The following is a 57671-nucleotide window of genomic DNA, read 5'->3' on the forward strand; positions in this document are numbered from 1 at the left end:
CGCCCCCTTTTGTCCTTAGACCTTATGCGGTATTAGCTACCGTTTCCAGTAGTTATCCCCCTCCATAAGCCAGATTCCCAAGCATTACTCACCCGTCCGCCACTCGTCAGCAAGAAAGCAAGCTTTCTCCTGTTACCGTTCGACTTGCATGTGTTAAGCCTGCCGCCAGCGTTCAATCTGAGCCATGATCAAACTCTTCAATTCAAAAGTTCAATCGCTCAATAAACTGCTTCGCTATAATAAAACACTACTTTTAAAGTAATTATGAATTTCTAGTTTCAGCACCTATTAAGACTTTAAATTAAAATTTTTAAACAAGTCAATTAACAAGTGCCCACACAGATTGTCTGATTTGTTGTTAAAGAGCAAAAAATAACGACGCACTGCTAATCTTAAAGGTTCACAACAGTGCGTCGTTGTGTGCCGTGCATTATAGGCATTTTTTTACACCACGCAAGGGATTTTTTCAAAAAAATTTAAAAAAATGAGATTTTGAATAAAATCCCACCAAGTCGGCTGTTTTTTAACTAATTTCTATTACATTTAAAGATTCAAATCCCCATAAATGTAATATTTGGTTGAATTGCGATTCTTCTGAAAAATGTTTCGTACAAAACATTTGATTCACTTTTTTCTCCCTATCTCTCACATTCACACCACCAAGCAAAGATTGAACCCGTTTTGCAATTGCCGTACCCGAATCTATAAAATACTTGATTTGAGGTAAACATAATTTAATTTCATCTTTTATTAAAGGAAAATGGGTACATCCTAAAATCAACGTATCCAAATCCGGCATATCAATCCAAGGCGATAATTCCTCTTTTAAAGTGCGCAAATCTACTGAATCTCCACGAATTTTTTGTTCGGCAATTTCAACTAATTTTGTCGAGCCTAATCGTTCCACTCGATAATCCTGAGCAAACTTATGTATCAGTTCATCTACATAGTGGCGCTTTACCGTTCCTTTTGTTGCTAGTAGCCCAATATGTTTTGTATTTGAAATCTCTGCAGCAGGTTTAATTGCCGGAACAGTACCAATAATAGGTATAGAAAAATTTTCCCGTAAAACAGGCAAAACCACCGTGCTAGCTGTATTACAAGCAATGACAATTGCGTCCAAAGAATGTTGCATATCAATTAATTGACAAGCAAATAATGTACGCTGAATAATGCTTTCTTCCGAACGCTCCGAGTAGGGAAAGCCGCCATTGTCAAAACAATAAAGATAATGCCAATCAGGTAACAATTTTTTCGTTTCGCGATATACGCTAAATCCGCCCACACCTGAATCAAAAAAAAGGACTGTCGGACGTTCTTTTTCTATCTCCATAAAAAAACTCTTTCTATATTGACCGCACTTTTAGGCATTCGAATATATTTCTTTGTTATTCAACCAACGTTTAATCAAGCAATCTGCTATATCCGGATAGTTTTGAATCAATTGTTTGGCATAATGTTGTACCGTTGGAATCATTTTACGATCACGCATTAAATTTGCGACTTTAAACTCAGCAATTCCTGTTTGTTTTGTACCCAGTACCTCACCCGGACCACGGATTTCCAAATCTTTTTCAGAAATGAAGAAACCGTCTTGGCTGTCTCGTAGTACTTGTAAGCGTTTTTGTGAGACTTTTCCTAATGGCGGTTTATACATTAAAACACAAAAAGAGGCTGTGTTACCTCGCCCAACGCGTCCACGCAATTGATGAAGTTGTGATAAGCCCAATCGTTCGGCATTTTCGATAATCATCAAACTGGCATTCGGTACATCTACGCCCACTTCAATCACCGTCGTTGCGACTAACAAATCTAACTCGGCATTTTTAAACTGTAGCATGACCTCTTGTTTTTCTTGTGGTTTCATTCTCCCATGTACCAAACCAATTCTTAACATAGGTAACGCTTTGGTTAAATCTTCCCAAATCGCCTCCGCAGCTTGTGCCTCCAGCACTTCGGATTCATCAATTAAAGTACATACCCAATAGACTTGACGTTTTTCACTGACACAAGCTTTTTTTACGCGCTCAACAATTTCATCCCGTCGCTCTTCCGAAATCACCACCGTTGTAATTGGCGTACGCCCAGGAGGCAATTCATCAATAATAGATGTATCCAAATCTGCATATACCGTCATCGCTAATGTTCTTGGTATCGGAGTTGCCGTCATAATTAATTGATGAGGGTAAAATCCTGCCTTTTCCCCTTTATTACGAAGCATTAAGCGTTGATGCACACCAAAACGATGTTGTTCATCAATAATCACAAGAGAAAGTTCTGCAAATTCTACCTCTTCTTGAAACAGTGCATGGGTACCGACAATCATTTGTGCCGCACCATTTTTGATTTTTTCCAACTCCGTTTGACGTGCTTTTCCCTTCACTTTGCCAGCTAGCCAACCCACATTAATACCAAAAGACTCAAACCAATGACGGAAATTATTGGCATGTTGCTCGGCTAAAATTTCTGTCGGAGCCATCAGAGCCACCTGTTTACCGTTATCAATTGCGATCAACGCTGCTAATGCCGCCACCAAAGTTTTACCCGATCCCACATCCCCCTGCACCAAGCGCATCATAGGATAATCTTTTGCCAAATCTTGCTCAATATCAGCGATAACCCTTGTTTGAGCATTAGTTGGTTGAAAAGGTAAACTCATTAAAAATCGTTGTTTTAAATCCGTTTGATAACGCAAAGGCAAAGCCGAAAATTGTTGCGTACCTAACCGCACTTTTTGCATGGCGAGATTATGCGCGAGCAACTCTTCAAAAATTAATCTCTGCTGAGCAGGATGTTGCCCTTTTTCCAGTGCATCTAAGGAAATATCCGGTGGCGGTTGGTGCAATAGATGCAATGCTTCTTTTAAGTTGAATTGATGAGGATTAAATTCATTAGGCAAAATTTCAGCGATTTGCATTTTATCAAGTAAGTTTAATGCTTGCTCTACTAACTTTCGTAACGTATTTTGTTTTAGTCCTTCCGTAGTGGAATAAACAGGTGTAAGCGTTTCTTCCAGTATAATCGGTGTATTGTTACGAATAATTTGGTACTCCGGATGATGAATTTCCGGCATATAACGCCCACGTTTGACTTCTCCAAACGCCTTAACACGAGCACCGATTTGAAAACTGTTACGCATTCCCGCATTAAAATTGAAAAAACGTAACATTATTTTTGATGTGCCATCAGACAGGCTGACAGACAGAATCGGACGGCGGGCAAAAGTGACCTCACAAGTTTGCACAATTCCTTCAATAGTGAAATATTGATCAGGGCGTAGATCTGCAATGGGCGTGATACACGTTCGATCCTCATAACGAATCGGCAAATGAAAAAGTAGATCTTGTAAATTATTAATACCGATTCTGCTAAGTTTATTAGAAACTGCCGCCCCTACACCTGAAAGCGTGGTAAGAGGGACCGAGTCAAGAAGAGAAGAAACCATAATGTACTAGGCATTAATATTACGCTTTGCACTCACCACACCGGTAATTCTCTTAATGCGATATAAAATATTGGCGAGGTGCTTTGTGTCTTTCACGCTAATTTGCAAAATCACGAGCAACAAATTATTTTCCAACCCTTCCGTCCAAATGTTTTGAATACTGCTTTCGCTTGCTCCGATCGCTGTCATTAAACTTGGCAAAGCACTCTTTTCATTTAAGATTTCAATTTGTAATTCAGCATCAAAATTAACCGCACTTTGCATTTTTTCCCATTTAGCTTTGACTAATTGGTGGGCATTTCTAAGATTTTCACATTGTTGGTGGTGAATAATGAGCCCATGATTCAGAGTACTACATCCCATAATTGGATCATTCGGAATCGGGTGGCAACATTTGGCAAATTGCATGTTAGCCATTAAAGCTGGCGCAATTGTTAAGGTATTTGAATGATTTTCCGTATTACCGTCCACATCAATTTCTATTGACTCTCCTACTACTAATTGATGGGCAATAACAGAGGCAAGTTGATTGCCTAAACCGATTTCGCGCAACAATCCATCAAGTGAAGAAAGTTTTCGTTCATCCAAAACCGTTTGAATTTGTTGTAGAGAAAGATCCGATAAACGATGCGGTTGCAATGCAGCGTTTAATTCTCTTTCACCGAGTTTTACAGCATCATCTTCACAGCGTTGTTTTAAATAGTGACGTATGCGGGTTTTAGCACGGGCAGTTACAACAAAATTCAACCAAGAAGCGTTAGGATGTGCATTCGGGTCAGTGAGAACATTCACCGTTTGACCGGATTCCAACGCCTTTGATAACGGATAAGGTTTATATTCAACCATTACCCCTACACAAGTATTACCAATATCAGAATGTACCGCATAAGCAAAATCTACCGCAGTTGCTCCTTTCGGCAATTCAACAATACGTCCTTTTGGAGTAAAAACAAAAATTTCTTTTGGGAAAAATTCAGATTTTACATTTTCAATGAACTCAAAGGAGTTTCCTACACTTTGTTGAATTTCAACCAAATTTTGTAACCAGCGTTGAGCGCGGATCTGAGCGGTTGTACTATCATTTTTACCGCTTTCTTTATATACCCAGTACGCTGTCACCCCCATTTCCGCTACTTGTTCCATATCTTCCGTATGAATATGGACTTCTACCGGTACGCCATGCGGGCCAATCATAGAAGTTTGTAAAGACTGATAGCCATTTGCCTTTGGTACGGCGATATAATCTTTTACTCGTCCCGGACGGGGTTTATAGAGGTTGTGCATTTGACCCAATACTCGGTAACAATCGTCAATATTTTTCACAATAATACGAAACGCATAAATATCCATAATAGAGTGAAATTCTTGATCTTTTGCACGCATTTTTTGGTATATCTTATAGAGATGTTTTTCTCGCCCCCACACACGAGCAACAATCCCCACATTCTCTAACCGCTCTTTAATTTCACTAGAAATACGTTCAATAAGATCTTGACGATTATTTCTTGCAACTTCCACTAGTTTCTTCAATACCTTATAACGGTGCGGGTACATCGCTTCAAAGGATAAATCCTCTAGTTCATTTTTGATATGCTCAATGCCTAAACGATGTGCTAGGGGGCAATAAATCTCAAGAGTCTCTTTAGCAATACGACGGCGCTTATCAGGGCGCAATGCTCCTAATGTACGCATATTGTGCGTTCGGTCTGCAAGTTTAATCAATACCACTCGAATGTCACGGGTCATCGCCAAAATCATTTTGCGAAAATTTTCTACCTGAGCTTCTTGGCGTGTCCGGAATTTTAATTTATCAAGCTTTGACACGCCCTCAACGATATCGGCAACGCTTGCACCAAATTCTTTTTTAAGATTTTCTTCCGTATAAGGTGTGTCCTCTATAACATCGTGCAACAACGCTGCCATCACTGCTTCATGATCAAGATTCATTTTCGCAATAATGGAAGCCACTGATACAGGATGGGTAATATAGGGTTCTCCGCTTGAACGAAATTGTCCCTCGTGTGCATCTCTTGCTATAACAAATGCACGTCTGACTAATTCAACTTTATCTTCGGGCAAATACCCTTGAATAATTCGTTCTAAATCTGCAAACAATTCCAAAGGACACCTGACTTTTTCGGATTATTAAATGAATGGTTGAAATAAAACTGCGGTTGAAATCAACCGCACTTTTGAAATTATTCGGAAATTAATGCCACTGCAGCTGCTTCTACATGCTGAACTGCTGTAATAGCTTGATGTTCCTGGGCATCCATAATCTCATTAGAGATTAATCCTTTTTCAATTTCACGCAACGCAATAACTGTTGGTTTATCATTATCTTCCGGTACCAAGGGATCACGTTGATGCAATTGCAATTGTCTCGCACGACGTGCTGCGGTCAAAATTAAATCAAAACGGTTGCCAATTTTTTCTACTGCGTCTTGTACTGTAACACGTGCCATATTCTATTACTCCGGTTCATTTAAAAATAAGGGATACAAAGGGGAGTTATCATACTAAATCTTATGCTTTTTATCTAGTAGCTGATAAATTAAGCTGGCATTTTCTGTTTGTTGATAATTTTTCGTTAAACGTTCTGCACGTAAAATACTCTGTAAATCTGCTAATGCGTGCTCAAAATTATCATTGACAATAACGTAATCGTATTCATCATAATGAGAAATCTCATTCTTGGCTTTTGCCATACGTTCCATAATGACCGTTTCGCTGTCTTGACCACGGCCAATCAGACGGCGCTCCAACTCCGGCAATGAGGGAGGAAGAATAAAAATACTTTTTACATTTGCCACTTTTTTACGAATCTGTTGCGCCCCCTGCCAGTCAATATCCAAAAAAACATCAATTCCTTTTGCCAGATTTTCCTGAATTGCCGGCAATGATGTGCCATAATAATTTCCACCAAACACCGTAGCATATTCGAAAAATAAATCCTGTTTGATCAAGGATTCAAATTCTTCTTTAGAAACAAAATAATAATGTACGCCATCAATTTCACCGGGTCTCGGATCGCGTGTTGTATGCGAAACGGAAATCATTTTCGGCATGTTGTCCTCTTTTTCCAACAATGCGGTAAGCAGCGACGATTTTCCCGCTCCACTAGGAGCGGATACAATGTACAAATTGCCTTGCGACATAAAAACCTCTAATTTTAGGACTATCTGTCTTGTTTGTTAATTTGACTCGCACCAAACGCCCCCTTGACCGCATCAGATTCATAAATGCCGCCTAGTTCTTCAGCGTTCGGACCATAAAAACGCCCTTTTATATCCAAATTTGAACCTGCACTATAATCCTCCGCGGTCCCCTTTCCTTCAAATTTATTGCCTGCGATAGAGCCAGAAAAACGAAAATAAGGGGTATATCCAACCTTAACATCCCTTTCAAAACGACCATCTATTTTCTTATTTGCAAAATCCACATCAAAATGGGCAATTCCGGATACATTTTTACCGAAACCTAAAAGACCCCAAAAACCACCTTCATACGTTGCCTTTCCGGTTGGTAGCACAGTTACATCATGTCCTTGTGAGAAAATAGCCCAATCACCAGTAGGTAATTTAACACTACCATAACGTGAATATTCTATAGATTTAATATTCTCGCTATCGGCTCCTAAATCAAGCGGCTCACCATCAATGACCAAAGTTGTCAGCCCCACCATATTATCACCGGTTTCTTTTATTCCGTTACTCTCAAGATAGTTACCATAAAAACCAACAATATTTTTAGATAATTGAGGAGCTTCAGGTTGTGGCTGAGGTTGCGGCTGCGGTTGTGGCTGCGGCTGTGGTTGTGGCTGCGGTTGTGGCTGCGGTTGTGGTTGTGGCTGCGGTTGTGGTTGTGGTTGTGGCTGCGGTTGTGGTTGTGGCTGCGGCTGCGGCTGCGGCTGCGGCTGCGGCTGTGGTTGTGGCTGTGGCTGCGGCTGTGGTTGTGGCTGCGGTTGTGGCTGCGGTTGCGGTTGTGGCTGCGGTTGCGGTTGTGGTTGTGGTTGTGGTTGTGGTTGTGGTTGTGGTTGTGGTTGTGGTTGTGGTTGTGGTTGTGCATCACTGTGATCGCCCGAACCGGAGCAACCAACTACTAATGCTAAACAAATCGCGGATAAACTGCATTTTAACAAAATTTTCATTTTGTATTCTCCTTGTTGTTTTTAATCAAATGAAATTTAAATAGACCAGCTAAACCTCACATGAGGTTCATTCTTCATTAAATTCTTCAAAAAAGTGTGTCAAATAAACACTACCTTAAATGAAACATGCTTTTTTTACTGAACTGGTTAATATAATATTATTGAAATATAAAGTAAATACGCCATTCGCTCAAAAATCGCTAAAAGTGATAGTTTTCATTTCTAAATTTTGATGCAGATCACAAAAAAATCGGATTTCTAGTTTTATCTAAACGCTCATGCTATAATCGGCCAAAAGTTTTAGGGAATACTCTTTTTTCTTAAACACAACGATTTGTTTAACTTAACTAAGAAGGTAAAATCTTATGGCAATTAAAATTGGTATCAATGGCTTTGGTCGTATCGGTCGTATCGTATTCCGTGCAGCACAACAACGTGATGACATTGAAGTTGTCGGTATCAACGACTTAATTGATGTTGAATACATGGCTTACATGTTAAAATACGACTCAACTCATGGTCGTTTTGATGGTACTGTTGAAGTTAAAGACGGGAACTTAGTGGTTAACGGTAAAGCGATTCGTGTAACTTCAGAACGTGATCCGGCAAACTTAAACTGGGGTGCTATCGGTGTTGATATCGCGGTTGAAGCAACTGGTTTGTTCTTAACCGATGAAACAGCACGTAAACATATCACTGCCGGTGCGAAAAAAGTAGTTTTAACTGGCCCATCTAAAGATGCAACGCCAATGTTTGTGCGTGGTGTAAACTTTAATGCATATGCTGGTCAAGATATCGTTTCTAACGCTTCTTGCACAACAAACTGTTTAGCACCTTTAGCACGTGTTATTCATGAAACTTTCGGTATTAAAGATGGCTTAATGACAACCGTTCACGCAACCACAGCAACGCAAAAAACTGTTGATGGTCCGTCTGCTAAAGACTGGCGTGGTGGCCGCGGTGCGTCACAAAATATCATCCCATCATCAACCGGTGCGGCAAAAGCAGTAGGTAAAGTATTACCAGCATTAAACGGTAAATTAACCGGTATGGCTTTCCGTGTTCCAACACCAAACGTCTCTGTTGTTGACTTAACGGTAAACCTTGAAAAACCTGCAACTTATGAGCAAATCAAACAAGCAATCAAAGATGCAGCAGAAGGTAAAACATTCAACGGTGAATTAAAAGATGTTTTAGGTTATACCGAAGATGCGGTTGTATCTACTGACTTCAACGGCTGCACATTAACCTCTGTGTTTGATGCCGATGCAGGTATCGCATTAACCGATTCTTTCGTGAAACTTGTTTCTTGGTACGACAATGAAGCCGGTTATTCTAACAAAGTATTAGACTTAGTAGCACATGTTTACAACTACAAAGGCTAATCAAAATAGCTAACATACTAACCGCTCTTTAGAGCGGTTTTTTATTTTCGATCACATTGTGATGCCATCTCACAATTTGTACGAATTGTACGAGAGTTCACTCAAAATCATCAAAAACATTAAAGATTTATCTGGCTTTTCTTTTCATTTAACCTTATATTAGCGCACAACTGTTAGCTCAATTAACATTAAACTAAATAAGGTTAATATGAATCTCAATCTTCATTTTATTCATCGTATTGAACAACAAGTAAAAACACGGGGAAATACGACCGCACTTCGCCATAAAGAAAACGGCATTTGGAAAGACATCACTTGGATAGCATTCCAAAATCAGCTAAACCAACTTTCTCGTGCATTACTTGCTTGCGGTATTCAAGTACAAGATAAAATTGCAATTTTTGCCCATAATATGCCACGTTGGACGGTTGCCGACATTGCAGCATTACAAATTCGCGCTGTGACAGTTCCTATTTATGCAACCAACACGGCACAACAGGCTGAATTTGTACTAAATCATGGCGATGTCAAAATTCTATTCGTAGGCGATCAAGAACAATATGACCACGCCTTAGACATTGCTTCACTCTGTCCTCAATTACAAAAAATCGTGGCGATGAAACCCAGTATCAAACTTCAGCCCAACACTCTTTCTTGTTCTTGGGAGCAATTTATTGAGCTAGGCACAATGGACCATCAAACCGAATTAAATCGACGTTTGCATGATAAACGAATGGACGATTTATTTACCATTATCTATACTTCAGGGACGACAGGTGAACCAAAAGGCGTGATGTTGGATTATTCAAATCTTGCTCATCAATTAAAAGCGCACGATCTTACACTTCACGTCACACCACAGGATGTTTCTCTCTCATTCTTACCTTTCTCTCATATTTTTGAGCGGGCATGGGCAGCTTATATTCTTCATTGTGGCGCAATACTTTGTTATTTGGAAGACACAAACCAAGTGCGGTCGGTTTTAGCGGAAATTCGTCCTACATTGATGTGTGCTGTACCACGTTTCTACGAAAAAATTTACGCAGCCATATTAGATAAAGTACAAAAAGCCTCTAAATTTCGCCAGATTCTTTTTCACTGGGCGATCGCTATCGGACAAAAACGTTTCACTTTATTGACAGAAAGAAAACCGATTCCCTTCTTACTAAAAAAACAATACGCTCTCGCCGATAAACTCATCTTATCCAAGCTTCGCCAATTACTAGGCGGAAGAATTAAAATGATGCCTTGTGGCGGTGCAAAATTAGAACCGGCAATCGGGCTATTTTTTCATAGCATCGGGATTAACATTAAACTCGGTTATGGTATGACGGAAACCACCGCAACCGTTTCATGTTGGCACGATGAGCAATTTAACCCTCATTCTATCGGAACACCAATGCCAGAGGCTGAAGTCAAAATTGGCGAAAATAACGAAATTCTCGTGCGCGGAGGTATGGTGATGAAAGGTTATTACAAAAAACCGGAAGAAACTGTCCAAGCCTTCACAGAAGATGGTTTCCTAAAAACCGGCGATGCAGGCGAGCTAGATACGGAAGGTAACCTTTTTATTACCGATCGTATTAAAGAATTAATGAAAACCTCTAACGGCAAATACATTGCACCACAATATATTGAAAGTAAAATCGGTAAAGATAAATTCATTGATCAAATTGCTATCGTGGCAGATGCCAAAAAATATGTTTCCGCCCTCATTGTGCCTTGTTTTGATAGCTTGGAAGAATACGCAAAACAACTAAACATTAAATACCAAGATCGCTTAGAGCTGATAAAAAACTCTGAGATTTTAAAAATGTTTGAACAACGTATTAATGCAGTACAAAAAGAGTTAGCGCACTTTGAACAAGTGAAAAAATTTACTTTACTCTCTCAGACCTTCAGTATCAAATTAGGTGAAATTACCCCAACCTTAAAACTCAAACGAAAAGTCATTATGGAACGTTATCGCAATCAAATAGAGGCGATGTATAAACAAAATAACGAGACATAAAAAAAGAAAAGTGCGGTCAATTTTGACCGCACTTTTTCGTACAAACTAAAGAAAAATCCCTATAAGGGGATTTTTTAATTGATTTCAAGAGGCTCAATTTTCCAAATATTTTTGGCATATTCCAAAACCGTCCGATCCGAAGAGAAAAAGCCCATATTGATGATATTTTGGATAGTACTTTCAATCCATTGATCTCGATGTTTGTATTTTTCATCCACTAGTTTTTGTGCTTCCACATAACTATGGAAATCGGCAAAAACCTGGTAATAATCGTAGTATTGCAATCCCTGCAACAGCGACAAATATCGTTGAGGTTCTTCTGGTGAAAACACCCCAGCAATAACCTGATCGACCACAGTGCGTAACGCCTCATCATTTTGGTAATAATCAAACGGATGATAACCATCACGGCGAAGCTGTTCCACTTGGGCTACCGTATTACCAAAAATAAAAATATGATCTTCGCCTACATTATCCAAAATCTCCACATTCGCCCCATCTAAGGTTCCAAGTGTTAATGCACCGTTAAGAGCGAATTTCATATTACTGGTTCCCGAAGCCTCTGTTCCGGCAAGAGAAATCTGTTCAGAAATATCCGCTGCGGGAATAATAAGTTGTGCCAAACTCACACTATAATTCGGTATAAATACCACTTTTAAACGCCCTTGTAAGCGTTCATCATTATTAATAATTTTTGCGACATCATTGATAAGACGGATCGTCTGTTTTGCCGCATAATAAGCTGATGCGGCTTTACCCGCTAAGATAAATACGCGCGGTTGCCAATTTTTTTCAGGCTCGGCAAGCATCGCATTGTAACGGGCTATGATATGCAATACATTCAACATTTGGCGTTTGTATTCGTGAATGCGTTTTACCTGTACATCAAACAATGCTTTAGGATTTAGCTCAATGCCAAGTTCCTGTTTCACATAGTCGGCAAGTTTAACTTTGTTGGCATATTTAATATCTGCCACTGCCTCTTTAAACGCTTTTTCATGTGCCACAGTTTCTAATTTTTTGATTTGGCTTAAATCACAACGCCATTCCTGCCCAATATATTTATCGAATAATACGGCTAATTGCGGGTTTGCCACAGCCAACCAACGGCGAGGTGTAATGCCGTTGGTTACATTGGTAAAACGTTCCGGATAAATACGTGCAAAATCAGCGAAAGTGGATTTCACCATTAAGTCGGAATGGATTGCTGCCACGCCGTTAACTTTGTGTGAACCGACCACAGACAACCACCCCATACGCACTCTGCGTTGATAGCCTTCTTCAATAAGAGACACACGACGAATAAAATCATTATCTGTTGTAATATAAGTCCTCACGTATTCCAAGAAATGATCATTAATGTCAAAAATCATTTGTAAATGGCGTGGTAAGACTTTCGCCATCATCTCAACCGGCCAAGTTTCCAATGCTTCCGACATAAGCGTATGGCAAGTGTAAGAGAAAATACTGCGTGTCATATCCCATGCTTTTTCCCATTCAAAGCCTTCTTCATCAACCAAAATCCGCATTAATTCCGGAATTGCTAAAGCAGGATGAGTATCGTTTAAGTGAATCGCCACTTTATCTGCTAAATTATCAAGGCTATTATGAACACGCTTATGACGTCGAATAATGTCTTGTAGGGATGCCGACACCAAAAAATACTCTTGGCGTAAACGCAATTCCTGCCCATTCCATGTGGAATCATCCGGATAAAGAACCCGTGATAAATTTCGGCTGGAAGCACGAGCCTCTACCGCCGCCAAGTGTTCTCCACGATTAAATTCCGCAAGATTAAACATTTCGCCACCATGAGCCGACCACAGCCGTAACGTTGCAGCCGAATCATTTTTATAACCCGGAATCATTTGATCGTAAGCAAGTGCGGTTACTTTTTCCTGTGGATTCCATATACATTTGCCACCTTCAAAATGAATGCTACCGCCAAAAGCAACATGAAAGCGTTTGGACAAACGCACAAACTCCCATGGTGCGCCTTTTTCCAACCACGCATCAGGGCGCTCCACCTGCTGACCGTCTTCAATTTTTTGACGGAACATACCGTATTCATAGCGAATTCCATATCCCATTCCCGGCAAACCAAGTGTAGCGATAGAATCCATAAAGCACGCGGCCAAACGTCCTAAACCGCCGTTTCCGAGTCCCGGATCAACTTCTTTTGCAATAATCTCTTCTAAATCAACATTAAGCTCACTTAACGCTTCTTTCGTTAAACCATAAACATCTTCTGCAATCAGTGCATTAGAGAGTGTTCGTCCGATTAAAAATTCCATTGAAAGATAATGAACACGTCTTGCACCATCAGTACGGGCTTGACGCGCAGAAGTAATCCAACCTTCAGTAACCAGATCCCGCACCGCATATAATGTTGCATTTAACCAATCCCGCTTACTTGCTTCCCGCGGAGAACGACCGATAGCAAAAATTAATTTATAAACGATAGATTTTTTTAGTTCTTGGACATCCAATTTAGGACGATGATAAAGAAATGGAGAATCAAAATTATCCATTATCATAGTAATAAGCCTCTGTTAATAAATTAGAAATAGGGTAGATAGCTAAACAATATAAAGATTCCATCGTGAACCAAGTAGGCGTTGAACAAAAATACCAAACTTTAATGATACAACCTATTTCGCTAAACACTCTGTAGGTTCACCATAAAATATCTAACCCCATAAAAACGTGCAAATTTTAGACTTTGTCAGTTAAAAAACAATCAATTTTATAAGATATTGACAATTTTTTAATCACGACTATAAACACTGATATAAACTAAAATATTCTTTGGCAGCTTTATGCCAGCTAAAATCTTGTTCCATTGCGTTGCTTCGAACCATTGCCCATATACGAGGTTCTTGCCATAGAGCAAAAGCCTCTTGTATGCAGCGACGAAGTTCCATTGAATCCGCATGGTCAAAAGTAAAACCTGTCGCGGTATGCGCTTTAATGTTTTCTAATGAGCTATTTACAACGGTATCGGCTAGTCCTCCGGTTTTTCTTACAAGCGGCAAAGTTCCATATTGCAAGCCGTAAAGTTGGGTTAAGCCACAAGGTTCAAAACGGCTTGGTACGAGGATCACATCACCACCTGCGATCATCAAATGGGAAAGTGTTTCATCATATCCGATTTTCACTGCAATATTTTGAGGATAAGTCGCAGAAAGCTGGCGAATAGCCTCTTCTAAATGTGCAGCTCCCGCCCCAAGAATTGAGAGTTGCCCGCCTTGTTTAACGATTTCATCTGCACTTTCAGTCAGCAAATCAACGCCTTTTTGCTCCGTTAAACGGGTTACCATAACAAAAAGTGGCCTGTCACTTTCCGGTAAATTGAAGTAAGCCTGAAGCGCCGATTTATTTTTCTTTTTTCCTTCCATCGATTTTTGTGTGTAATGATACTGAAGATACCCATCACTGCTCGGATGCCAAATTTTTTCATCTACACCATTTAAAATACCGACCAATCTTCCCTGATCACGCAATCCGCCTAACAAGCCTTGCAAACCACAGGCAAATTCTTCAGTAGTAATTTCTTGAGCATAAGTCGGACTGACGGCAGTAACGACATCGGAATAATACAAACCGGATTTTAAATAAGAAATTTGACCAAACAATTCCAAGCCATTTATGTTGAACATTCCTTCCGGTAGCCCGATTTCATATAAGTGACGGTGATGAAATTGTCCTTGATAAGCCAAATTATGAATAGTAAAGACGGATTTTGCCGGTTTCCCTTTATTAAACAAGTAAGCGGCAGTGAGCCCTGCATGCCAGTCATGGGCATGAACAATTTCTGCACGCCACCACGGATCAAGCCCTGTGGATAATTCAGCGCCCACCCAACCTAACAAAGCAAAGCGTTTATAGTTATCCGCATAATCATTGTAATCTACATCATGATAAGGATTCCCCTCACGATCATATAGATGTGGCGCATCAACTAAATAAATTCCTACTCCCTTATATTCGCCGTAGCGCAATATCACATGCCCTGCAAAATTATCAAACTCAGCAACAATATGGTTTTCTCCAATGCCTTGATAAATGGCAGGATAAGCAGGCAATAAAATTCTTGTGTCTATCCCTATCTCTTTTTGAGCAAAGGGCAACGCCCCTATAACATCGGCAAGCCCCCCTGTTTTTAATAAGGGATAAAGCTCCGAGCAAACATGTAATACTTTCATTGAATATCCTATTTTCTAATCTCCTCCCCTCTATTTAAACGAGGTTAGGATAAATTTAATTAAGAAAGTGCGGTCAATTTCAACCGCACTTTTCACTTTATTGATTAATCCAAATGTTCTTCCGAAACCACCTCTTCCCCATTCAATTTTTGCAACATAGAATGGGTAACTAAAATGACTTTACCCGTAGAGCTTATTCGGAAATATTTTCTATCTTCTTCGATATCAAAACCGATTCTCATACCGTCAGGAATTTTACAATTACGATCAACAATACAATTTTTCAAAGAACAATTTTTACCTATTTCTACTTCCGGTAAGATGACACAACGATCGATACGGGAACCTTCTTCAATTTTGATACGATCAAAAAGCACGGAATAATTAATGGAGGCATCCGTAATCACGCAACCACCACCAATCAAAGAATTATCCACCGGACGAATACTGGCATTTTTATAGAAGAATTTGGACGGATATGCTTGCACAGGATTACCGCGAATCGGCCAACTTTGATCATAAATATCCAATTGTGGTTTTTCCGATACTAAATCAATGTTGGATTGCCAGAAACTATCCAGTGTTCCTACATCGCGCCAATAAATTTCCCCCTCTGAATTACGCCCCATACAAGAACGGCTGAATGGATGTGCATAAAGCGTTTCTTCCGTTAAACATCTTGGCAATATGTCTTTACCAAAATCATGGCTGGTTTGTGGCTTATGTACCTCACACTCAAGCATTTTATAAAGATAATCCGCATCAAATACATAAATTCCCATTGAAGCAAGAGATATATCGGGTTTACCAACCATCGCAGGCGGATCTTTCGGTTTTTCAACAAATGCTTTCACCTTTAAGTTTTCGTTTACCGCCATTACACCAAACTCATGAGCTTCTGAACGTGGGACTTCAATACAACCTACAGTACATTTTGCCCCACTTGTTACATGATCCATCAACATCACACTATAATCTTGCTTATAAATATGATCGCCCGCCAAAATTAAAATATATTTCGGACAATAATGATCACGAATAATCGCCATATTTTGATAAACCGCATCTGCCGTACCACGATACCACGTGGTATCATCAATTTGTTGGCGGGCCGGAAGCATATCGACAAATTCGCCTCGTTCTTGTGGCAAAAATGACCAACCGGTTTGTAAATGACGTAGTAAGGAATGTGCCGCATATTGCGTTACAACACCAATACGATTTAAACCCGAATTAATACAGTTTGACAAGGCAAAATCAATGATACGACGATTACCGCCAAAATAGAGCGCAGGTTTAGCTCGTTTATCGGTTAGTTCATGAAGACGCGCCCCACGTCCACCAGCTAAAATAAGAACCAAAGTATCTTTTACAAGAGCATTTTTATCAGGGCTTTTCATTGTAAACTCCGTTTGTTTTTAGTTATCCACTCTATACAACAAACAAAATGCCATACTGCTTACCGTTACTTCCTGTGACTGGATAAATGTTAAGTTTGTTGTTTCCACAAAGGCTTTCCATTGGCTTACAGCACAATTAGGCAATATGAAAGTCTGAGATTCTGCTTTCGCATTAATTAAAAGGAGCCATTTGTCGTCCAATAAAATTTGTAACGCTTTGACTCCAAGGTTATGCCAATCCTCTTGCTGCATAGGCTTTCCCCATACATTCAACCAGTTGACATTATCATTTGACCACCAAGCATCCTTTTGCAAACTGCGAATTTGCTTACGAAGTGCAATTGTTTGCTTCGTAACTTCAAATAAATTTTTATTAAAACTTTCCCATTTCAACCAAGCAATTTCGTTATCTTGACAATAAGCATTATTATTACCGTACTGCGTATTGCCAAACTCATCGCCTGCCAACAACATCGGCGTGCCATTGGCAAGCAGTAAACTTGTCAATAAGGCAATCTGAGCAAAAGTGCGGTCATTTTCTACCGTACTTTTTTTCGCTTCGTCTAAAGATTCCGTGATGCCCTCTACACCGTGGTTATAGCTGTAATTTTCGTTGCGTCCGTCTCGATTTTCTTCGCCATTCGCTTCATTATGCTTTTCGTTATAACTCACTAAATCCTGCAATGTAAAACCATCATGGGCAGTAATAAAATTAAGAGAACAATGCGGCAAACGATCATTTCTTTTAAACAAATCGCTCGATCCTGCAAAACGTTCGGCAAATGCCCCGATTTCACCACTTTTCCACAACCAAAAACGGCAAATATCATCACGAAAACAATCATTCCATTCAGCAAAATAATCAGGGAAATTGCCCACTTGATAACCGTAATGCCCAATGTCCCAAGGCTCTGCGATCAATTTAATATTTTGTAAACTCGGTGCATTAGCTATATCAACAAAAAGTTGGGCTGAGGAATTAAAATCAGGTTTATCCCGTCCAAGCACGGTTGCCAAATCAAAACGAAAGCCGTCAATATGGCATTCTTCTACCCAATAACACAGGCAATCCACTACCCATTTCCGCCCCACATTAGAGGATAAATTAAGCATATTTCCGCACCCCGTCCAGTTGATGTAATGTCCGTTATCGTTACGCCAATAGTAGGTTTGATCATCGATTCCACGCTGACAAAATGTAGGAAAAGTCTGCTCCGATTCCGCAGAATGATTGAATACTACGTCTAAAACCACTTCAATACCCGCTTGGTGAAAGGCTTTCACCATTGACTTAAATTCGCTGAGCGGATTGTCCGTTGCCGCATATTTTGGCTCAACAGCAAACATAGCAAGGGGGTTATATCCCCAATAATTTTGCAAACCACGCGCCTGTAAGTGCGGTTCATTTAGGTGGAAATTGACAGGCAATAATTCTATCGTCGTCACACCTAATTCTTTCAAGTACGCAAGATTAATCGGGTGTGCTAAGCCTGCATAAGTGCCTCGTAACGCTTCAGGAATTTTCTCGTTTAATCGGCTAAAACCTTTAACGTGCAATTCATATACGATAGTTTCAGCCCAAGGAGTATGAGGTTTTTGGTCTCCGTTCCAATCAAAATCATCTTCAATAATGACCGCTCTTGGGGCAATATGGGCATTGTCGCGATGATCACTGAGCAAGAACCACTGCTGTTTTTCCACACAACTTAAATCAGGCTTATGGCTTACCGCTTTGGCATAAGGATCAAGCATTAATTTTTGTGGGTTTGAATGCGGCCCGTGAATACGAAAACCGTATTCTGTACCGTTTCGTACACCGATAACCGCCAAATGCCAAATATTATCGGTACAAGCCATGGTGAAACGGGTTTCAGTTTCGCCCTCAAATAAACAGAGTTCCACCTGACTTGCTGCAGCCGAAAACAGACTAAAATTAGTCAATTCCACGCCATTTTCGACTTTTCCCGAACAGCCAAACGGGGTCGGCATGCCTAAATCAAAAACTTTGAACATCGCCTTATCATCAATTCCTAAATAATTCTCGCCAACCTAATCGGCGGAGATAAAAATAAACTATCCTAAATATTTCAAATAAATCGTTGCTAATGGAGGAATAGAAACCGAGATTGAATTTCCTCTTTCATGACTTTCGATCGCTTCACTTTGGACACAACCAAAATTACCTACGTTAGAACCCTGATAATACATTGAATCGGTATTCAAAATTTCTTCATACTTACCAGCCATATTCACACCCATACGGTAATTATGGCGAGGGACGGGAGTAAAATTGCTGATGATAACAATCCTTTCACCATTACCGCTTCGGCGTTCAAAAGCAAACACAGAATTTTCGGCATCATTCACAACCAGCCAATCAAAGCCTTCCGGAGAATGATCAAGTTCAAAGAGCGGTCGATTTTGTCGATAAATATGATTTAAATCTTTCACCAATTTCAGCACACCTTTATGCCAACCACCGCCAATGTTTTCATCAAGTAAGAACCAATCTAAACTTTCTTCGTAATTCCACTCTCTGCCTTGCGCAAATTCATTCCCCATAAAGAGCAATTTTTTACCCGGATATCCCCACATATAGCCATAATAAGCACGTAAATTGGCAAATTTTTGCCATGTATCACCCGGCATTTTGTCAAGTAAAGAGCATTTTCCATGAACCACTTCATCATGGGAAAGCGGCAACACAAAATTTTCACTGTATTGATAAACCATACCAAAGGTCATTTTATTATGATGATATTGGCGATAAATCGGATCGAGCTTCATATAAGAAAGCGTGTCATTCATCCACCCCATATTCCATTTGAAATTAAAGCCTAAACCGCCATTTTCACTAGGATGAGTTACACCGGCAAATGAAGTCGATTCCTCCGCAATAGAAATCGTTCCTTCCATTTCATTATGGATTTTCCAATTGGTATGTTTTAAAAATTCGATCGCTTCGAGATTTTCACGCCCACCATACTGATTAGGAATCCATTCTCCCTCAGGACGACTATAATCTCGATAAATCATTGATGCCACAGCGTCCACACGAATACCGTCCAACCCGAAACGTTCCAGCCAATAAAGAGCATTACTGGAAAGAAAATTACGTACTTCATTACGCCCATAGTTATAAATCAACGAGTTCCAATCTTGATGATAACCTTCACGCGGATCAGCATATTCATACAACGCCGTACCATCAAAAGCTACTAATCCATGAGTATCGCTAGGAAAATGTCCCGGTACCCAATCTAAAATCACATTAATATCAGCTTCATGAGCCCGTTTCACCAAACGTCGAAAACCTTCTGCCGTGCCAAAACGGCTGGTTGGCGAATAAAGCCCCAGAGGTTGATATCCCCAAGAACCATCATAAGGAAATTCAGAAAGTGGTAAAAACTCGATATGAGTAAAGCCTATATCTTTCACATAGGGAATGAGTTCATCGGCAATTTGGTCATAATCAAGCCAAAAATTATTTTCAAGATTACGCCGCCATGATCCTAAATGGACTTCATAAATCGAAATCGGCTGATTAGCTTGATTTGCTTTACGGCGGGCTTCTGTCATTTCCACCACATTCGGTAACACACTCACTTGAGAGGCAGTATCCGGACGAAGTTGAGAACTAAAGGCATAAGGATCAGCCTTTAAACGGAAATTGCCATAGCAATCAATGAGTTCAAATTTATAGAATTGCCCAAGGCTGACTTTCGGGAGGAATAATTCCCATACACCACTTTTTGAATGGTATCGCATCGGATGGCGGCGACCGTCCCAATAGTTGAAATCGCCCACAATGGACACCCGTTTCGCATTCGGTGCCCACAAGCGGAAGTTCACCCCACTCACGCCATCACATTCCATAAAATGCGCCCCCAAGACTTCATAAGGGCGTAACATTGAACCTTCAGAAAGCAACCAATGTTCTAAATCATCAATCATAGGGTGAAAACGATAGGGATCTTCAACAATCTGAGCCTCATTGCCCCAAAAAACCTGTAATTGATAAACAAAAAATTGGTGGCAATTTGGCATTACAGCGGCAAAAAAACCGCGTTCATCTAAGCAATTTAATTCGGCGACGAGCTCTCCCGATTCCCGATCTATCACAATAACCCGATCCGCATCAGGCAATAAAACTCGAATTTCAATACCTTGCTCTGTTTCGTGCATACCTAAGGTCGCAAAGGGATCGCCATTGGTTGCATCAAAAAAACTATCAATAATGGAATGGGTAATGGTCGTTGTCATAGCTGACTCCTTACACTTTGCGCACGTCATTAATCATTACAAAGAAAGTTTGTAATGATTCATTAGTAGAAATAGACTCTAAAGGTTGAACAAGTTTTTTGCACCAATTCGGATATTCATCCAAAGTGTCCGGTAAATTAAACACCACTTCTTGGTTTAATAAATTTTCCGGTTGGATACCAATCCATTTACTTTCGCTTTCAGGCAAATATCGGTGAATAACCAAATTTAAATTATCATACACCGCCATAGAAAGGGCATCACCTTCATAATTCGGTGGCAAATAATGCTCTCTATGTAGGCTATTAATCAACGCTTGTTTAGCACTTTGTTCGTTCAAATAAGCTAAATCGCCAAAGTCGCCAATCCCCCAGTTACTTTGAGAGCGTAAACTATAAAGTTGAACATTAAAGCCCCAAATTTTTTTATGTTTTAATACCGGCGGTTGAAAAACGCCCTTTGGTGAAACCAGTAGCCGAATTGAATAGTGGTGGGATTTTGTTGAAAGCAGTAATTGATAGTAACCAAAAGAAAGTGGCGGTAAGGAAAGTGCGGTAGAATTTTGAGTAATTTTTTGTGTTATTGAAGTGCTATTTTCATCAAGCAGCTCAAGGGATATTATTGGTTCCGTAAGAGCAATCCGTTCAACATCATAATTAATGGGTTCATTTTCAAAACAAGCCAAAACATCATCAAATTCTTCTCTTCGGCATTTATTTTCAACCGGCTTAAGCAATTCAACAAAATGCGATAATGTTTCAGGACTGACATAAATAAGCCGTCCATCAATATCATAATGCGAGGGGGCAATTCCCAACCGTTGGGCGGTTTGTTGAAGCAGCTCTAATTCCATATGACTCAACACACAACAAATAACAACTTAATTTCATTCTAGTCTTGCTTAAAATAAATACAATGACTTTTATTTAAATTAGTGATCTCTGTCAAAATTTAATTTTCTATCTCCCCTGTTTTTCTTAAAAAATTGTTCCAAAATCAGCTTTTAAACCGCAGGAACATAAACGCTATACAGAATTTTTTGTAAATAAACTGCTAGAGTTTTTCTATTTTCTGATTTAGAATCGTGCGATTTAATTTTTCATCACTCACATTAATCCATTCATTTGCAGCTAAGGGGTAAAATCATGAAACTTGTCGAAGTTAAACATCCGCTAGTAAAACACAAATTAGGTGTCATGCGCGAAGCAGAAATCGATACAAAAAAATTCCGTGAACTGGCAACAGAAATCGGTAGTTTATTAACCTATGAGGCCACTGCAGATTTAGAAACAGAAAAAGTGATTATTGATGGTTGGAACGGTCCCGTTGAAATTGATCGCATTAAAGGTAAAAAAGTGACCGTTGTCCCCATTTTGCGTGCCGGCCTCGGAATGATGGATGGTGTATTGGAACACATTCCAAGTGCACGTATCAGTGTCGTGGGGATTTACCGTAACGAAGAAACCCTTGAGCCTGTGCCTTATTTCCAAAAACTAGCGAGCGATTTGGAAGAACGTCTTGCCATTGTAGTAGATCCTATGTTGGCAACCGGTGGTTCAATGATTGCGACCCTTGATTTATTAAAAGCGAAAGGCTGCAAACACATTAAAGTATTAGTGCTTGTGGCAGCGCCTGAAGGAATTAAAGCATTAGAAGCAGCACATCCCGATATTGAGCTCTACTGCGCATCTGTTGATGATCACTTAAATGAACACGGCTACATCATTCCGGGTTTGGGTGATGCAGGTGATAAAATTTTTGGAACAAAATAACCCCCTGTTCTAAAACATTGAGACGGCTTTCAAGCCGTCTTTTTTCGGGCGGAAAACAGTCCAAAAACTGACCGCACTTTCAAGTTAATTCAAACAGAGAGTTGAAACTAAAATGACTAATCAAAATCAAACCACTTCTACTCAGAGGGAAGAAGTACAGAGTACTGCAAAACAATCCTTTGTCGGCTTACAAATGCTCTTCGTCGCCTTTGGCGCACTTGTGCTTGTACCGCTTATCACCGGTCTAGACTCTAACACCGCCCTACTTACCGCCGGCATAGGCACGCTATTATTCCAGCTTTGCACCGGCAAACAAGTACCTATTTTTCTTGCCTCCTCTTTCGCTTTTATCGCGCCCATTCAATACGGCGTACAAACTTGGGGCATTCCAACTACAATGGGTGGGTTAGCTTGTGCCGGCTTAGTTTATTTTGCCCTTTCCGCACTAGTAAAAATTCGCGGTAGCCAAGCCTTAGAGCGTATTTTCCCACCGGTTGTCGTCGGGCCTGTTATCATCATTATCGGGATGGGGCTTGCTCCCGTTGCCGTCAATATGGCATTAGGAAAAGACAGTGCCTATGTTTATAACGATGCAGTGCTCGTTTCTATGATCACTTTAATCGTGACCCTTTCTGTTGCAGTATTCGCAAAAGGTTTGATGAAATTAATCCCGATTATGTTTGGTATCACGGCAGGCTATATTCTTTGTCTCTTCCTTGGTTTAATCAATTTTCAACCGGTGATTGACGCACCTTGGTTTGCATTACCAAAACTCACCAAACCGGAATTTAACCTTGAAGCCATTCTCTATATGTTACCAATTGCCATTGCGCCTGCGGTGGAACACGTGGGCGGCATTATGGCGATTAGCTCTGTGACCGGAAAAGATTTCCTAAAAAAACCGGGCTTACACCGTACCTTATTAGGTGATGGCGTCGCCACTGCGGCGGCTTCGTTAGTCGGCGGACCGCCCAATACCACTTATGCAGAAGTAACCGGTGCAGTGATGCTCACCCGGAACTTTAACCCGAATATAATGACTTGGGCGGCAGTATGGGCGATCGCTATTTCTTTCTGCGGAAAAGTAGGCGCATTTCTTTCTACCATCCCGACTATTGTGATGGGGGGGATCATGATGCTCGTCTTTGGTTCTATTGCTGTTGTGGGTATGAGTACCTTAATCAAAGGTAAAGTCGATGTCACAGAGCCTCGCAATCTTTGTATTATTTCCGTGGTGATGACCTTCGGTATCGGTAATATGTTTGTAAATGTCGGCGATGCTGTGTCATTGAAAGGGATCAGCTTGTGTGCCATCGTGGCAATCGTTCTGAACTTAGTTTTGCCAAAAGCAAAAAATGAAGTAGAATAATCGGAAAATTAAGGGCTGAACTAGCCCTTTCTTTCCCCCTAATCAATAGCGTTATATCATTTTGGATCAGCAGTTACCTTTGCCTATTCATCAAATTGATGATCATACACTTGAGAATTTTTATGGTGACAACAATTTGTTGTTGCTTGATTCTTTACGCAAAAACTCACATCAGATTCAACAACAATTTTTCTATATTTGGGGAACCGCGGGCTGTGGTAAAAGCCATTTACTTCGTGCCCTCAGCAACCAATATTTAAATGAACAACGTGCCGCAATTTATGTACCGCTGAACAAATCCCGTTATTTCTCCCCTGCCGTACTGGAAAATCTAGAACAACAAGCGCTCGTCTGCTTAGATGATCTTGATTCCGTCATGGGAAATCCAGACTGGGAAATCGCCATTTTTGATTTATTTAATCGAATCAAAGCAAGCGGTCAAACACTCTTGCTCGTGAGTGCCTCCTTCTCTCCTTCTGCATTAAACGTGCAATTACCCGATTTAGCGTCACGTTTAAAATGGGGCGAAATTTATCAGCTTTCTCCACTCACGGACGAGCAAAAACTAGAAGTGCTACAAAAAAATGCCCACCAACGTGGTATTGAGTTACCCGCTGAAACTGCACAATTTTTACTCAAACGTCTAAATCGAGACACACATACACTATTACAAGCCTTAGAGAAACTCGACAAGGCTTCATTACAGGCTCAACGCAATCTCACTATTCCCTTTGTGAAGGAAACATTAGATTTATAACAACAAAAAGTGCGGTTAATTTAACCGCACTTTTTCATATTATCTTTTCGCTTTCTTAATAAATTTCATCAAGCGTTTGCGTTTACGTAACTGATTAGGTGTCAGTTTATTTTTACGTCCAGCAAAAGGATTCGCACCTTCTTGGAAAAGAAGACGAATCGGTGAACCGATGATTTTCAAACTCTTACGATAATAATTGGATAAATAACGTTTATAAGCATCCGGTAATTTTTCCATTTGATTACCATGAACGACAATGATCGGTGGATTATAACCACCCGGATGTGCATATTTTAATTTAATGCGGCGACGGCCTACCATCGGTGGTTGATGTTCATCTGTCGCCATTTGCAAAATGCGGGTAAGCATTGAAGTGGTCATTTTCTGCGTAGCACAAGCATAGGCTTCTTTGATGGAATCAAACAAATTACCGACACCGCTACCATGTAAAGCAGAAATAAAATGCACTCGGGCAAAATCAATAAAATCTAAACGGCGATCAAGTTCCGATTTCACACGGTCTTTGATCTCTTGATCCAGTCCATCCCATTTATTCACTACAATCACAAGGGAGCGACCTGCATTTAAAATAAAACCAAGCAGAGATAAATCTTGGTCTGAAATATTTTCACGTGCATCAATAGTAAGCAACACCACATTCGCATCTTGAATGGCTTGCAAGGTTTTGATAACGGAGAATTTTTCCACCGCAAGATGCACTTTCCCGCGTTTACGCACACCGGCAGTATCAATCAGCGTGTATTGTTGACCATCGCGCTCCATTGGAATATAAATACTGTCGCGTGTAGTTCCCGGCATATCGTAAACCACAACGCGATCTTCGCCTAAAATACGATTGGTTAAGGTCGATTTCCCCACATTCGGACGACCCACAATGGCAATTTTGATATTTTTATCTTGCTCGTCTTCGTTTTCTTCTTCCAACGCTTCATCAAGTAATGTGGTGTCTTCTTCCGAATCAAAATCAAATTCTTGCTCCCACTCGTCTTGTTCCTCATCAGAAGTGCGGTCGGTTTTCTCACCGTTTTCCATCTGTTCTGCGAATGGTGCCAACACTAGTTCCATTAATTGAGTTACACCACGCCCTTGAGAAGCGGCGATTTGCTCAATTTCGCCTAAGCCTAATTGATAAAACTCCGCACAGTGGGAATCCGCATCAATGCCATCGGTTTTGTTTGCCACCAGAACGGTGATTTTATTTTGACGTTGGCGTAAGTAATTTGCGATACCAATATCTGCCGCCGTTAAACCGGCACGGGCATCGACGAGAAAAAGAACAATGTCCGCTTCTTCAATGGCAAGCAACGACTGCTCTGCCATTTTTTCTTCTACGCCTTCCTCTGTTCCATCAATACCTCCGGTATCTATTACAATAAATTCACGTCCGGCAATATTTGCATGACCATATTTTCTATCACGCGTTAAACCGGGAAAATCCGCCACCAAAGCATCGCGTGTACGTGTTAAGCGGTTAAACAGCGTTGATTTTCCTACATTTGGACGCCCTACAAGGGCTACAACAGGAATTGCCATAAAAAATCTCTTATCTTGTCAAAAATGGGGGCATTATAGCGGAAGTTGGGGTACAGGTAAAAAATCATTTGAAAACAAATAAAAAAAGCACCGATAGGTGCTATTTATTATCAAAAAATTGGCGGAATGGACGGGACTCGAACCCGCGACCCCCTGCGTGACAGGCAGGTATTCTAACCAGCTGAACTACCACTCCGCAGCTTAATCTTGTTATTGTTCACTTTCGTAAACACATCAATAAGGAGTAAATAAAAATTGGCGGAATGGACGGGACTCGAACCCGCGACCCCCTGCGTGACAGGCAGGTATTCTAACCAGCTGAACTACCACTCCGCTAAGTGGTGCGTATCATAATGATCCGCCCCTATCTCGTCAATCTTTTTTTTTTAATTTCACACCTATTCGTTCATTTAATGCACGGATTCATCATTTGTATGCAAATCCCATAGGCAATTTCCATTACTCTTTTTATTGATCACTTTCAATAATTCCAAATGGGCTTGTAATTCTTCTTCACTTGGTTGTAGGCGTTTCAAATTATTAGAAAAAGTTACCGCACTTTCCATTGATTCGGCAGCATTTCCCTCTATCGTAGCCATTATATTGATTTCTTCTTCCCCTTCATCAAACAGACTGGTTTGTCCACCTGTCATGGAAAGATAAACGTCAGCTAAAATTTCCGCATCCAGTAACGCACCGTGCAATGTACGTTTGCTGTTATCAATGCCTAATCGATCACACAAGGCGTCCAAACTATTACGTTTACCCGGATACATTTGGCGTGCCATTTGCAAGGTATCCGTTACCACGCAAATATCTGTTGTTTTTACAGCCAGTCCGAGTTTACTAAATTCATAATCCATAAAGCCCACATCAAAGGGCGCATTGTGAATTAAAAGCTCCGCGCCTTTAATATAATCTAAAAATTCTTGGGCTACCGTTTTAAATTCCGGTTTATCGGCAAGCATTTCATCAGTAATGCCGTGAACTTTAATTGCTTCCGGATCAACCGGTCGGTTCGGATTAATATAAATATGGAAATTATTGCCCGTATAGCGTCGGTTCACCAATTCCACTGCGCCAATTTCAATAATACCATGCCCTTCATAATGCGCACCAAGTTGGTTCATCCCCGTTGTTTCCGTATCCAATACGATTTGGCGATTTGGATTAATCATTTGTTCAACCTATTTCTTTCCTTTAGAATGACGGCTATTTTACACAACAACGATTTTGTTATGCAAAAACAGATTGAAATTTTTACCGACGGCTCTTGTATCGGCAATCCCGGCACAGGAGGAATAGGCATTCTATTACGTTATAAAGAGCATGAAAAACAACTTTCCAAAGGTTATTTCAATACCACAAATAACCGTATGGAATTACGCGCAGTCATCGAAGCGCTCAATACCCTAAAAGAACCTTGTCAAGTTACCCTCTATAGTGATAGCCAATATATGAAAAAAGGTATCACCCAATGGATTACAAATTGGAAAAAAAATAATTGGAAAACCAGCAACGGTAAGTCGGTAAAAAATCAAGATTTATGGTTCGCGCTAGACGATGCTATTCAACGTCACAAAATCGAATGGAAATGGGTAAAGGGGCATGTAGGGCATCGTGAAAATGAAATTTGTGATGTGTTGGCAAAAAAAGGGGCAGAAAATCCTACTCTTGAGGATGAGGGCTATTGCTCAGAATAAATAATGACGATGAGTTTTTCTGTTTTATAAACAAAAATTGTTTAATTATTGCTCTTATTTAGCTTAAAAATGTGATCTTGATCTGATATTTGAAATTTTACAATTGTTTTTCATTGACAGAAAAATGGCTTTTTGCAATGATCCGAGTCGCCTTTTTAGGCGATTGACATTTTAGATAATGAAAAGTTCAGTCTTGGTTATTAACACACCAATAAGGAATAACAATTATGAAAAAAACACTAGCAGCATTAATCATCGGTGCGTTTGCAGCTTCAGCAGCGAATGCAGCAGTAGTTTATGACAACGAAGGTACTAAATTTGAAGTAAACGGTTCGCTTCGTCTTATGTTAGAGAAGTCTAACCAAGGTGGTCATTGGGAAAAGAAAGATGCCAATGGAGATGTTACTTCTGAAGGTAAAAAATATTCTCATACTGGCTTAAGAAATGCGGGATCTCGCGTTGAATTTAAAGTGAAGCATGATTTAAGCGATGGTTTCTATGCTTTAGGTCGTGCAGAGCTACGTTTTGATGGAAAAAATGAGAACGGGAAAAGTGCAGCAAAAGAAGACGGATTTGGTTCTGTTAGAGCTCACCGCGCTTATGTTGGACTTGGCAAAAAAGAATTAGGTCAAGTTACATTTGGTCGTCAAGTAACTATCGGCGATGATGTTGGTATCGCAGAAGACTACGACTATGGTATCTTACCGGATTATGTTCCAACATCCGGTCGTTCTGTAATCCGTTATGACTACTATGGTGTTGAGGGCTTACAATTAGGTGCAAGCTATCAATTTGCTGAAGATCGTACTAACAATGAAGTTAATAATGGCTCATTGTCAAATGGTGTTCAAGCAGGTTTCTTGTATGAGGACAATGGGCTAATTCTTGAAGGGGTTTATGGTCGTGCTAACTATAAATCAGAACTTAATTCAAATGCTAGACGCAACGTCGATGGTTTGATGTTGAGTGCTGGTTACGATTTCAAAAGTTTCCTAGTATCAGTCGATACAGGTTATCAAAAAGATAAAACTGATGGTAAGGAAACTAAAAAATCTTTCTTCGTTTCTCCAGGGTTCCAAGTTCCAGTAATTACTGATGTCAGCAAAGTATATGGTAACTACTTATATGAACAAACTAAAACTGGTAATGATAAAACCAAAACTCATGGTTTCTTGTTAGGTGTTGATTATAAACTTCATAAACAAGTTATTACTTATGTAGAAGGTAAATACGTTCAATCTAAAGACTATACTAACGGAAATTATGACGAAAATTCAAAAGTCAAAGACAAAGCTATTGGTGTAGGTCTGCGTGTATTCTTCTAATTGTTAAACTAGAGAACTCACAAGGAAAGGCGAATCCTAAGATTCGCCTTTTTACTTTTAACCACCAAAGTGCGGTCATAAAAACCAACGTTTTTTGAACATTGTTTTTTCAACTTCCTAATTATTTTTGACTACACACCGTAATAAAATGCAATTTATTCTCCAGCTCATTAAAGGTTTCAAACATTCGTTTAAATTGCCCACGGTTCTCTGTTTTCATTGCATTTTTAACGATTTTTAGTGTCCCCCAAACGCCCTCATCATAAATTATTCCCTTTAGTGAAAGAATGTCATTTCGCCTGAAAATGTATCCACATTACGAAATCCATTTTCTTGAAAGAGCCCTTTCCAGCCTTCTTTAGTCAAGGGTGTGGCTGTGGCATTAATCACTTTACGCATATTATCAAGAATAGTCTGGTGATCTTCACCTACTAGCATCACATCATGAGTCAGTAAAAAACCGCCCGGTTTTAACACCCGAAAATATTCTGTAATGGCTTTTTTCTTCATATCCATCGATAGCATCGTCAACATTGCTTCATTAATCACAATATCAAAAGTTTCATCTTCAAAAGGCAATTTCATTGCATTGGCACGCTGAACATGAATTTTATCTTGCAAATTATTAGCGACGATATTTGCTTTCGCCTTTTCTAACGCCTCTTCATCTAAATCAACACCTTCAATATGACAACCGAATTGTTTCGCCAAACCAATTGCCGTTGTTCCCATATTACACGCCACTTCCAAGACTTTTTTATCCTGCGTAAAATCACCGTTGCCAATCAACCAATCCGTTGCTTTTTTACCACCAGGACGTAAACACGTTTTGCCTAAACGGGCTAAAAAATTATGTCCAACTTCTTTTCTCGCCATTTTTATCTCCTACTCTTAAACTAAGTTTTTACATTATAGATAAAAATTATTCTTATTAAAGCAATAAAAAAATCCATACCGTTTTCACGATATGGATTTTCCTCATTTTTATTCAATCTATCTTTTATGATAATACACTCGGTTTCCATTCCCCATTCACTACGGTAGCTATAACTTCATAATTTGGGGTAAATACGGCGAGATTAGCGACTTTCCCTTTTTCTACCGAACCTAAACGATCATCTACGCTGATGGCTCGTGCCGGATAAAGATTACTCATACGAATTGCTTCCGCAAGGGGGAGCTCGACATATTCCACCGCATTTTTGATGGACTCCATCATCGTAATAGATGCCCCTGCAATAGTGCCGTTAGCATCATAACAACGCCCTTCTTTCACATAAATGGTTTTCCCTTCAAAGGTAAAACTTTCCAACTCAGGACTTGCTCCTGCTGCGGCAATAGAATCGGTGACGATACATAATTTATCACCTTTGACTTTTTTATCTATTTTTATATTGCCATAATTAACGTGCACACCATCTATAATAATGCCGGTATATACATCAGAATCTAACACTGCACCCACTACGCCCATAGCCCGACCGGAACTGATTGGCGACATGGCATTATGTAAATGGGTTGCAAAGGTTGCTCCTTTACGAAACGCCTCTTTAGTCGTTTCATAGGTCGCGTTGGAATGTCCGATAGAAACAATGATACCGCTTTTTACAAAATCGGGAATATATTGTGAAGTTGGGTTTTCCGCTGCAATCGTGATCTTAGTTATCACATCGCCGTTCTCACACAGAAAATCTTTCATTTCAGGTGAGATTTCACGGATATATTCCGGACTATGCACGCCTTTTTTCTCCACACTAATGTAAGGCCCTTCAATATGTAAGCCGAGCGCTTGGTTTTTATACTTGGTTAAATATTCACGCATCGCTTTGACCGCACTTTTAATGCCTTCGTCCGGTGCGGTAATAAAGGTGGGTAAGAAACTAGTACAGCCGGATTTTAAATTAGTAGCTTGCATAATTTCCAAGGTTTCTACTGTGGTTTGATCGTTAAACATCACGCCACCACAGCCATTGAGTTGGAGATCAATAAAACCTGCGGTTAAATTATTGCCCTGTAAATCAATGGTTTTAATGCCTGATTCAAGTTCATTTTGTGGAATAACGGCTTCAATAATCTCCCCGTTAATCACCACTGCAAAATCACGTAATACATCGTATTTTGTGTAAATCACCGAATTAACTAATGCATATTTCATTTTTTCTTCCCCAAAAATAACCTCACTTTCGTGCGGCGTTGCTGAATTATGATAACACGCTATGAAGAGCTCGTTGCTCTAATTCACTGAAATATTTTACCGTTTTCACTTTTAATTCTTGCTGTGCGGGTTCATCACATACCAAGATAAAGTGGCGATGCAACTGCAATGCGCTGACCGTCCACATATGATTCACTGCTCCTTCAACAGCCGCTTGAACAGCAAGGGCTTTTCGATGCCCGGTGGCAAGAATCATTACTTCTTCTGCATCCAATAAGGTGGCAACCCCAATAGTTAAAGCATACTTCGGCACTTTATTCACATCATTATCAAAGAAACGGGAATTCGCAATAAGCGTATCTTGCGTCAAGGTTTTAATGCGTGTGCGAGAACTTAATGATGATGCAGGCTCATTAAAAGCAATATGTCCATCATTTCCCACACCGCCCATAAATAAATTGATTTTTCCGTAAGATTTAATTTTTTCTTCATAACGGCGACATTCTTTATCGTGATCTTCCGTATTACCGTTCAAAATATTAATATTTTGCGGTTGAATATCGATGTGATTAAAGAAGTTTTTATACATAAAGCTGTGATAACTTTCAGGGTGATCTTGTGGTAAATCCACGTATTCGTCCATATTGAAAGTCACCACATGTTTAAAACTTACTTCACCTGCTTGATGAAACCTGATCAATTCTTGATAGGTTTTTAAGGGCGTACTACCTGTTGGTAAACCCAGCACGAATGGTCGTTCCACCGTTGGTTGAAAATGATTAATTCGCTCAACGATGTGACGTGCTGCCCAACGACTTACTTGTTCATTTGTTTGTAAAGGGATAAGGCGCATAGTAAATTTCCTTATATTCTGACCGCACTTAGTACCTTCGTTGCACAAACTTATGCTTTTATACCGTAGGGAGCCACGCCGACACCCATTATAAAATCAAATAACTTCAATAGATTATTAAACGGACGCCGGCGTGGCGTCCCTACGTTTAATTGAATGTACATTTACTAGTGCTATGATTTATAAATATTTTTCTTTTAACTCTTTCGCTTTTGCAAGTTGCTCTGGTGTTGCTTTTACGGTCATCGGTTCACGACAATAACCTGCATCTACTCCTTCCAACTTGAGCAATTCTTTAATGGTTAAATACAAACCATTGGATAAAATACCTGCAATCAAGTCATTGGTTACATGCTGAACCACTAGGGCTTCTTGAAGTTTGCCCGCTTTAGTTAATTCAAAAATTTGACGGGCACGTACACCATTGACATTAAATGTCGAACCAATCGCTCCATCTACACCTAAAGAAGCGGCCGGCAACATCATTTCATCAAAACCGGCCCAAATGAGATGATTTGGATAGGCTTTTTTCAAGCGTTCCAAAAGATAAAAATCGCCAGCGGTAAATTTCACACCAAGCACTTTCGGGTTTTTATAAAGTTCGCCGAATTGCTCGATCCCCATATTCACACCAGTTAAGAACGGAATGGAGTACACGATCATATTATTACCTGTTTTCTCTATGATAGTGTCGTAATAATGTTTAATTTCAGGAAAGCTGAATTTGTAGTAGAAGGGGGTAACGGCCGATAAACAATCGTAGCCTAATTCGGTTGCGTATTGACCTAATTCAACGGCTTCCTGCAAATTGACACTACCCACTTGGGCGATAAGTGCGACTTGATCTTTGACTTCATCTTTTGCAATGCGGAAAATTTCTTTTTTCTCTACAGTAGAAAGCATAAAATTTTCACCGGTAGAACCGCCCACATATAAGCCGTCCACCTTCATTTTATCAATGTTATAACGAATAATTTGGCGCAATCCTTTTTCATTAATTGATCCATCTTCGTTGAATGACACTAATAACGCACTGAAAATACCTTTTAAATCACGCATAATTTTCTCCTATTTTATACGTTGCTCAAGAATAACATCGAGCGTTTTTTGCTTTATTGCTATCGCTCTTTCTTGCTCACTTTGCACTAATAAAGCGTAAATCAAATCTAATACAAAAAGTTGGGCGATTTTAGTACCAATAGAATCCCCCTGTAATTTGCCTTGTTTATTACCATTTACTAATACAAAATCTGCAGAGCTTGTAATAGGTGAACGTAGGCTATGAGTGATTGCTACTGTAGTAGCCCCATTCTGTTTGGCAATTTTTAACGCATGGGCAGTTTCTTGCGAATACCCGGAATGGCTTAATCCTATAGCGACATCCTGTGGTTTTAACAATGCTGCCTGCATATACATAAAATGGTTATTTCCGGTCGCATCCACCTGAAAACCGATGCGCATTAATTTATTTTTTGCTTCTTCTGCCGTAATACCCGATGAACCCACACCAAATAAAAAAATACGATTCGCACGGCGTATCGCATTAACGGTCTCTTCTAACTGATCAAAATCAAGTAAATTAATTGTTTCATCTACTACGTTCATAATGGCAGTTTGTAATTTTTGTGCTGTATGGCGTGAGCTATCGGTAGGTTCAATATCATTTTCCAGCAATGGGTGCGAGTCATTGTCTTTTGTAGCCAATTCAATGGAAAGCTCTAGCTTAAAATCACTAAACCCTTTAAAGCCTACTGAACGACAAAAGCGGACGAAAGTTGCTTCTCCCACGCCTAAACTCTCTGCAATTTCGGAAAGCGGATAACCCACAACAAGATCCGGAGAAGTTAAAACAGTATCGGCAATTTTTTTTTCGGTTTTCGTCAAACTTTGATAAAGTGAGCTTATGGTATTTAAAATATTCCCATTTCTAGTCATGGCCTTCTCCTTGCGATGGTTTGAGCAAGAAATCTTTTACCCAATAGGCCGCGCCCACCAAACCTGCATCTTGTCCGAATTGAGCAGAAATAAGGTCACAATGATAAACTTCCGGCATCTTACTCAAAAACTGCTGTATCAAAGGTAAATAACCTTCCGCCAACCCAACACTTCCGCCGATAGCGATTTTCTGCATATCCATAGCAATTTTCAAATCGGCGACTAAATTAGCAATGGCAAAGGCTGAGCGCGCTACAAGTGCGGTCGCTTTTTCATCATTTTTTCTAAAACGTTCAAAGACTTCTTTCGGAGAGCAAGGCTCATTCCAAGTAGAAGATACCGTTTCAATGGCACGCCCCGCAGCAATCGACTCCACACAACCGCGACGACCGCAGCCGCATAAGGGACCGTTCGGATCAGCCAACGTATGACCGATATGCCCTGAGATGCCGTTTGGTTCTGTAAGTAATTGATGATTGACAATTAATCCGCCACCAACCCCTGTTGAAACAGCAATAAAGGCAAAATTAGCTAATTTATCTCGATCCTGTAATTGATATTCTGCATAAGCTGCCGCTTGCACATCATTTAATAAGCCAATGGGTTTGTCAGTATGACGGGCGATACTCGCTTTCAGTGGAAACTCGGCAAGCCCGCCAAGATTTTTAAGATTAAGTGCGGTCAAAATTCCCTGATTTATAATTCCGGTAGAAGCAACAGCAACATAATCAAACTGATCGCGATAGCCCATGACTAATTGTGCAATGGATTGATGAAATGCTTCAGCCGCATTATTTTTGGGTGTAGAAATTTGTTGGCGTTGAGTAACCTCGCCCTCTTGAACAATCGCAGAGGCAATTTTAGTTCCACCAATATCTAAAGCCAAACAGCGCATAGTAAATCTCTTCCTATCTTACTTTGCAGATTTCACTGCATCGGCAAACCAACCAACAATATGTTCAAGACGAGTTAATGCAGACCCAACCGTCACAAAATCCGCACCTATTTCAATGGCGGTTTTCGCTAATTCCGGTGTATTGTAACGCCCTTCCGCCATCACCCGACAGCCTGCTGATTTCAAATCTTTCACGAGTTGGTAGTCCGGCTCTTCCGGTACAATACCATCGGTATAACCGGACATCGTACTACCGATAATATCAAAGCCAAGTTTTTGACAATATAATCCTTCTTCCAAATTGGAACAGTCCGCCATTGCAAGACAACCTAATTCATGGATTTTTTTGACCGCACTTTCTAAATCAACAGGGCGGGGACGATGGGTTCCGTCCACAGCGATAATATCAGCTCCGGCATTCGCCAAGGCTTCAATATCCTGTAAGAAAGGCGTAATACGAATCGGGCTATCTGCTAAATCACGTTTCACAATGCCAATAATCGGTGCGCTTACGACAGCTCGGGTGGCGGCTAAATTTTCTACGCCTTCAATACGAATCCCTGCAGCACCGCCAATAATAGAGGCTTGCGCCATAGCTGCAACAATTTCGGGTTTATCCATAGGACCGTCATCTACGGGCTGACAAGAGGCTATTAAACCGTTTTGAATCTGTTGGAAAACTTGTTCTTGTGTCAATCTAGACATAATAGAGACTCCTCGTTTTTATTCGGATAGGCTTTAGCCGAAATCGCTAAAGTCTCACTTTTTCATCATTGATGAGCATTATATAGAAATGATATTTCATTTTAAATTTATTTTTGAAGTATTTTTTCTTAAATGTGATCTATGTCTCAAATTTGAAATAAAACTCCATAATCCTATTTTAAAAGTATTTTTTTACTCTTAGAATGGAAGATGAAGAATCCTTGGTTGGATAGGGGCTGTGTAAGCTACTGTTTTACCAAAACTCTTTCTCATAACAACACTATCTACCCGATAGTTTCCAACAGGAGCAACATTATGAAATTTACCAAACTCTTCCTTGCCACTGCAGTTACTTTTGGTATGACTTCTGCCGTTTTTGCCGCAGATTATGATTTAAAATTCGGTATGAATGCCGGCACATCATCGAATGAATACAAAGCCGCCGAAATGTTTGCCAAAGAAGTGAAAGAAAAATCCGGTGGTAAAATTGAGGTATCACTTTACCCAAGTTCACAATTAGGCGACGACCGGGCCATGTTAAAACAATTAAAAGACGGTTCGCTTGATTTTACCTTTGGCGAATCTGCGCGCTTCCAATTGTTCTATCCTGAAGCTGCGGTATTTGCTCTTCCTTATGTGATTTCCGACTACAGCGTTGCACAAAAAGCCTTGTATGACACCAATTTTGGTAAAACACTTATTCAAAAAGTCAATGAAGACCTAGGCATAACCTTATTATCTCAAGCCTATAACGGCACACGACAAACTACTTCAAACCGTGTGATTAATAGTATTGCAGATATGAAAGGTCTCAAACTTCGCGTACCTAATGCAGCCACTAACTTGGCATACGCAAAATATGTGGGCGCCTCTCCAACACCAATGGCATTTTCTGAAGTCTATCTTGCCCTTCAAACTAACTCTGTCGATGGTCAAGAAAATCCATTAGCGACTGTTCAGGCACAAAAATTCTATGAAGTACAAAAATTCTTAGCCATAACTAATCATATTTTAAATGATCAACTTTATTTGGTGAGTAACGAAACTTATCAGGAGTTACCGGAAGATCTACAAAAAGTCGTGAAAGAAGCTGCTGAAAATGCAGCGAAATATCACACCCAATTATTCGCCGATGGTGAAAAAGATTTGATTTCTTTCTTTGAAAAACAAGGTGTTACAGTAACCAAACCGGAGCTTGCGCCATTCAAGGCTGCAATGAAACCTTTCTATGATGAGTTTGTAAAACAAACCGGTAGTAAAGGTGAAGAAGCTTTAAAAGAAATTGAAGCAATCAAATAACTAACTTTGAATGCACCTCTTACCCGGTGCATTCAATTCCGTCCCTCTCTTTTCGTCTTCGTTCATGGAGTGAAGCATGAAAATTTTTAATAAATTGGAAGAATGGCTTGGTGGCGCTCTATTTCTCGTCATTTTTTGCATTCTTATCGCCCAGATCCTTTCTAGACAGGTATTTCAAGCTCCCCTAATTTGGAGTGAAGAGCTCGCCAAACTACTTTTTGTGTATGTCGGGATGCTTGGAATTAGCGTTGCGGTCAGAAAACAAGAACATGTTTACATTGATTTTCTAACTAATTTAATGCCTGCCAAAGTGAGAAAAATCTCAAATACTTTTGTGCAACTTATTATTTTTGTCTGTATTTTCTTTTTTATTCATTTTGGTATCCGAAGCTTTAACAGCGCCTCTTTCCCGATTGATGCGTTAGGCGGTATTTCAGAGAAATGGATTTTCGCTGCTTTACCCGTTATTGCAGCATTGATGATGATCCGCTTTTTTCAAGCTCAAGCACAAAATTTCAAGGAAGATAAAAGCTATTTACCGGTCAGCTTTTTCATTATAAGTGCGGTCATTTTATTGGCAATTTTATTTTTTGCGCCGGATTGGTTTAAAGTTTTACGTATTACAAGCTATGTAAAACCGGGTTCGAGTGCCGTCTATGTTGCCTTACTTGTATGGCTTATCATTATGTTCTTAGGAGTACCTGTGGGTTGGTCACTTTTCATTGCAAGTCTCCTCTATTTCACAATGACCCGCTGGAATGTGGTTAATTCAGCATCAGACAAATTAGTATATAGCCTGAATAGTTTCCCATTACTTGCCGTACCATTTTATATTCTAACCGGTATTTTAATGAATACGGGGGGAATAACCAAACGCATCTTTAACTTTGCCAAAGCCTTGCTTGGACACTATACCGGAGGAATGGGACATGTAAATATTGGCGCAAGTTTACTATTTTCGGGGATGTCCGGCTCTGCCCTAGCAGATGCCGGTGGTTTAGGACAACTGGAAATTAAAGCAATGCGCGATGCCGGCTATGATGATGATATTTGTGGTGGAATCACTGCAGCCTCTTGCATTATCGGTCCTTTAGTACCGCCAAGTATTGCAATGATTATTTATGGTGTTATTGCTAATGAATCCATTGCTAAACTCTTTATTGCAGGTTTCGTGCCGGGAGTATTAGTCACTATCGCCCTCATGGCAATGAACTATTATGTGGCTAAAAAACGTGGCTATCCAAGAACACCAAAAGCCAGTCGTGCCGAACTATGCGATTCATTTAAACGTGCTTTCTGGGCAATTTTAACCCCAATATTGATTATTGGCGGCATTTTTTCCGGTTTATTCAGCCCAACAGAATCTGCCGTCGTTGCAGCAGCTTATTCCGTGATTATCGGTAAATTTGTCTATAAAGAACTCACCCTAAAAATGCTTTTCAACAGTTGTGTCGAAGCTATGGCAATTACCGGTGTGGTTGCATTAATGATTATGACAGTCACTTTCTTCGGCGATATGATCGCCCGTGAACAAGTGGCAATGCGAATTGCCGATGTTTTTGTTGCCGTTGCAGATTCACCATTAATGGTGTTAGTGATGATAAACGCTTTGTTGCTCTTCCTCGGTATGTTTATTGATGCCTTGGCATTGCAATTCTTAGTGCTCCCAATGCTTATTCCAATTGCGATGCAATTTAATATTGACCTCGTGTTCTTTGGTGTGATGACGACCTTAAATATGATGATCGGTATCTTAACACCGCCAATGGGAATGGCTCTCTTTGTGGTAGCACGAGTGGGCAATATGTCGGTCTCAACCGTAACAAAAGGGGTATTACCTTTCTTAATCCCGATTTTTGTTACTTTGATTCTCATTACAATTTTTCCACAAATTATTACTTTTATACCGAATCTGTTGATTCCATAAAAAGAAGTGCGGTTGAAAATCCTCTCGTTTTTCGACCGCACTTTTAATCATTCAATTCTATTCAATGCCGTTTTATGAATAGCAAACCATTACTCAAATGAGGTTTATTATGACATTAACAAAAACAGCATTATGCACCGCACTTTTCGCTACCGTAACATTTTCCGCAAACATTCACGCCTACCCTGCTCTTCCCGTCGGGATTAAAAGCGGTGCCGGCGCTTTAATCGGAGACACCGTTTATGTGGGATTAGGCTCAGGTGGTGATAAATTCTACTCCCTTAACTTAAAAGATCCGACCGCACAATGGCAAGAAATTGCCAGCTTTCCAGGTGGGGAACGTAATCAACCTGTCGCGGCAGCTGTAGATGGAAAACTTTATGTACTTGGCGGCTTACAAAAAAATGAAAAAGGCGAGCTTCAACTGGTCAATGATGCCTACCAATACAATCCGACAGACAATACTTGGATGAAACTCCCAACCCGTTCACCACGAGGTTTAGTCGGATCATCCGGAGCTTCACACGGTGACAAAATTTATATTATCGGTGGATCTAATCTTTCTATCTTTAATGGTTTCTTCCAAGATACAGTGGCTGCCGGCGAAGATAAAATGAAAAAAGATAACATCACAGCTGCCTATTTCAACCAACGTCCGGAAGATTATTTCTTTACCACGGAATTATTAAGCTATGAGCCTTCAACAAATAAATGGCGTCATGAAGGTCAAGTGCCATTCTCCGGTAGAGCCGGTGCGGCATTTACTATTCAAAACAATGATTTAATGGTCGTGAATGGGGAAATTAAACCCGGACTTCGCACTGCAGAAACACACCAAGGTCAATTCACTGCCAAAGGGGTGAAATGGAAAAACCTACCGGATTTACCGGCACCAAAAGGCAAAAGCCAAGATGGTTTAGCCGGTGCGATGGCGGGTTATAGCCATGGAAATTATTTAGTGACCGGAGGAGCAAACTTCCCAGGTTCTGTTAAACAATTTAAAGAAGGTATGCTACACGCCCACAAAGGTTTAAGCAAAACATGGCATAAGGAGATTTATACCTTAAATAATGGAAAATGGCATATTATTGGTGAGCTACCAATGAATATCGGTTATGGATTATCCGTTTCTTATGATAATAAAGTGCTATTAATTGGTGGTGAAACCGATGGAGGAAAAGCCTTAAACTCCGTAAAAGCATTAAGTTATGACGGTAAAAAATTAACAGTGGAATAATCACTAATAAAATACAAGAAATAGCTTGTGAATACCTCATTCACAAGCGGTTAATAAAAAATCGAAGGAGGATTTATGAGCATTCTTGGTTATGCGCAAAAAATCGGGCAGGCATTGATGGTTCCTGTAGCCGCATTACCCGCCGCCGCATTATTAATGGGGATCGGTTACTGGCTGGACCCTGACGGTTGGGGAACCAACAGTCAATTAGCTGCATTATTAATCAAATCAGGGGCGGCGATTATTGATAATATGGGCTTATTATTCGCCGTTGGTGTGGCTTTTGGTTTATCAAAAGACAAACACGGTTCAGCCGCTCTTTCCGGTTTAGTGGGTTTTTATGTCGTCACCACCTTGCTTTCACCGGGCGGTGTTGCACAACTACAACATATTGACCCAAGCCAAGTCCCCGCCGCTTTTAGCAAAATTAACAATCAATTTGTCGGGATCTTAATAGGTGTTATTTCTGCCGAACTTTATAATCGTTTCTATCAAGTGGAATTACCAAAAGCCCTTTCCTTCTTTAGTGGAAAACGCCTTGTCCCTATTGTAGTTGCTTTTGTTATGATCGCTATTTCTTTTGTTCTCCTCTATGTTTGGCCACATATTTTTAATGCGCTTGTTTCTTTCGGTGAATCCATTAAAGATTTAGGTGCTATTGGTGCGGGAATTTATGGTTTCTTTAATCGTTTACTTATTTCCGTGGGCTTACACCACGCATTAAATTCTGTATTCTGGTTTGATGTAGCCGGAATTAACGATATTCCAAACTTCCTCGGTGGGGCAAAATCCCTTGCTGAAGGAACTGCAACCCTAGGTGTGACAGGGATGTATCAAGCGGGTTTCTTCCCTGTTATGATGTTTGGTTTACCGGGCGCCGCATTGGCTATTTATCACAGTGCTAAGCCAAGCCAAAAAGCCAAAGTGGCATCAATTATGTTGGCTGCGGCGTTTGCTTCATTCTTCACAGGAATCACCGAACCGCTTGAATTTTCATTTATGTTCGTGGCACCGATTCTTTATGTCATTCACGCACTCTTAACCGGTATTTCCGTATTTATTGCAGCAAGTATGCACTGGATTGCGGGTTTTGGTTTCAGTGCGGGTTTAGTAGATATGGCTCTTTCCTCTCGCAATCCACTCGCAGTGAATTGGTATATGCTCATTATACAAGGCGTGGTCTTCTTTGCGATTTACTATGTGATGTTCCGCACGGCAATCAAGATCTTCAACCTCAAAACCCTTGGACGCGAAGAGCAAGAAGAATTTCTAGAGGAATCTCCCGCAACAACCACCTCTTCTCGTGAAGAAAAAGCAATTAAATTTATTGAGGCATTGGGTGGAAAAGAAAATTTCAAAAATATTGATGCTTGCATTACCCGATTACGTTTAACTTTAGTTGATCAAAATAACATTAATGAAGATCAACTAAAGTCATTAGGTTCAAAAGGCACTGTAAAAATTGGCAATGATGGATTGCAGGTTATATTAGGACCTGAAGCAGAACTAGTGGCTGAAGCAATTAAGCGTCAAATCCATTAATAAGAAAATAACTACTGAGCATACATACCGTTCAAACTCTTGAGCGGTATTTTTTTATAAAAAATTAAGAAAAACCACTCGATAAGAGTATTTTAGGAAATATTAGAATTTTGGAAAATATCTGAGAATCTACTGGACTATGCTAGGGTGGTGAACTAAGCAGAATTGGTCTTAACAGCAAGTGGCTTACTGTACGCATCCTTGCGGAATTTCTACCTAGCTCACCATAGAGGTGTTCTAGTCTGCGCAACATAAAACAATAAAAAAGGCTTCTCAACCTTTTAAGCCACTTTTCAGGAGACCAATCCTGTTTTTCTACATATCTGTAGAAACTTGCGTATGATAAGGTCCTTTTCCCTTATTGTCAATTTAATGTGTGTCTATTTGAATATTAAATATTCAAAAACTACTTTTTTATATAGAAAAAAACCTTTTCTGGGAATTACCCGCTATCTTACGCCATAAACAACAATAGTTTTACCATGAGCATAAATCAAATTTTGATCTTCCAACATTTTAATAATACGCCCTACTGTTTCACGAGAACAACCGACCATTTGTCCAATTTCTTGGCGTGTAATTTTAATTTGCATACCATCCGGATGAGTCATTGCCTCAGGTTGTTTCGCAAGATTAATCAGCGTCTGAGCGATACGTCCGGCTACATCTAAAAATGCCAAATTACTTACTTGGCGAGAGGTATTTTGCACCCGACGCGCTAACTGTGCTGTTAAAAACATTAAAATTTCAGGATTGATTTGGATCAATTGACGATATTTTTTATAAGAAATTTCAGCAATCTCACAAGGGGTTTTGGTTTTTACCCAAGCTGAACGCTTTGAGCCTTCATCAAATAAACCGGCCTCACCAAAAAACTCACCGGCTCCGAGATAAGTTAAAATCATCTCTTTACCTTCATCATCCTTGGCTGAGACCATCACTGTGCCTTTAATGACATAATAAAGCGTGGTTGCATCTTCTCCTGCATAAATCAAAGTGGATTTAGCAGGATATTTGTGTAAATGACAATGTGTCAAAAACCAATCTAAAGCAGGATCCCTTGTAGATGAGGAATGTTCATCTTGCAATTGTTCCACTTCAATATCAGCATCAATATAGTCTGACATATTGACTCCTTACCAGTTCCTATTTCAAAAAGTCCATTTTATCTTTTATATCAATGGATTCGTGTAATTCTGACCAGACAATGACCGCACTTCCATTACGGATTTTTTCTAATAATTGTTCTTTTTTACGTGCAAGTGGAATTTCTTCCGCACCATAATCAGTTCCCTCTCGCAAGATTACACTTTCAACAATATTATCAAGGGTTGCAGGCTCTAACTCTTGCCATGGAATAATCATACATTTCCCTGAGAAAGTCAATTAAGCAAATAAGGGTTCAATAAAACGCCATTGTTGTTCAAAAGATTGACTTGATGTTGTACGGAAATTTGTCCGAACATAACGCATAAATTGTCCCTCGCATAAGGTCACCAGATGTGCCGCAATAATACGAATATCCACTGAAAATCCCTTTCCTTCCCGTAATTTACGCATTTGTAGAATATTCACAAATTGCATTTCAAGGCGATCAAAAAACATCGCAACACGTGCCTGTAGTTCTGCATCTTCAAACATCAGTGCATGCCCTGTTAAAATGCGTGTGAAACCGGGATTTTTGCGGGCAAAATCCAAAATCATCTGCAAAATATCATGTACTCGATTCAGTGTATTGGTTTCATTGCGGATGGAAGCATTGATTCGGCTCAATAAATTACTTTCAATATTTTCAATCAATGCTTCAAATATTTTTGTTTTGCTCGGGAAATAACGGTAGAGTGCCGCCTCCGATACACCAACCTCCTGTGCCAAACGGGCAGTAGTCATACGCTCCATTCCCCGTTCAGAATGTAACATATGTGTTAATACCGTTAGCACTTGCTGACGGCGTTCTTTCACGGTGCGTTTTTCAATTTTAGGTGTTTTTACTTCCGGTGCAATTTCATCTACGCCGGATAAAGATAATTGTTCTTCTATCATAGGTTATTGTTTGCCTGAATGCCCAAAGCCGCCTTCACCACGCTCAGTTTGCTGAAAATCCTGTACAAGATTAAATTCCGCCTGCACCACAGGGACAAATACCAACTGCGCAATGCGATCACCGACTTCAATTTTAAACGGTTCGGAACCACGATTCCACATTGAAACCATCAAAGGTCCTTGATAGTCTGAATCAATTAATCCCACTAAATTGCCCAACACAATCCCATGTTTATGTCCTAGACCTGAACGAGGTAAAATCACTGCGGCTAGGTTTGAATCGGCAATATAAATGGATAAACCTGTCGGAATCAATTTGGTTTCATTCGGCTGAATCTCAAAACTTTCATCAATTAATGCCCGCAAATCTAGACCGGCAGAACCCTCTGTGGCATAAGTAGGTAAAGGAAATTCCTTTCCAATACGTTGATCCAAAATTTTTACGTCTATTTTTTTCATCTCATACTCCGTTTGAAATTCTGTTGTTTGTATAAAGTGCGGTCAAAAATTATAATGTTTTTGGTATTGTTCAACGATCTCATTGACTAAGTCAGCAGCAAGTTCAGTTTTCGATTTTAAAGGAAGGGTTTTACTCCCCTCTTTCCAGAAAAGCTGTAAAGCATTGTCATCGGCATTAAATACCTGCCCCCCTGAGACATCATTCGCACAAATCATATCTAAACTCTTGCGTTTAAGTTTCTCTTTGGCATACTTGGCAAGGTTTTGTGTTTCTGCCGCAAATCCTACAGTGAAAGGACGGCATTCCGTTAAATGCCCTACATCCGCAATAATATCCGGATTTTTAACCAATTTAAGTACCATTTCATCAGCAGATTTTTTAATTTTCTGATCTGAAATATCCGCAACACGATAATCAGCCACCGCCGCACAGCCAATAAAAATCTGATTTTTAACGGCATTTTCAAGTGCAGCCTGCCACATTTCTTTCGCCGATACCACATCAATACGAGTTACGTTATTCGGTGCCGATAAACTTACCGGTCCCGCAATTAATGTCACACTAGCACCACGCTTCGCAAAATTTTCAGCAATGGCAAAGCCCATTTTACCTGAACTGTGATTGGAAATATAACGCACCGGATCAACGGCTTCACGGGTTGGACCTGCAGTGATCACCACTTTTACCCCTTGTAAGTCTTGATCTTGTATGAAGAAATCTGAAAGCGCCGCAAATATTTCCGTCGGTTCCGACATTCGCCCAGCCCCCACATCACCACAAGCCTGAAAACCGTTATTTGGTCCTATAAGTTGTATGCCCCTTGCTTGAAGTGCGGTCAAATTTTGTTGAGTTATTTGCTGACGGAACATTTGTTGGTTCATTGCCGGCGCAAGAAAAATTGGTGCATGGGTTGCCAAGCAAATCGTAGAAAGTAAATCATTTGCCATTCCAACAGTAAAACGTGCGATAAAATCAGCACTAGCCGGTGCGATTACTATTGCATCAGCCCATTTTGCAAGCTCAATATGCCCCATGGCTAGTTCTGCTTGAGGATCAAGTAAGGACTGTGCAACCGCATTACCGGAAATAGCTTGTAAAGTCAGTGGTGTAACAAACTCTGCGGCAGAGGGGGTTAATACCACTCGAACTTCAGCATCGGATTTGCGTAATAAGCGAATAAATTCAATGGCTTTGTACGCTGCAATTCCCCCAGTTATCCCCACGACAATACGTTTTCCGCTTAGCTTCATTTCCTCTCCGTTTAATTTGTTAGTGGTTAACCACAATTCGTGTATTTTACTTCAATTTAATTGAATAAAAAATTTTATTTTCGCGATCCGCCACGCAGCTTTCATACTCTCAGCTTGTCTCATAATATGAGAGCGATCAAAATCCGAAAGATTTTTATTAACACAAAACAATGCGATGGAATCTCCTCAACTTATGCCGCGTGAAAAATTATTAAAACACGGCGTAACCACACTTTCAGACCATGAACTCCTGGCAATTTTTTTACGCACCGGTATAAAAAATTGTCCCGTTATGCAACTTTCCGAACAAGTACTTGAACATTTTGGTTCGATCCGAGCGTTGCTTTCTGCCGATCAAACCTCTTTTTGTGCAATGAAAGGGTTAGGTATTACACAATTTATTCAACTCCAAGCCACCACTGAAATGACCAAACGTTACCTTAAACAAGAAATATTTCATGCGCAAATTTTTACAGAACCTGAAACCGTTAAATTCTATTTGAGAATGGAATTACAACAGGAAGAACGGGAAATTTTTATGGTGTTATTTTTAGACAATCAACACAGGCTCATAAAAAAAGAGCGGTTATTTTTAGGCACAATTAATGTAGCAAACGTGTATCCACGCGAAATAATTAAAGAAGCACTTTATTGCAATGCGGCGGCAATCATTTTAGTGCATAACCATCCTTCGGGGATCGCAGAACCCAGCCATGCAGATCAGCTCGTCACGCAAAAAATTTGTGAGGCTGCAGAATTAATGGAAATTCGTGTTCTCGATCATTTCATCGTAGGAAAAAACGACTGTTATTCCTTTGCTGAGCATAACTTTCTTTAATTCTTATGAAAACCACTTATTTTTCCTCGCCCCCTCTAGGAAAATCGTATTTATACTTGAGAAATGGAAATAAAGTCAGTATAATCTGCGACCTTTAATATAGTAAGCGGGTCGGATTTGCGCGACCTGACGAGGCAGCAAATCTAGTTAGACTAGGTTTAGAACAATCCGAAACGTAAGCTCGAGCTTATATTTAACTATTGGAGATTATTATGTCTAGAGTTTGTCAAGTAACAGGCAAGCGTCCAGCTGTGGGTAATAACCGCTCACACGCAATGAATGCGACACGTCGTCGTTTTCTTCCAAACCTTCACACCCACCGTTTCTGGGTTGAAAGTGAAAACCGTTTCGTAACTTTACGCTTAACAGCGAAAGGTATGCGTATTATTGATAAAAAAGGCATTGATGCAGTGTTAGCTGAAATCCGTGCTCGTGGCGAAAAAATCTAAGGAGCTAAAACATGGCAGCGAAAGGCGCTCGTGAGAAAATCCGTTTAGTTTCTACTGCAGAGACCGGTCACTTCTACACAACCGATAAAAACAAACGTAATATGCCTGAGAAAATGGAAATCAAAAAATTTGATCCGGTAGTACGTAAACACGTTATCTATAAAGAAGCAAAAATCAAATAATTTTGCTGATTTGAAAAAGCCCGAGATTGCTCGGGTTTTTTTATATACAAAATTCATTAGAGAACTCAACTATGCCTGAATTACCCGAAGTTGAAACCGCCCTACGTGGTATAAGTCCTTATTTAAAAAGCTTTATTATTGAAAAAATTATTGTTCGCCAGCCAAAATTACGCTGGGCAGTTTCACCTGAATTAATGGAATTGTCTAACGTGAAAATTCTAACGCTCTCTCGTCGAGCAAAATATCTGATTATCCACACGGAAAACGGATACATTATTGGACATTTAGGTATGTCAGGATCTGTTCGAATTGTACCGCATAATAGCCCTATTGATAAACACGATCATGTGGATATTGTCATGAGTAACGGGAAATTATTACGTTATAACGATCCCCGTCGTTTTGGCGCATGGTTATGGACAAAAAACCTTGATGAATTTCATCTTTTTTTGAAACTCGGCCCTGAACCGCTTTCTGATGAATTTAACGCCGAATATCTTTTTAAAAAATCCCGAAAAAAATTGACCGCACTTAAAACTTTCTTAATGGATAATTCAATTGTTGTCGGTGTCGGTAATATTTACGCCAATGAAAGTTTATTTTTATGTGGCTTACATCCACAAAAAGTGACGGCAAATCTAACCCAAAAACAATGTATATTATTAGTAGATACAATCAAATCCGTACTCGCAAAAGCGATACAACAAGGAGGAACAACACTTAAAGATTTTTTACAGCCTGATGGACGCCCCGGTTATTTTGCGCAAGAATTATTGGTCTATGGTAATAAAGGTAAGCCTTGTCCAAAGTGCGGTACAAAAATTGAAAGTTTAGTCATTGGGCAACGCAACAGCTATATTTGTCCTCACTGTCAAAAGAAAAAGTGAAAACTTATTATTCCTCAAACGGGCTTTCAATTTGCAGTTTTTCGTGCCGGAGTAATAGACTTAAAACAGTTCCTCCAATGTCAGCTAAATAACAGAAAACTGTTTTGTCGTATGTTTTTTATCTTAACATCCTTAAAATAATTGTTCTTATCTCCACTTGAGTTTTTTTCATTTAAATTTAGAATTACCCGTTTCCAAGTGAGTAACAATCTCTTAACAGATCATTAAAATTCAACGTATCAAATGCCAATCAGGAATAACACAAAATGACCGAACAAAATATAGCACTCAAACTTTGTTCCGATTCAATGATGACTAATTTTAATCAAGAGTTTCTTGAAAAATTACAACTTCGTTCTTGGAATCGAGAATTAGGTACGAAAGATAAACTTCAACATGCAAAGAGCTCTACTTTTTCCGCTATGTTTGTAGATGCGGATATCTCTTATTCCAAGGAAAATCTGCTATGCTGGATAAGAGTGCTAAAAAACGATGGCTTGTTATTAATGGAACGTATTGTTGAAAAAACACCTGAAATGTTGACCGCACTTCTACCGGAGCTTTTAACTTTCCATAAAAATTCGAATCCCGGTATTTGGATTTTTAGTAAAAATACACTTGATGTGGATGAACTCCAGTCACAAATAATACAGGCTCTTAGTGAAAAGGCACCGATCACTCGCCTTTTTCCACTATTAGAGAAAATGGAGTCTGCCGATCCGCACTCCGTCCTACCTCATTTTGTTCGAAGTAAGTTATTTCATAAAACGCCTTCTGTTGGTCAAGAAAGTTGGCAACGCTTGTTTGAAAGAACACTTACCCGGGTAATGAATATTTATGCCTCCTTAAACACCCTAGCCAATGGAAACTATCAAATAGGATTTCAACAGCGGGAAAAAACTTTAGGCAACGCACACCTGCGGCGAACCCCAACACCACCACTAGAACAATTTTATGATAAACGTTGGAAAGGAGAACACTTAGCGGGAAAAACAATTGTGGTTTGGACTGAATTTGGTTTAGGTGATGAAATTATGTTTGCACAACTGGCTTATTATTTTAAAAACCAAGGTGCAAACACAGTGAAATGGATTGTGCAAAGTCCTATTGTTTCACTCCTTTCCACCCATCCTGATATTGATCAGGTGATCGATTCCTCCAAATTAGGTAAACAAGTGGAAATTCTGGGAGAATTTGATTACTGGGTCTATCCTCACGAAATTTTAGCCTATGTAAATACGCCGTTTCAGCATTTACCCAAACGATTGCCTTACCTATTTGCGAAATCAAGTACTCAAAGAAAAACCGCAAATTTATTTCCGGATACGGGCAATTTAAAAGTCGGCATTGCCTGGCGTGGTGATCCTATTAATGAAAATGATGCTGCCCGCTCTATTCACAATTTAGACTATATTGAAACCCTATTTAAAATGGATGGGATTGATTGGTATTGCGTGCAAAAGGTTTGTAATGAACAGGAAATACAGCTACTGGAAAAATATAATATTCCACAAGTAGCTAAAAATGCGAAAGATTTTGCCCAAACAGCAGCGATGTTGATGCATCTTGATTGCCTTGTCTCAACTTGTACCTCTGTTATTCATGCTGCAGGCGCAATGGGCATACCAAGTTTATTAATGTTGTCTTATATTGGTGATTGGCGTTGGGGTTTGGCTGATCCAACCAATCTTTGGTATCCAACCATTCGAGCCTTCCGTTGTCCTGCACCATTACCGGTTTGGGACAGCGTGATCGAAGAAGTGAAGCAAACATTAATTGAACGCATAAATTGGAAACAATAAATTAATCAACCGCACTTTGAATGAAGAAACCAATGTGCGGTTAAACCTTCATTATTCCCCTTATACCAACCCACACTAACTCTTTAGGTGTATTTTCATTTTTTCCTTTGATCTAAAGCAACTTTTCCACAAATAGCCCTAGAAAATCACCATACTTTTGTTATCGTTACTTTCAAACTGAAGTATCTTTATTTAGTAAGATCAATAGGTTATCAATAATAATTTGCATTTGAATAATTTTATTTTTCCCCACTTTGCTATGGAGTGTTTATCGTGAATACATTGAGAAAAAGTCTTATCTTAGCTGCCTCTTTCGCAGCGTTAAGCGGTTATAATTCGGTAATGGCCGAAATGGTTTACAAACCGGTTGAGCAACCCGTTGAAGCGCCAAACCCAAATTTAAAAATTGAAGCCGTAAATGAAAAATTCGCAGAAAAATATCCGAAACAATACCAGTCTTGGAAAGCTACAGAAAAGGGTGACAAAATCATTTATGCCAATGAAGAAGATCCGCGTTTAATCGTGCTTTGGGGGGGTTATGCGTTTTCTAAAGAGTATAACGCTCCCCGTGGGCATGCTTATGCGATTACAGACGTGCGTAATATTTTGCGTACCGGTGCACCAAAAACCGCCAATGACGGTCCTCAACCAATGGCCTGTTGGACATGTAAAGGTCCCGATGTACCACGTTTAATCGCTGAGTGGGGCGAAGAAGGCTACTTCAATGCAAAATGGGCAAAAGGTGGCCCTGAAATTGTCAATTCTATTGGTTGCGCTGACTGCCATGACACAACATCAAAAGATTTTGCAGAAGGCAAACCTGCATTACGTATTGCTCGCCCACATGTTTTACGTGCCTTAGATCATCTCAACAATGCCTTACAAGCCAAAGCAAAAGCAGAAGGAAAAGCACAATCTGACCTTAGTTTTAATACCGCAGCGCGTACTGAAAAACGTGCAGAAATCTGTGCAAACTGTCACGTTGAATACTATTTTGCGGGTGACATCAAACAAGTGACCTTCCCTTGGAATAACGGTCAAACAGTCGATGACATTGAAAAATACTATGATGATATTGGTTTCAGCGATTGGACTCATTCTCTTTCTAAAGCACCAATGTTAAAAGCTCAGCACCCTGACTTTGAAATTTGGTCTTTAGGGATGCACGGCAAAAATGGCGTAACCTGTGTAGATTGCCATATGCCAAAAGTTCAAGATGCGGATGGTAAAGTTTATACGGATCACCAAATCCAAAATCCATTTGATGCCTTTGATTCAACTTGCGCAAACTGTCACGATCAAAGTAAAGAAAAATTAAAAGAGATCGTTGCTTCACGTAAAAAAGACGTGAAAGACGTCATGGGGCGTTTAGAAGATCAAGTTGTGAAAGCTCACTTTGAAGCCAAAGCAGCTTGGGATGCCGGTGCAAGCAAAGAAGAAATGGAAGCTGCATTAATGGATATCCGCCATGCTCAATGGCGTTGGGATTATGCCGCAGCAAGCCACGGTGGTCATATGCACGCACCTGATGTGATGCTTCGCGTATTAGGTTCCGGTTTAGATAGAGCTGCAGATGCACGTGCTAAACTGGCAGCTATCTTAACAAAACACGGCGTAAAAACACCGGTTGAAATCCCTGATATTTCTACCGCTGAAAAAGCGTGGAAAGTGATGGGGATTGATATTGAAAAAGAACGTCAAGCAAAAGAAGAATTCTTAAAAACAGTTGTACCTCAATGGGAAAAAGAAGCAAAAGCCAACGGCAAATTAGCTGACGATACCGCAACAAAACAGTAAGAAAAGTTACCGCACTTTTATGCTAAAAGTGCGGTCGTTTTCCACAATAAACTTGAGGTTCCAAAATGAATTTAACTTCTTTTCTTCGTAATATGGCAAAAACCGCAGCACTCCTTGCATTTGCCGCAGCAACACCAATAATCGCACACGCACAAGCGAATTCTGTACTAAATTATGAACCGCAATTAGACAATCAGCGTGACCCAAACCAATACTGTGCGAAATGTCATAAATTTGACAAAGTGGATAAAAACCAAACCTTGGAACAATCCGGTGGTGAATTGCACTTCGGGAAATTCCACGGCACACATTTAAACCAAAAAAATCCAAACAACGGCAAACCAATCACCTGTGTAAGCTGTCACGGTAATATTACTGAAAACCACCGTCGTGGTGCGAAAGACGTAATGCGTTTTGAAGGTGATATTTTTGGTGAGAAAAAACCAATGTATTCCGTACAAGAACAAAACCAAGTGTGTTTTGCCTGCCATCAACCGGATAAACTCCGCGAGAAATTATGGGCGCACGATGTACATGCGATGAAATTGCCTTGTGCAAGTTGTCACACCCTTCATCCAAAAGAAGATGCAATGAAAGGCATTCAACCAAAACAGCGTGTTAAACTTTGTGTTGACTGTCATAGTGAACAACAAAAACGCCAAGCCCAACAAGAAAAATCAACCGAACAAAAGGATAAACAATGACAACTTGCTCACGCCGAAGCTTTGTTTCCGGCATGGGGGCTGTGATCCTTATGACGGGAACGCCTTTAACTTCTTTAGCAAAAGAAGATAAGGCGGATAAAACCAAACGTTACGCAATGGTACATGATGAAACTGCTTGCATTGGCTGTACGGCATGTATGGATGCCTGTCGTGATGTCAACCAAGTACCACAAGGCGTATCTCGTTTAGAGATTTTACGTAGCGAACCCTATGGCGAATTTCCAAATCAAGAATATGAATTTTTCCGCCAATCTTGCCAACATTGTAGTAATGCACCTTGTGTGGCGGTTTGTCCGACCGGTGCTTCATTTATTGATAAAGATACGGGCATCGTCGATGTACATAAAGATTTATGTGTGGGTTGCCAATATTGTATTGCAGTCTGCCCATATCGCGTGCGTTTTATTCACCCGGTTCACAAAACTGCTGATAAATGTAACTTCTGTCGAGATACCAATTTAGCCAACGGTAAGCAACCTGCTTGCGTGGAAGCCTGTCCGACAAAAGCCTTAACCTTTGGCGATATGAACGATCCGACCAGTGAAGTCACACGTAAGGTAAAAGAAAAACCGGTTTATCGCACAAAAGTGGAATTAGGGACACAGCCAAATCTTTACCATATTCCATTCCAACATGGGGAGCTTAGAAGATGACGTTAGATTATCCAGTTCCGTTCCACACACCCAATTTAGTGTGGGATTCGACCATTGCGATCTATTTGTTTTTACTCGGGATCTCATCCGGAGCGGTGCAATTAGCTATTGCATTTAAACGTAGTCATAAATTGGAAAACCCAAGCAAAAACTGGATCATTCGTGCTGGAGTAATTTTAGGCTCAGTACCGACATTAATCGGTTTAACTCTGCTAATTTTCCACTTAGCACGCCCTTGGACATTCTGGAAATTGATGTTCAATTATCAATTTAATTCTGTGATGTCTATGGGAGTAATGCTTTTCCAAATTTATATGCTGTTCTTGGTATTATGGGGTGTAGTGATCTTCAAAAATGAAATCGAAACGCTCATTCGCCGTTTTCTGCCAAAGCTACAGTTTGTCATGAAATTAATTGGCTTTACCGAACGTTTAATTAGCCCTGTAGAAGTTATTTTATTTATATTGGCGGCAGTATTGGGGGCTTATACCGGCTTCCTACTTTCAGCCCTTATCAGCTACCCAATGCTGAATAATCCGGTATTGCCGGCATTATTCTTGGCATCCGGTACTTCATCCGGTATTGCAGCCACATTTTTAATCATTCTGATAGCCGGAAAATTGAAAGGTGACTCTCACGAATCTCACTTCATTCACAAATTTGAAGTGCCTATTATGGTGACTGAACTCGGTTTATTGGTGTGTTTCTTTGTGGGATTGCATTTTGGCGGCGGACAAAAAACAGTTGCGCTACATAATGCCCTTTCCGGATTTTGGGGAATGATATTCTGGATTGGCGTCTTCTTTATCGGAATTTTAATACCATTAATTGCAAATATGTTTGCCTCCGACCGGCTGAAATATAACCGTACTTTCATTATCTTGGTGTCGATTTTCGACCTAATCGGTGTTCTCTGTTTACGCTACTTTATTTTGTATGCAGGACAATTAACAGTGGCTTAGGTAATAGTTGTTTTATAAAGAAAGGCGTATTAATATGCGCCTTTCTTTTTTGAAACCCGATTTTAATCACTAAAAACAAATTTATTATGCTTCCAGAACTTGGTTTCCTTTCCCTTTTAATCGCGACTATCAGTGCATTATTCCTTGCACTGTTTCCACAAATCGGCTTATTCAAAAAAAATTCGACTTTAATCAATTCTGCTTGGTGGTTAAGTTATCTTTTCACTATAACAACCACCTTTTCTCTCGGTATTCTCGCTTATTCCTTTGCAATAGATGATTTCACCCTTGAATATGTGGCAGCCCATTCCAATTCTCAGCTCCCAACATTCTTCAAAGTCGCCGCCACTTGGGGGGGACACGAAGGCTCTATGCTATTCTGGTTATTTTCTTTAAGCTTATGGCTTACTGCTTTTGCTTTTTTTAACCGAAAAAATGACCGCACTTTCTCTACCCAAACCTTATCTTTGCTGGGTTTAATTTGTTTTGGCTTTGCCGTATTTATTTTGTTTTATTCTAATCCTTTCGGACGCACTTTCCCTGCACCAATAGAAGGGCGTGATCTCAACCCAATGTTGCAAGATATTGGATTAATTTTTCATCCACCACTGCTTTATATCGGCTACGTGGGTTTTGCGGTGAATTTTGCCATAAGCCTAAGCGCTCTCATTCATCATCAACCCGTCCAACAAATCGCCTACAAAATGCGAAGTTGGGTATTGTTATCATGGTTATTTTTAACCATCGGTATCGTGCTAGGCGCATGGTGGGCATATTATGAACTGGGCTGGGGCGGCTGGTGGTTTTGGGATCCCGTAGAAAATGCCTCGCTTATGCCGTGGTTACTGGGGCTTGCATTACTGCACAGTTTAGTCATCGCTGAAAAACAAGGCTCATTCCCTTATTGGAAAACATTATTTTCTCTCCTAACGTTTGCCTTCAGTGTCCTCGGCACCTTTATTGTGCGCTCCGGTGCGCTCACCTCCGTTCATGCGTTTGCCGTAGATAATACCCGTGGCTATGCCTTGCTGCTCATCTTCTTTTTGCTCACATTATTTGCTTTTGGATTATTTGCACTACGTTCAAACAATACTCAAGAAAGTGCGGTCAAATTTCAGCTTATTTCAAAAGCCGGTGGTATTTTGTTACTCAATATTTTATTAACCATCGCCACGGTTTCCACCTTTTTAGGCACGTTCTACCCCATGTTATTTCAAGCCATGAATTGGGGATCTATTTCTGTGGGCAGCCCCTATTTCAATAGTATTTTCTTACCTATTTTGACGGTCATATTAATGGCTATGGTCGTTTCTCTCTCATTACGCTGGATAAATTTTGAGCAATCTTTTTTTATACGCCGTTTATTATTAATTATTCCTGCCGGAAGCATTGCCTTATTGATGATTTGGCAACAAATTCATCATAACGAATTACTCCATTTTCATGGGTTCGCTTTTCTTTTATTAACACTTTCTATCTGGCTTTTCCTTTCGACTTTATGGCAAAATTGGCGAAAAATCCCTCTCGCACAACTGGGTATGATTCTTGCCCATTGCGGTGTGGCAATTGCTACCATGGGTGCCGTAATGAGTAGTTATTTTGGCAGTGAAATCGGTGTTCGCCTTGCACCGCAACAAAGCCAAAAACTCGGGCAATACGAATTTCATTACCGTCAATTCTCTAACGAAATCGGGCCAAACTTCACAACAGAAGCGGCATTTTTTGATGTCACGGAAAATGCTGAACCTTACGCCAATATCATACCGGAACGCCGTTATTATGATGTCCGCACCATGACGATGAGCGAAGTCGGTTTAAGTGGAGGATTCTGGGGTGATCTCTATATCGTGATGGGCGATTCTCTCGGAAAAGGGGAATTTACGTTCCGTCTGCATTACAAACCGCTTATTCGTTGGCTTTGGGCTGGGGGAATTTTAATGGCATTAGGTGCGCTTTGTAGCACATTCGCTTTACGCCGAAAACAGGAAAGATAATGAAGAAAAAATTACTCTTTTTTACACCGCTCTTGATGCTTTTAGGTGTATGTATCCTATTAATTGCCGGACTTAATCAAGATCCGAAAAAAATTGCCTCTGCCCTGATTAATAAACCCATACCAGAATTTTATCAGGCAAATTTGCTTGCTCCTTCGAAAGCAATCAGTCCGAAAAATTTCCCGAAACAACCATTTTTATTAAATATTTGGGGCAGTTGGTGTGGCTATTGCAAGGAAGAACATCCGCTTTTGATGGATATTGCCCAAACCATTCCGATCATCGGCATTGATTATCGGGATAACCCACAAAATGGGCGTGAAATGCTCAAAAGAATGGGTAATCCCTTTCTTTTAACTATTGATGACAGCCAAGGTGAACTCGCTATGAAACTCGGCGTAGATGGTGCACCGGAAACCTATTTAGTGGATGCTCACGGCATTATTCGTTATCGCCACTCCGGGCTACTTGATCGAGAAACATGGAAAAATGTCTTTATTCCCAAAATTCAAGAATTAACGAAAAAATGAAAATCTTTTTAACCGCACTTTTATTCGCTTTTAGCTTGTTTTCACAAGCGGAAATGGTGGATACTTACCAATTCAAAAGCTCGGCTGATCGCACCCGCGCCGTAGAACTGGCAAAATCTTTGCGTTGCCCTCAGTGTCAAAATCAAAACTTGGTGGAGTCTAATTCTCCTATTGCCTACGACCTACGCATTGAAGTTTATAATATGGTGAATGAAGGCAAAACCAATCAGCAAATAATTGATACAATGACGGCACGTTTCGGTGATTTTGTGAATTACAAGCCCCCTTTTCAATGGAATACGGCATTGTTATGGCTATTACCCATTGGGTTACTCATTTTAGCCGGCGGGTTAGTTTGGCATTCTCACAAAAAAACACCTCAGCTCAAGGATAAGGTCTCCCTTTCCACATTCAACGATCTTGAGCAAAACGAGCCACGTACACTATTTTCCCAAAATAACAACGGAAAAATCACGCTAAGTATTTTTGCTTTACTCATAGCCATCCCTCTCGGCTATTATTTATCCCTTGATCGTTTTTCGCGCCTACAAGAAGGTGAGCAAGCAATGATTTCTCAGCATAACAAACAAATTGAAATGGCAGACTTTCACAAAAAAGAAGACGTGATTACAAAAATTCAAGATAAATTGCGGGCAGATCCGAATAATACAGAGGTATGGATTCAGTTGGGCGAGACTTATGTGCAAAACAATGAATTTGATTATGCCCTCATCGCCTATACGAACGCAGAAAAATTAGTAGGCAGTAAACCGAATATTTTAGGCTTAAAAGCCACCGCACTTTATTATCAAGCAGGGCAACAACTTATACCTGAAGCACAACGGCTTTTGAACCAAGCCCTCGCACAAGACCCGAAAGAAATTTCGAGTATCTCTTTGCTTGCGACTATTGAGCTTGAACAGCGCAATTACTCACAAGCAAAAGATTATTTACAGCAGTTATTAGATAGCGGCAATGCCGCTGTTGATCGCCGTATGGTGATTCAACGAATGAAAATGTTAGAATTTTTAGACCGAGGACAAACACAGTGAAGCATTATTCCGAAACCCTCATTATCGGTGCGGGTGCCGCCGGCTTATTTTGTGCCGCACAATTAGGAAAATTAGGCAAAGAAGTGACTGTACTGGATAAGGGGAAAAAAATCGGGCGAAAAATCTTAATGTCCGGCGGCGGTTTTTGCAATTTTACCAA

Annotated in this window: 50 protein-coding genes, 2 tRNA genes, 1 rRNA gene and 1 pseudogene (1 of these 54 running past the window's edge); 25 read left to right on the plus strand and 29 right to left on the minus strand. The window is 40.1% G+C overall.

Features of this window, described 5'->3' with window-relative positions; all coding sequences use genetic code 11:
* The 7 genes from A3GE_RS0109990 to A3GE_RS12135 all read right to left on the minus strand — a co-directional run.
* Positions 1-204: ribosomal RNA gene (locus A3GE_RS0109990) — 16S ribosomal RNA — on the minus strand; the annotation flags it as partial.
* A 319-nt stretch (positions 205-523) separates the two neighbouring features.
* Complete coding sequence (gene murI / locus A3GE_RS0109995) at positions 524-1333, minus strand: glutamate racemase (protein WP_018357119.1); 810 nt, start codon at positions 1331-1333, stop codon at positions 524-526.
* A 30-nt stretch (positions 1334-1363) separates the two neighbouring features.
* Positions 1364-3445 (minus strand): ATP-dependent DNA helicase RecG, encoded by a 2082-nt coding sequence (recG, locus tag A3GE_RS0110000; protein ID WP_018357120.1) that lies wholly within the window; start codon positions 3443-3445, stop codon positions 1364-1366.
* A gap of 6 nt (positions 3446-3451) precedes the next feature.
* Positions 3452-5566: a bifunctional GTP diphosphokinase/guanosine-3',5'-bis pyrophosphate 3'-pyrophosphohydrolase gene (gene spoT / locus A3GE_RS0110005; protein ID WP_018357121.1), complete on the minus strand. Its 2115-nt coding sequence runs from the start codon at positions 5564-5566 to the stop codon at positions 3452-3454.
* Positions 5567-5643: 77 nt separating this feature from the next.
* Positions 5644-5910, minus strand: a complete 267-nt coding sequence (gene rpoZ / locus A3GE_RS0110010) for a DNA-directed RNA polymerase subunit omega (RefSeq protein ID WP_018357122.1) — start codon at positions 5908-5910, stop codon at positions 5644-5646.
* A gap of 54 nt (positions 5911-5964) precedes the next feature.
* A complete protein-coding gene (gene gmk / locus A3GE_RS0110015; RefSeq protein WP_026215471.1) occupies positions 5965-6603 on the minus strand; it encodes a guanylate kinase in 639 nt (212 codons plus the stop codon).
* 20 nt (positions 6604-6623) lie between these two features.
* Complete coding sequence (locus A3GE_RS12135) at positions 6624-7130, minus strand: transferrin-binding protein-like solute binding protein (RefSeq protein WP_078060905.1); 507 nt, start codon at positions 7128-7130, stop codon at positions 6624-6626.
* An 89-nt stretch (positions 7131-7219) separates the two neighbouring features.
* Here A3GE_RS12135 and A3GE_RS12140 point away from each other — a divergent pair, with 89 nt between their 5' ends.
* From A3GE_RS12140 to A3GE_RS0110030, 3 genes are all read left to right on the plus strand, one after another.
* A complete protein-coding gene (locus A3GE_RS12140; protein WP_154647138.1) occupies positions 7220-7639 on the plus strand; it encodes a hypothetical protein in 420 nt (139 codons plus the stop codon).
* Between the two features lie 321 nt (positions 7640-7960).
* Positions 7961-8980 carry a type I glyceraldehyde-3-phosphate dehydrogenase gene (gene gap, locus A3GE_RS0110025; protein WP_018357125.1) on the plus strand — a complete coding sequence of 340 codons (1020 nt, stop codon included), beginning with the start codon at positions 7961-7963 and terminating at the stop codon, positions 8978-8980.
* A gap of 208 nt (positions 8981-9188) precedes the next feature.
* Positions 9189-10991, plus strand: coding sequence for an AMP-dependent synthetase/ligase (locus A3GE_RS0110030; RefSeq protein ID WP_018357126.1), 1803 nt, complete (start codon positions 9189-9191; stop codon positions 10989-10991).
* Positions 10992-11065: 74 nt separating this feature from the next.
* Here A3GE_RS0110030 and A3GE_RS0110035 read toward each other — a convergent pair whose 3' ends face one another.
* From A3GE_RS0110035 to A3GE_RS0110060, 6 genes are all read right to left on the minus strand, one after another.
* Positions 11066-13528, minus strand: a complete 2463-nt coding sequence (locus A3GE_RS0110035) for a glycogen/starch/alpha-glucan phosphorylase (protein WP_018357127.1) — start codon at positions 13526-13528, stop codon at positions 11066-11068.
* A gap of 240 nt (positions 13529-13768) precedes the next feature.
* A complete protein-coding gene (gene glgA, locus A3GE_RS0110040) occupies positions 13769-15196 on the minus strand; it encodes a glycogen synthase GlgA (protein WP_018357128.1) in 1428 nt (475 codons plus the stop codon).
* 104 nt (positions 15197-15300) lie between these two features.
* The gene (glgC, locus tag A3GE_RS0110045; protein ID WP_018357129.1) at positions 15301-16596 is read right to left on the minus strand and encodes a glucose-1-phosphate adenylyltransferase; all 1296 of its coding nucleotides are present in this window, start codon (positions 16594-16596) and stop codon (positions 15301-15303) included.
* A gap of 18 nt (positions 16597-16614) precedes the next feature.
* Positions 16615-18609, minus strand: coding sequence for a glycogen debranching protein GlgX (gene glgX, locus A3GE_RS0110050; protein ID WP_018357130.1), 1995 nt, complete (start codon positions 18607-18609; stop codon positions 16615-16617).
* 60 nt (positions 18610-18669) lie between these two features.
* Positions 18670-20859 (minus strand): 1,4-alpha-glucan branching protein GlgB, encoded by a 2190-nt coding sequence (gene glgB / locus A3GE_RS0110055; RefSeq protein WP_018357131.1) that lies wholly within the window; start codon positions 20857-20859, stop codon positions 18670-18672.
* 10 nt (positions 20860-20869) lie between these two features.
* A complete protein-coding gene (locus tag A3GE_RS0110060; protein ID WP_018357132.1) occupies positions 20870-21712 on the minus strand; it encodes a 4-alpha-glucanotransferase in 843 nt (280 codons plus the stop codon).
* Positions 21713-22004: 292 nt separating this feature from the next.
* On the opposite strand from A3GE_RS0110060, the gene upp reads away from it, so the two are divergent.
* From upp to hda, 3 genes are all read left to right on the plus strand, one after another.
* Entirely contained in the window at positions 22005-22631 is a 627-nt protein-coding gene (gene upp, locus A3GE_RS0110065; RefSeq protein WP_018357133.1) for a uracil phosphoribosyltransferase, read from the plus strand.
* Positions 22632-22743: 112 nt separating this feature from the next.
* Positions 22744-24000 carry a nucleobase:cation symporter-2 family protein gene (locus A3GE_RS0110070; protein WP_018357134.1) on the plus strand — a complete coding sequence of 419 codons (1257 nt, stop codon included), beginning with the start codon at positions 22744-22746 and terminating at the stop codon, positions 23998-24000.
* Between the two features lie 61 nt (positions 24001-24061).
* Positions 24062-24757, plus strand: a complete 696-nt coding sequence (gene hda / locus A3GE_RS0110075) for a DnaA regulatory inactivator Hda (RefSeq protein WP_026215472.1) — start codon at positions 24062-24064, stop codon at positions 24755-24757.
* 39 nt (positions 24758-24796) lie between these two features.
* On the opposite strand, the gene der is transcribed toward hda, so the two are convergent.
* The 4 genes from der to dnaQ form a co-directional block, all read right to left on the minus strand.
* Positions 24797-26311 carry a ribosome biogenesis GTPase Der gene (der, locus tag A3GE_RS0110080; protein ID WP_018357136.1) on the minus strand — a complete coding sequence of 505 codons (1515 nt, stop codon included), beginning with the start codon at positions 26309-26311 and terminating at the stop codon, positions 24797-24799.
* 119 nt (positions 26312-26430) lie between these two features.
* Positions 26431-26507, minus strand: a tRNA-Asp gene (locus A3GE_RS0110085).
* 60 nt (positions 26508-26567) lie between these two features.
* Positions 26568-26644, minus strand: a tRNA-Asp gene (locus A3GE_RS0110090).
* A 77-nt stretch (positions 26645-26721) separates the two neighbouring features.
* The gene (gene dnaQ, locus A3GE_RS0110095) at positions 26722-27489 is read right to left on the minus strand and encodes a DNA polymerase III subunit epsilon (RefSeq protein WP_018357137.1); all 768 of its coding nucleotides are present in this window, start codon (positions 27487-27489) and stop codon (positions 26722-26724) included.
* Positions 27490-27549: 60 nt separating this feature from the next.
* Between dnaQ and rnhA the strand changes: the two genes are divergently transcribed.
* Positions 27550-28014 (plus strand): ribonuclease HI, encoded by a 465-nt coding sequence (gene rnhA, locus A3GE_RS0110100; protein WP_026215473.1) that lies wholly within the window; start codon positions 27550-27552, stop codon positions 28012-28014.
* Between the two features lie 227 nt (positions 28015-28241).
* Entirely contained in the window at positions 28242-29339 is a 1098-nt protein-coding gene (locus A3GE_RS0110105) for a porin (protein WP_018357139.1), read from the plus strand.
* A gap of 121 nt (positions 29340-29460) precedes the next feature.
* Here the strand turns inward: A3GE_RS0110105 and A3GE_RS11515 are convergent.
* The 7 genes and pseudogenes from A3GE_RS11515 to A3GE_RS0110140 form a co-directional block, all read right to left on the minus strand.
* Positions 29461-30215: pseudogene (locus tag A3GE_RS11515) on the minus strand (class I SAM-dependent methyltransferase).
* A 124-nt stretch (positions 30216-30339) separates the two neighbouring features.
* Positions 30340-31494: an N-acetylglucosamine-6-phosphate deacetylase gene (gene nagA / locus A3GE_RS0110115; RefSeq protein WP_018357141.1), complete on the minus strand. Its 1155-nt coding sequence runs from the start codon at positions 31492-31494 to the stop codon at positions 30340-30342.
* Positions 31495-31540: 46 nt separating this feature from the next.
* Complete coding sequence (gene nagB / locus A3GE_RS0110120; protein WP_018357142.1) at positions 31541-32347, minus strand: glucosamine-6-phosphate deaminase; 807 nt, start codon at positions 32345-32347, stop codon at positions 31541-31543.
* 180 nt (positions 32348-32527) lie between these two features.
* Positions 32528-33406, minus strand: a complete 879-nt coding sequence (gene nanA / locus A3GE_RS0110125; RefSeq protein ID WP_018357143.1) for an N-acetylneuraminate lyase — start codon at positions 33404-33406, stop codon at positions 32528-32530.
* A 9-nt stretch (positions 33407-33415) separates the two neighbouring features.
* Entirely contained in the window at positions 33416-34282 is an 867-nt protein-coding gene (locus A3GE_RS0110130) for a MurR/RpiR family transcriptional regulator (protein ID WP_018357144.1), read from the minus strand.
* A complete protein-coding gene (locus A3GE_RS0110135) occupies positions 34275-35177 on the minus strand; it encodes an N-acetylmannosamine kinase (RefSeq protein ID WP_018357145.1) in 903 nt (300 codons plus the stop codon). Before A3GE_RS0110135 ends, A3GE_RS0110130 begins: the two co-directional genes overlap by 8 nt.
* Positions 35178-35195: 18 nt before the next feature.
* Positions 35196-35882 (minus strand): N-acetylmannosamine-6-phosphate 2-epimerase, encoded by a 687-nt coding sequence (locus tag A3GE_RS0110140; RefSeq protein WP_018357146.1) that lies wholly within the window; start codon positions 35880-35882, stop codon positions 35196-35198.
* A 312-nt stretch (positions 35883-36194) separates the two neighbouring features.
* Between A3GE_RS0110140 and A3GE_RS0110145 the strand changes: the two genes are divergently transcribed.
* From A3GE_RS0110145 to nagE, 4 genes are all read left to right on the plus strand, one after another.
* Positions 36195-37181 (plus strand): sialic acid TRAP transporter substrate-binding protein SiaP, encoded by a 987-nt coding sequence (locus A3GE_RS0110145; protein WP_136125846.1) that lies wholly within the window; start codon positions 36195-36197, stop codon positions 37179-37181.
* Positions 37182-37257: 76 nt separating this feature from the next.
* Positions 37258-39108, plus strand: coding sequence for a TRAP transporter large permease subunit (locus A3GE_RS0110150; protein ID WP_018357148.1), 1851 nt, complete (start codon positions 37258-37260; stop codon positions 39106-39108).
* Between the two features lie 109 nt (positions 39109-39217).
* Positions 39218-40345 (plus strand): N-acetylneuraminate epimerase, encoded by a 1128-nt coding sequence (locus tag A3GE_RS0110155; protein WP_018357149.1) that lies wholly within the window; start codon positions 39218-39220, stop codon positions 40343-40345.
* 75 nt (positions 40346-40420) lie between these two features.
* Positions 40421-41887 (plus strand): N-acetylglucosamine-specific PTS transporter subunit IIBC, encoded by a 1467-nt coding sequence (gene nagE, locus A3GE_RS0110160; RefSeq protein ID WP_018357150.1) that lies wholly within the window; start codon positions 40421-40423, stop codon positions 41885-41887.
* Positions 41888-42336: 449 nt separating this feature from the next.
* On the opposite strand, the gene crp is transcribed toward nagE, so the two are convergent.
* The 5 genes from crp to coaBC are packed head-to-tail and all read right to left on the minus strand — an operon-like array spanning position 42337 to position 45640.
* Positions 42337-43014: a cAMP-activated global transcriptional regulator CRP gene (crp, locus tag A3GE_RS0110165; protein WP_018357151.1), complete on the minus strand. Its 678-nt coding sequence runs from the start codon at positions 43012-43014 to the stop codon at positions 42337-42339.
* 19 nt (positions 43015-43033) lie between these two features.
* On the minus strand, positions 43034-43252 hold the full coding sequence (locus A3GE_RS0110170; RefSeq protein ID WP_018357152.1) for a YheU family protein: 219 nt from the start codon (positions 43250-43252) through the stop codon (positions 43034-43036).
* A gap of 21 nt (positions 43253-43273) precedes the next feature.
* On the minus strand, positions 43274-43930 hold the full coding sequence (gene slmA / locus A3GE_RS0110175) for a nucleoid occlusion factor SlmA (protein WP_018357153.1): 657 nt from the start codon (positions 43928-43930) through the stop codon (positions 43274-43276).
* 3 nt (positions 43931-43933) lie between these two features.
* On the minus strand, positions 43934-44389 hold the full coding sequence (gene dut, locus A3GE_RS0110180) for a dUTP diphosphatase (protein WP_018357154.1): 456 nt from the start codon (positions 44387-44389) through the stop codon (positions 43934-43936).
* Positions 44390-44431: 42 nt separating this feature from the next.
* Positions 44432-45640, minus strand: a complete 1209-nt coding sequence (gene coaBC, locus A3GE_RS0110185; protein WP_018357155.1) for a bifunctional phosphopantothenoylcysteine decarboxylase/phosphopantothenate--cysteine ligase CoaBC — start codon at positions 45638-45640, stop codon at positions 44432-44434.
* A 175-nt stretch (positions 45641-45815) separates the two neighbouring features.
* Here coaBC and radC point away from each other — a divergent pair, with 175 nt between their 5' ends.
* The 13 genes from radC to A3GE_RS0110250 form a co-directional block, all read left to right on the plus strand.
* Entirely contained in the window at positions 45816-46478 is a 663-nt protein-coding gene (gene radC, locus A3GE_RS0110190) for a RadC family protein (protein ID WP_018357156.1), read from the plus strand.
* Positions 46479-46690: 212 nt separating this feature from the next.
* Positions 46691-46927 (plus strand): 50S ribosomal protein L28, encoded by a 237-nt coding sequence (gene rpmB, locus A3GE_RS0110195; protein ID WP_005542826.1) that lies wholly within the window; start codon positions 46691-46693, stop codon positions 46925-46927.
* An 11-nt stretch (positions 46928-46938) separates the two neighbouring features.
* Complete coding sequence (gene rpmG, locus A3GE_RS0110200) at positions 46939-47109, plus strand: 50S ribosomal protein L33 (RefSeq protein WP_005613503.1); 171 nt, start codon at positions 46939-46941, stop codon at positions 47107-47109.
* A 71-nt stretch (positions 47110-47180) separates the two neighbouring features.
* Entirely contained in the window at positions 47181-47996 is an 816-nt protein-coding gene (mutM, locus tag A3GE_RS0110205) for a bifunctional DNA-formamidopyrimidine glycosylase/DNA-(apurinic or apyrimidinic site) lyase (protein WP_018357157.1), read from the plus strand.
* A 266-nt stretch (positions 47997-48262) separates the two neighbouring features.
* Complete coding sequence (locus A3GE_RS0110210; protein WP_018357158.1) at positions 48263-49798, plus strand: glycosyltransferase family 9 protein; 1536 nt, start codon at positions 48263-48265, stop codon at positions 49796-49798.
* A gap of 273 nt (positions 49799-50071) precedes the next feature.
* Positions 50072-51595, plus strand: coding sequence for an ammonia-forming nitrite reductase cytochrome c552 subunit (gene nrfA / locus A3GE_RS0110215; RefSeq protein ID WP_018357159.1), 1524 nt, complete (start codon positions 50072-50074; stop codon positions 51593-51595).
* Between the two features lie 65 nt (positions 51596-51660).
* Positions 51661-52299 (plus strand): cytochrome c nitrite reductase pentaheme subunit, encoded by a 639-nt coding sequence (gene nrfB, locus A3GE_RS0110220; protein ID WP_018357160.1) that lies wholly within the window; start codon positions 51661-51663, stop codon positions 52297-52299.
* On the plus strand, positions 52296-52973 hold the full coding sequence (gene nrfC, locus A3GE_RS0110225; protein ID WP_018357161.1) for a cytochrome c nitrite reductase Fe-S protein: 678 nt from the start codon (positions 52296-52298) through the stop codon (positions 52971-52973). The genes nrfB and nrfC overlap by 4 nt, the downstream gene beginning before the upstream one ends.
* Positions 52970-53935, plus strand: a complete 966-nt coding sequence (gene nrfD, locus A3GE_RS0110230; RefSeq protein ID WP_018357162.1) for a cytochrome c nitrite reductase subunit NrfD — start codon at positions 52970-52972, stop codon at positions 53933-53935. The genes nrfC and nrfD overlap by 4 nt, the downstream gene beginning before the upstream one ends.
* Positions 53936-54021: 86 nt before the next feature.
* A complete protein-coding gene (gene nrfE / locus A3GE_RS0110235; protein ID WP_018357163.1) occupies positions 54022-55929 on the plus strand; it encodes a heme lyase NrfEFG subunit NrfE in 1908 nt (635 codons plus the stop codon).
* Positions 55929-56459, plus strand: a complete 531-nt coding sequence (locus A3GE_RS0110240) for a DsbE family thiol:disulfide interchange protein (protein ID WP_018357164.1) — start codon at positions 55929-55931, stop codon at positions 56457-56459. Before nrfE ends, A3GE_RS0110240 begins: the two co-directional genes overlap by 1 nt.
* Positions 56456-57511 (plus strand): heme lyase NrfEFG subunit NrfF, encoded by a 1056-nt coding sequence (gene nrfF / locus A3GE_RS0110245; protein WP_018357165.1) that lies wholly within the window; start codon positions 56456-56458, stop codon positions 57509-57511. Before A3GE_RS0110240 ends, nrfF begins: the two co-directional genes overlap by 4 nt.
* Positions 57508-57671: the start of a BaiN/RdsA family NAD(P)/FAD-dependent oxidoreductase gene (locus A3GE_RS0110250; RefSeq protein ID WP_018357166.1), read on the plus strand. It continues 1060 nt past the right edge of the window; only the first 164 of its 1224 coding nucleotides appear in the window; it begins with the start codon at positions 57508-57510; the stop codon falls past the right edge of the window. The genes nrfF and A3GE_RS0110250 overlap by 4 nt, the downstream gene beginning before the upstream one ends.

Origin of the sequence: Rodentibacter pneumotropicus DSM 21403 (assembly GCF_000379905.1) — a bacterium.
Lineage (GTDB): Bacteria > Pseudomonadota > Gammaproteobacteria > Enterobacterales > Pasteurellaceae > Rodentibacter > Rodentibacter pneumotropicus.

Bases quoted from the DNA above. Each gene is read 5' to 3' on its own strand.
- rpoZ (WP_018357122.1), bottom strand. From the start codon at position 5,910: ATGGCACGTGTTACAGTACAAGACGCAGTAGAAAAAATTGGCAACCGT.
- rnhA (WP_026215473.1), top strand. From the start codon at position 27,550: ATGCAAAAACAGATTGAAATTTTTACCGACGGCTCTTGTATCGGCAAT.
- gmk (WP_026215471.1), bottom strand. From the start codon at position 6,603: ATGTCGCAAGGCAATTTGTACATTGTATCCGCTCCTAGTGGAGCGGGA.
- coaBC (WP_018357155.1), bottom strand. From the start codon at position 45,640: ATGAAGCTAAGCGGAAAACGTATTGTCGTGGGGATAACTGGGGGAATT.
- A3GE_RS0110105 (WP_018357139.1), top strand. From the start codon at position 28,242: ATGAAAAAAACACTAGCAGCATTAATCATCGGTGCGTTTGCAGCTTCA.
- glgB (WP_018357131.1), bottom strand. From the start codon at position 20,859: ATGACAACGACCATTACCCATTCCATTATTGATAGTTTTTTTGATGCA.
- A3GE_RS0110030 (WP_018357126.1), top strand. From the start codon at position 9,189: ATGAATCTCAATCTTCATTTTATTCATCGTATTGAACAACAAGTAAAA.
- nagE (WP_018357150.1), top strand. From the start codon at position 40,421: ATGAGCATTCTTGGTTATGCGCAAAAAATCGGGCAGGCATTGATGGTT.
- gap (WP_018357125.1), top strand. From the start codon at position 7,961: ATGGCAATTAAAATTGGTATCAATGGCTTTGGTCGTATCGGTCGTATC.
- glgX (WP_018357130.1), bottom strand. From the start codon at position 18,609: ATGTTCAAAGTTTTTGATTTAGGCATGCCGACCCCGTTTGGCTGTTCG.
- A3GE_RS0110135 (WP_018357145.1), bottom strand. From the start codon at position 35,177: ATGCGCTGTTTGGCTTTAGATATTGGTGGAACTAAAATTGCCTCTGCG.
- A3GE_RS0110150 (WP_018357148.1), top strand. From the start codon at position 37,258: ATGAAAATTTTTAATAAATTGGAAGAATGGCTTGGTGGCGCTCTATTT.
- dut (WP_018357154.1), bottom strand. From the start codon at position 44,389: ATGAAAAAAATAGACGTAAAAATTTTGGATCAACGTATTGGAAAGGAA.
- nrfE (WP_018357163.1), top strand. From the start codon at position 54,022: ATGCTTCCAGAACTTGGTTTCCTTTCCCTTTTAATCGCGACTATCAGT.
- dnaQ (WP_018357137.1), bottom strand. From the start codon at position 27,489: ATGATTAATCCAAATCGCCAAATCGTATTGGATACGGAAACAACGGGG.
- murI (WP_018357119.1), bottom strand. From the start codon at position 1,333: ATGGAGATAGAAAAAGAACGTCCGACAGTCCTTTTTTTTGATTCAGGT.
- A3GE_RS0110130 (WP_018357144.1), bottom strand. From the start codon at position 34,282: ATGACTAGAAATGGGAATATTTTAAATACCATAAGCTCACTTTATCAA.
- A3GE_RS0110060 (WP_018357132.1), bottom strand. From the start codon at position 21,712: ATGGAATTAGAGCTGCTTCAACAAACCGCCCAACGGTTGGGAATTGCC.
- A3GE_RS0110140 (WP_018357146.1), bottom strand. From the start codon at position 35,882: ATGTCTAGATTGACACAAGAACAAGTTTTCCAACAGATTCAAAACGGT.
- A3GE_RS0110155 (WP_018357149.1), top strand. From the start codon at position 39,218: ATGACATTAACAAAAACAGCATTATGCACCGCACTTTTCGCTACCGTA.
- A3GE_RS0110170 (WP_018357152.1), bottom strand. From the start codon at position 43,252: ATGATTATTCCATGGCAAGAGTTAGAGCCTGCAACCCTTGATAATATT.
- A3GE_RS0110210 (WP_018357158.1), top strand. From the start codon at position 48,263: ATGACCGAACAAAATATAGCACTCAAACTTTGTTCCGATTCAATGATG.
- nagB (WP_018357142.1), bottom strand. From the start codon at position 32,347: ATGCGCCTTATCCCTTTACAAACAAATGAACAAGTAAGTCGTTGGGCA.
- glgC (WP_018357129.1), bottom strand. From the start codon at position 16,596: ATGAAAAGCCCTGATAAAAATGCTCTTGTAAAAGATACTTTGGTTCTT.
- A3GE_RS0110035 (WP_018357127.1), bottom strand. From the start codon at position 13,528: ATGATAATGGATAATTTTGATTCTCCATTTCTTTATCATCGTCCTAAA.
- A3GE_RS0110240 (WP_018357164.1), top strand. From the start codon at position 55,929: ATGAAGAAAAAATTACTCTTTTTTACACCGCTCTTGATGCTTTTAGGT.
- A3GE_RS0110070 (WP_018357134.1), top strand. From the start codon at position 22,744: ATGACTAATCAAAATCAAACCACTTCTACTCAGAGGGAAGAAGTACAG.
- rpmB (WP_005542826.1), top strand. From the start codon at position 46,691: ATGTCTAGAGTTTGTCAAGTAACAGGCAAGCGTCCAGCTGTGGGTAAT.
- nrfC (WP_018357161.1), top strand. From the start codon at position 52,296: ATGACAACTTGCTCACGCCGAAGCTTTGTTTCCGGCATGGGGGCTGTG.
- slmA (WP_018357153.1), bottom strand. From the start codon at position 43,930: ATGATAGAAGAACAATTATCTTTATCCGGCGTAGATGAAATTGCACCG.
- crp (WP_018357151.1), bottom strand. From the start codon at position 43,014: ATGTCAGACTATATTGATGCTGATATTGAAGTGGAACAATTGCAAGAT.
- der (WP_018357136.1), bottom strand. From the start codon at position 26,311: ATGGCAATTCCTGTTGTAGCCCTTGTAGGGCGTCCAAATGTAGGAAAA.
- nrfB (WP_018357160.1), top strand. From the start codon at position 51,661: ATGAATTTAACTTCTTTTCTTCGTAATATGGCAAAAACCGCAGCACTC.
- rpmG (WP_005613503.1), top strand. From the start codon at position 46,939: ATGGCAGCGAAAGGCGCTCGTGAGAAAATCCGTTTAGTTTCTACTGCA.
- A3GE_RS12135 (WP_078060905.1), bottom strand. From the start codon at position 7,130: ATGGTGGGGCTGACAACTTTGGTCATTGATGGTGAGCCGCTTGATTTA.
- recG (WP_018357120.1), bottom strand. From the start codon at position 3,445: ATGGTTTCTTCTCTTCTTGACTCGGTCCCTCTTACCACGCTTTCAGGT.
- nagA (WP_018357141.1), bottom strand. From the start codon at position 31,494: ATGAAATATGCATTAGTTAATTCGGTGATTTACACAAAATACGATGTA.
- nrfD (WP_018357162.1), top strand. From the start codon at position 52,970: ATGACGTTAGATTATCCAGTTCCGTTCCACACACCCAATTTAGTGTGG.
- glgA (WP_018357128.1), bottom strand. From the start codon at position 15,196: ATGAAAGTATTACATGTTTGCTCGGAGCTTTATCCCTTATTAAAAACA.
- radC (WP_018357156.1), top strand. From the start codon at position 45,816: ATGGAATCTCCTCAACTTATGCCGCGTGAAAAATTATTAAAACACGGC.
- upp (WP_018357133.1), top strand. From the start codon at position 22,005: ATGAAACTTGTCGAAGTTAAACATCCGCTAGTAAAACACAAATTAGGT.
- nanA (WP_018357143.1), bottom strand. From the start codon at position 33,406: ATGCGTGATTTAAAAGGTATTTTCAGTGCGTTATTAGTGTCATTCAAC.
- mutM (WP_018357157.1), top strand. From the start codon at position 47,181: ATGCCTGAATTACCCGAAGTTGAAACCGCCCTACGTGGTATAAGTCCT.
- nrfF (WP_018357165.1), top strand. From the start codon at position 56,456: ATGAAAATCTTTTTAACCGCACTTTTATTCGCTTTTAGCTTGTTTTCA.